General features: G+C 69.5%; 54 protein-coding genes, 1 tRNA gene and 3 pseudogenes (1 of these 58 running past the window's edge). 29 read left to right on the plus strand and 29 right to left on the minus strand.

Annotated features, from left to right (window positions below):
* Positions 1-441 precede the first annotated feature (441 nt).
* The gene (locus J5X75_RS29755; protein ID WP_208470846.1) at positions 442-1,917 is read left to right on the plus strand and encodes an ATP-dependent nuclease; all 1,476 of its coding nucleotides are present in this window, start codon (positions 442-444) and stop codon (positions 1,915-1,917) included.
* Positions 1,918-1,946: 29 nt separating this feature from the next.
* Here J5X75_RS29755 and J5X75_RS29760 read toward each other — a convergent pair whose 3' ends face one another.
* Entirely contained in the window at positions 1,947-2,732 is a 786-nt protein-coding gene (locus J5X75_RS29760; RefSeq protein WP_208470847.1) for an inositol monophosphatase family protein, read from the minus strand.
* On the minus strand, positions 2,729-3,649 hold the full coding sequence (locus J5X75_RS29765; protein WP_307798338.1) for a DUF5919 domain-containing protein: 921 nt from the start codon (positions 3,647-3,649) through the stop codon (positions 2,729-2,731). The genes J5X75_RS29760 and J5X75_RS29765 overlap by 4 nt, the downstream gene beginning before the upstream one ends.
* A 383-nt stretch (positions 3,650-4,032) precedes the next feature.
* On the opposite strand from J5X75_RS29765, the gene J5X75_RS29770 reads away from it, so the two are divergent.
* The 3 genes from J5X75_RS29770 to J5X75_RS29780 all read left to right on the plus strand — a co-directional run bounded on the left by J5X75_RS29770 (position 4,033) and on the right by J5X75_RS29780 (position 5,397).
* A complete protein-coding gene (locus J5X75_RS29770; RefSeq protein WP_208470849.1) occupies positions 4,033-4,308 on the plus strand; it encodes a hypothetical protein in 276 nt (91 codons plus the stop codon).
* Between the two features lies 1 nt (position 4,309).
* Positions 4,310-4,594, plus strand: a complete 285-nt coding sequence (locus J5X75_RS29775) for a hypothetical protein (RefSeq protein ID WP_208470850.1) — start codon at positions 4,310-4,312, stop codon at positions 4,592-4,594.
* 74 nt (positions 4,595-4,668) lie between these two features.
* Entirely contained in the window at positions 4,669-5,397 is a 729-nt protein-coding gene (locus tag J5X75_RS29780; protein WP_208470851.1) for a GntR family transcriptional regulator, read from the plus strand.
* Positions 5,398-5,685: 288 nt separating this feature from the next.
* Here the strand turns inward: J5X75_RS29780 and J5X75_RS29785 are convergent, their stop codons facing one another.
* Complete coding sequence (locus tag J5X75_RS29785) at positions 5,686-7,302, minus strand: hypothetical protein (protein WP_208470852.1); 1,617 nt, start codon at positions 7,300-7,302, stop codon at positions 5,686-5,688.
* Between the two features lie 193 nt (positions 7,303-7,495).
* On the opposite strand from J5X75_RS29785, the gene J5X75_RS29790 reads away from it, so the two are divergent.
* A tRNA-OTHER gene (locus tag J5X75_RS29790) sits at positions 7,496-7,622 on the plus strand.
* Between the two features lie 238 nt (positions 7,623-7,860).
* Here the strand turns inward: J5X75_RS29790 and J5X75_RS29795 are convergent.
* The 5 genes from J5X75_RS29795 to J5X75_RS29815 all read right to left on the minus strand — a co-directional run bounded on the left by J5X75_RS29795 (position 7,861) and on the right by J5X75_RS29815 (position 11,000).
* Positions 7,861-8,331, minus strand: coding sequence for a GNAT family N-acetyltransferase (locus tag J5X75_RS29795; RefSeq protein WP_208470853.1), 471 nt, complete (start codon positions 8,329-8,331; stop codon positions 7,861-7,863).
* A gap of 135 nt (positions 8,332-8,466) precedes the next feature.
* A complete protein-coding gene (locus tag J5X75_RS29800; RefSeq protein ID WP_208470854.1) occupies positions 8,467-9,639 on the minus strand; it encodes an RNA polymerase sigma factor in 1,173 nt (390 codons plus the stop codon).
* Positions 9,640-9,657: 18 nt separating this feature from the next.
* On the minus strand, positions 9,658-10,005 hold the full coding sequence (locus J5X75_RS29805; RefSeq protein WP_208470855.1) for a YciI family protein: 348 nt from the start codon (positions 10,003-10,005) through the stop codon (positions 9,658-9,660).
* A gap of 134 nt (positions 10,006-10,139) precedes the next feature.
* Positions 10,140-10,559, minus strand: a complete 420-nt coding sequence (locus J5X75_RS29810) for an organic hydroperoxide resistance protein (protein ID WP_208470856.1) — start codon at positions 10,557-10,559, stop codon at positions 10,140-10,142.
* A gap of 12 nt (positions 10,560-10,571) precedes the next feature.
* Positions 10,572-11,000: a MarR family winged helix-turn-helix transcriptional regulator gene (locus tag J5X75_RS29815; RefSeq protein ID WP_208470857.1), complete on the minus strand. Its 429-nt coding sequence runs from the start codon at positions 10,998-11,000 to the stop codon at positions 10,572-10,574.
* A 79-nt stretch (positions 11,001-11,079) separates the two neighbouring features.
* Here J5X75_RS29815 and J5X75_RS29820 point away from each other — a divergent pair, with 79 nt between their 5' ends.
* On the plus strand, positions 11,080-11,583 hold the full coding sequence (locus tag J5X75_RS29820; RefSeq protein WP_208470858.1) for a GNAT family N-acetyltransferase: 504 nt from the start codon (positions 11,080-11,082) through the stop codon (positions 11,581-11,583).
* A 59-nt stretch (positions 11,584-11,642) separates the two neighbouring features.
* Here the strand turns inward: J5X75_RS29820 and J5X75_RS29825 are convergent, their stop codons facing one another.
* The 7 genes from J5X75_RS29825 to J5X75_RS29855 all read right to left on the minus strand — a co-directional run bounded on the left by J5X75_RS29825 (position 11,643) and on the right by J5X75_RS29855 (position 16,481).
* Positions 11,643-12,497, minus strand: coding sequence for a sigma-70 family RNA polymerase sigma factor (locus J5X75_RS29825; RefSeq protein ID WP_208470859.1), 855 nt, complete (start codon positions 12,495-12,497; stop codon positions 11,643-11,645).
* Positions 12,498-12,630: 133 nt separating this feature from the next.
* Positions 12,631-13,335, minus strand: a complete 705-nt coding sequence (locus J5X75_RS29830; RefSeq protein ID WP_208470860.1) for a Clp protease N-terminal domain-containing protein — start codon at positions 13,333-13,335, stop codon at positions 12,631-12,633.
* A 38-nt stretch (positions 13,336-13,373) separates the two neighbouring features.
* A complete protein-coding gene (locus J5X75_RS29835; protein ID WP_208470861.1) occupies positions 13,374-13,727 on the minus strand; it encodes a DUF6204 family protein in 354 nt (117 codons plus the stop codon).
* Between the two features lie 16 nt (positions 13,728-13,743).
* Positions 13,744-14,559 carry a sugar nucleotide-binding protein gene (locus tag J5X75_RS29840; protein WP_208470862.1) on the minus strand — a complete coding sequence of 272 codons (816 nt, stop codon included), beginning with the start codon at positions 14,557-14,559 and terminating at the stop codon, positions 13,744-13,746.
* Positions 14,556-15,248, minus strand: a complete 693-nt coding sequence (locus J5X75_RS29845) for a hypothetical protein (protein WP_208470863.1) — start codon at positions 15,246-15,248, stop codon at positions 14,556-14,558. Before J5X75_RS29845 ends, J5X75_RS29840 begins: the two co-directional genes overlap by 4 nt.
* 1 nt (position 15,249) lies before the next feature.
* The gene (locus tag J5X75_RS29850; RefSeq protein ID WP_208470864.1) at positions 15,250-16,113 is read right to left on the minus strand and encodes an ATP-binding cassette domain-containing protein; all 864 of its coding nucleotides are present in this window, start codon (positions 16,111-16,113) and stop codon (positions 15,250-15,252) included.
* Positions 16,110-16,481: a GntR family transcriptional regulator gene (locus tag J5X75_RS29855; RefSeq protein ID WP_208470865.1), complete on the minus strand. Its 372-nt coding sequence runs from the start codon at positions 16,479-16,481 to the stop codon at positions 16,110-16,112. The genes J5X75_RS29850 and J5X75_RS29855 overlap by 4 nt, the downstream gene beginning before the upstream one ends.
* Before the next feature lie 78 nt (positions 16,482-16,559).
* On the opposite strand from J5X75_RS29855, the gene J5X75_RS29860 reads away from it, so the two are divergent.
* Both J5X75_RS29860 and J5X75_RS29865 read left to right on the plus strand, forming a co-directional pair.
* Positions 16,560-18,152 carry a methyl-accepting chemotaxis protein gene (locus J5X75_RS29860; protein WP_208470866.1) on the plus strand — a complete coding sequence of 531 codons (1,593 nt, stop codon included), beginning with the start codon at positions 16,560-16,562 and terminating at the stop codon, positions 18,150-18,152.
* Between the two features lie 226 nt (positions 18,153-18,378).
* Positions 18,379-20,271 (plus strand): LuxR C-terminal-related transcriptional regulator, encoded by a 1,893-nt coding sequence (locus J5X75_RS29865; protein WP_208470867.1) that lies wholly within the window; start codon positions 18,379-18,381, stop codon positions 20,269-20,271.
* 5 nt (positions 20,272-20,276) lie between these two features.
* Here the strand turns inward: J5X75_RS29865 and J5X75_RS29870 are convergent, their stop codons facing one another.
* From J5X75_RS29870 to J5X75_RS29880, 3 genes are all read right to left on the minus strand, one after another.
* On the minus strand, positions 20,277-21,680 hold the full coding sequence (locus J5X75_RS29870) for a hypothetical protein (protein ID WP_208470868.1): 1,404 nt from the start codon (positions 21,678-21,680) through the stop codon (positions 20,277-20,279).
* 77 nt (positions 21,681-21,757) lie between these two features.
* Entirely contained in the window at positions 21,758-22,015 is a 258-nt protein-coding gene (locus J5X75_RS29875; protein ID WP_208470869.1) for a hypothetical protein, read from the minus strand.
* Positions 22,016-22,174: 159 nt separating this feature from the next.
* Positions 22,175-23,056 carry an LLM class flavin-dependent oxidoreductase gene (locus tag J5X75_RS29880; RefSeq protein WP_208470870.1) on the minus strand — a complete coding sequence of 294 codons (882 nt, stop codon included), beginning with the start codon at positions 23,054-23,056 and terminating at the stop codon, positions 22,175-22,177.
* 103 nt (positions 23,057-23,159) lie between these two features.
* Between J5X75_RS29880 and J5X75_RS29885 the strand changes: the two genes are divergently transcribed.
* From J5X75_RS29885 to J5X75_RS29905, 5 genes are read left to right on the plus strand one after another with little or no spacing between them, the layout of a single operon-like run.
* Positions 23,160-23,969: a hypothetical protein gene (locus J5X75_RS29885; protein WP_208470871.1), complete on the plus strand. Its 810-nt coding sequence runs from the start codon at positions 23,160-23,162 to the stop codon at positions 23,967-23,969.
* Positions 23,966-24,565, plus strand: a complete 600-nt coding sequence (locus J5X75_RS29890; protein ID WP_208470872.1) for a DUF4129 domain-containing protein — start codon at positions 23,966-23,968, stop codon at positions 24,563-24,565. The genes J5X75_RS29885 and J5X75_RS29890 overlap by 4 nt, the downstream gene beginning before the upstream one ends.
* Positions 24,562-25,884 carry a DUF4350 domain-containing protein gene (locus tag J5X75_RS29895; protein WP_208470873.1) on the plus strand — a complete coding sequence of 441 codons (1,323 nt, stop codon included), beginning with the start codon at positions 24,562-24,564 and terminating at the stop codon, positions 25,882-25,884. The genes J5X75_RS29890 and J5X75_RS29895 overlap by 4 nt, the downstream gene beginning before the upstream one ends.
* Positions 25,881-26,843, plus strand: a complete 963-nt coding sequence (locus J5X75_RS29900; RefSeq protein ID WP_208470874.1) for an AAA family ATPase — start codon at positions 25,881-25,883, stop codon at positions 26,841-26,843. Before J5X75_RS29895 ends, J5X75_RS29900 begins: the two co-directional genes overlap by 4 nt.
* Positions 26,843-28,159 (plus strand): DUF58 domain-containing protein, encoded by a 1,317-nt coding sequence (locus tag J5X75_RS29905; RefSeq protein WP_208470875.1) that lies wholly within the window; start codon positions 26,843-26,845, stop codon positions 28,157-28,159. The genes J5X75_RS29900 and J5X75_RS29905 overlap by 1 nt, the downstream gene beginning before the upstream one ends.
* Here J5X75_RS29905 and J5X75_RS29910 read toward each other — a convergent pair.
* Complete coding sequence (locus J5X75_RS29910; RefSeq protein WP_208470876.1) at positions 28,126-29,100, minus strand: stage II sporulation protein M; 975 nt, start codon at positions 29,098-29,100, stop codon at positions 28,126-28,128. The genes J5X75_RS29905 and J5X75_RS29910 overlap by 34 nt on opposite strands.
* Positions 29,101-29,122: 22 nt before the next feature.
* Here J5X75_RS29910 and J5X75_RS29915 point away from each other — a divergent pair, with 22 nt between their 5' ends.
* A complete protein-coding gene (locus tag J5X75_RS29915) occupies positions 29,123-29,962 on the plus strand; it encodes an RDD family protein (protein ID WP_307798342.1) in 840 nt (279 codons plus the stop codon).
* Positions 29,963-30,115: 153 nt separating this feature from the next.
* Here J5X75_RS29915 and J5X75_RS29920 read toward each other — a convergent pair whose 3' ends face one another.
* Entirely contained in the window at positions 30,116-31,258 is a 1,143-nt protein-coding gene (locus J5X75_RS29920; RefSeq protein ID WP_208470877.1) for a hypothetical protein, read from the minus strand.
* Between the two features lie 200 nt (positions 31,259-31,458).
* Between J5X75_RS29920 and J5X75_RS29925 the strand changes: the two genes are divergently transcribed.
* The 3 genes from J5X75_RS29925 to J5X75_RS29935 are packed head-to-tail and all read left to right on the plus strand — an operon-like array spanning position 31,459 to position 32,774.
* Positions 31,459-32,142 (plus strand): dienelactone hydrolase family protein, encoded by a 684-nt coding sequence (locus tag J5X75_RS29925; protein ID WP_208470878.1) that lies wholly within the window; start codon positions 31,459-31,461, stop codon positions 32,140-32,142.
* 45 nt (positions 32,143-32,187) lie between these two features.
* Positions 32,188-32,361, plus strand: coding sequence for a hypothetical protein (locus tag J5X75_RS29930; RefSeq protein ID WP_208470879.1), 174 nt, complete (start codon positions 32,188-32,190; stop codon positions 32,359-32,361).
* Complete coding sequence (locus J5X75_RS29935; RefSeq protein WP_208470880.1) at positions 32,358-32,774, plus strand: PIN domain-containing protein; 417 nt, start codon at positions 32,358-32,360, stop codon at positions 32,772-32,774. Before J5X75_RS29930 ends, J5X75_RS29935 begins: the two co-directional genes overlap by 4 nt.
* 62 nt (positions 32,775-32,836) lie before the next feature.
* Here J5X75_RS29935 and J5X75_RS29940 read toward each other — a convergent pair whose 3' ends face one another.
* Positions 32,837-33,967 (minus strand): DUF808 domain-containing protein, encoded by a 1,131-nt coding sequence (locus J5X75_RS29940; protein ID WP_208470881.1) that lies wholly within the window; start codon positions 33,965-33,967, stop codon positions 32,837-32,839.
* A 157-nt stretch (positions 33,968-34,124) separates the two neighbouring features.
* On the opposite strand from J5X75_RS29940, the pseudogene J5X75_RS46120 reads away from it, so the two are divergent.
* The 4 genes and pseudogenes from J5X75_RS46120 to J5X75_RS29955 form a co-directional block, all read left to right on the plus strand.
* Positions 34,125-34,565 (plus strand): annotated as a pseudogene (locus tag J5X75_RS46120) (HAD domain-containing protein); the annotation flags it as partial.
* Positions 34,566-34,691: 126 nt separating this feature from the next.
* Positions 34,692-35,174, plus strand: a pseudogene (locus J5X75_RS46125) (GrpB family protein); the annotation flags it as partial.
* 83 nt (positions 35,175-35,257) lie between these two features.
* A complete protein-coding gene (gene ybiA, locus J5X75_RS29950; RefSeq protein ID WP_208470883.1) occupies positions 35,258-35,710 on the plus strand; it encodes a riboflavin biosynthesis intermediates N-glycosidase in 453 nt (150 codons plus the stop codon).
* A gap of 23 nt (positions 35,711-35,733) precedes the next feature.
* Complete coding sequence (locus J5X75_RS29955) at positions 35,734-36,285, plus strand: GNAT family N-acetyltransferase (RefSeq protein WP_208470884.1); 552 nt, start codon at positions 35,734-35,736, stop codon at positions 36,283-36,285.
* A 26-nt stretch (positions 36,286-36,311) separates the two neighbouring features.
* On the opposite strand, the gene tnpA is transcribed toward J5X75_RS29955, so the two are convergent.
* Positions 36,312-36,695: an IS200/IS605 family transposase gene (gene tnpA, locus J5X75_RS29960; RefSeq protein WP_208470885.1), complete on the minus strand. Its 384-nt coding sequence runs from the start codon at positions 36,693-36,695 to the stop codon at positions 36,312-36,314.
* On the opposite strand from tnpA, the gene J5X75_RS29965 reads away from it, so the two are divergent.
* Together J5X75_RS29965 and J5X75_RS44750 are read left to right on the plus strand one after the other, a co-directional pair.
* Positions 36,695-37,939, plus strand: coding sequence for an RNA-guided endonuclease InsQ/TnpB family protein (locus J5X75_RS29965; RefSeq protein ID WP_238489859.1), 1,245 nt, complete (start codon positions 36,695-36,697; stop codon positions 37,937-37,939). The genes tnpA and J5X75_RS29965 overlap by 1 nt on opposite strands.
* Positions 37,940-37,956: 17 nt before the next feature.
* A pseudogene (locus tag J5X75_RS44750) lies at positions 37,957-38,076 on the plus strand (GNAT family N-acetyltransferase); the annotation flags it as partial.
* Positions 38,077-38,136: 60 nt separating this feature from the next.
* Here the strand turns inward: J5X75_RS44750 and J5X75_RS29970 are convergent.
* Entirely contained in the window at positions 38,137-38,535 is a 399-nt protein-coding gene (locus J5X75_RS29970) for a hypothetical protein (protein WP_208470887.1), read from the minus strand.
* Positions 38,536-38,844: 309 nt separating this feature from the next.
* On the opposite strand from J5X75_RS29970, the gene J5X75_RS29975 reads away from it, so the two are divergent.
* The gene (locus tag J5X75_RS29975) at positions 38,845-39,336 is read left to right on the plus strand and encodes a GNAT family N-acetyltransferase (protein ID WP_307798344.1); all 492 of its coding nucleotides are present in this window, start codon (positions 38,845-38,847) and stop codon (positions 39,334-39,336) included.
* Between the two features lie 650 nt (positions 39,337-39,986).
* Here J5X75_RS29975 and J5X75_RS29980 read toward each other — a convergent pair.
* A complete protein-coding gene (locus tag J5X75_RS29980) occupies positions 39,987-41,138 on the minus strand; it encodes a tyrosine-type recombinase/integrase (RefSeq protein WP_238489867.1) in 1,152 nt (383 codons plus the stop codon).
* 489 nt (positions 41,139-41,627) lie between these two features.
* Here J5X75_RS29980 and J5X75_RS29985 point away from each other — a divergent pair, with 489 nt between their 5' ends.
* The 5 genes from J5X75_RS29985 (at position 41,628) to J5X75_RS30005 (ending at position 51,019) form a co-directional block, all read left to right on the plus strand.
* Entirely contained in the window at positions 41,628-41,966 is a 339-nt protein-coding gene (locus tag J5X75_RS29985) for a hypothetical protein (RefSeq protein ID WP_208470889.1), read from the plus strand.
* An 854-nt stretch (positions 41,967-42,820) separates the two neighbouring features.
* Positions 42,821-44,374 (plus strand): DUF2397 domain-containing protein, encoded by a 1,554-nt coding sequence (locus J5X75_RS29990; RefSeq protein ID WP_208470890.1) that lies wholly within the window; start codon positions 42,821-42,823, stop codon positions 44,372-44,374.
* A complete protein-coding gene (locus J5X75_RS29995; protein ID WP_208470891.1) occupies positions 44,371-45,522 on the plus strand; it encodes a TIGR02678 family protein in 1,152 nt (383 codons plus the stop codon). The genes J5X75_RS29990 and J5X75_RS29995 overlap by 4 nt, the downstream gene beginning before the upstream one ends.
* Positions 45,522-49,853 (plus strand): SbcC/MukB-like Walker B domain-containing protein, encoded by a 4,332-nt coding sequence (locus tag J5X75_RS30000; protein ID WP_208470892.1) that lies wholly within the window; start codon positions 45,522-45,524, stop codon positions 49,851-49,853. The genes J5X75_RS29995 and J5X75_RS30000 overlap by 1 nt, the downstream gene beginning before the upstream one ends.
* Positions 49,850-51,019 carry a TIGR02679 domain-containing protein gene (locus tag J5X75_RS30005; RefSeq protein ID WP_208470893.1) on the plus strand — a complete coding sequence of 390 codons (1,170 nt, stop codon included), beginning with the start codon at positions 49,850-49,852 and terminating at the stop codon, positions 51,017-51,019. The genes J5X75_RS30000 and J5X75_RS30005 overlap by 4 nt, the downstream gene beginning before the upstream one ends.
* A 602-nt stretch (positions 51,020-51,621) precedes the next feature.
* On the opposite strand, the gene J5X75_RS30010 is transcribed toward J5X75_RS30005, so the two are convergent.
* From J5X75_RS30010 to J5X75_RS30030, 5 genes are all read right to left on the minus strand, one after another.
* On the minus strand, positions 51,622-52,599 hold the full coding sequence (locus J5X75_RS30010) for a hypothetical protein (RefSeq protein ID WP_208470894.1): 978 nt from the start codon (positions 52,597-52,599) through the stop codon (positions 51,622-51,624).
* 500 nt (positions 52,600-53,099) lie between these two features.
* On the minus strand, positions 53,100-53,645 hold the full coding sequence (locus J5X75_RS30015) for an HAD domain-containing protein (RefSeq protein ID WP_208470895.1): 546 nt from the start codon (positions 53,643-53,645) through the stop codon (positions 53,100-53,102).
* Between the two features lie 21 nt (positions 53,646-53,666).
* The gene (locus tag J5X75_RS30020) at positions 53,667-54,341 is read right to left on the minus strand and encodes a class I SAM-dependent methyltransferase (RefSeq protein WP_208470896.1); all 675 of its coding nucleotides are present in this window, start codon (positions 54,339-54,341) and stop codon (positions 53,667-53,669) included.
* Positions 54,338-55,252 (minus strand): phosphotransferase family protein, encoded by a 915-nt coding sequence (locus J5X75_RS30025; RefSeq protein ID WP_208470897.1) that lies wholly within the window; start codon positions 55,250-55,252, stop codon positions 54,338-54,340. The genes J5X75_RS30020 and J5X75_RS30025 overlap by 4 nt, the downstream gene beginning before the upstream one ends.
* Before the next feature lie 85 nt (positions 55,253-55,337).
* A protein-coding gene (locus tag J5X75_RS30030; protein WP_208470898.1) for a hypothetical protein crosses the window boundary here: on the minus strand, positions 55,338-56,086 show its 3' portion. 1 nt of this gene lie beyond the right edge of the window; the window shows 749 of its 750 coding nt (coding positions 2-750); only part of the start codon is in view: it crosses the right edge, with 2 bases visible at positions 56,085-56,086; it ends in the stop codon at positions 55,338-55,340.

Consider the following 56,086-nt stretch of genomic DNA (forward strand, 5'->3'; position numbering starts at 1 on the left):
CCCCCCCCCCCCCCCCCCCCCCTCCCCCCCCCCCCCCCCCCCCCCCCCCCCCCCCCCCCCCCCCCCCCCCCGCCCCCCCCCCGCCAGCAGCCCGAGCGCGTCCGGCCCGCGCCGCGCTCGCGCGGCGCCTTGATCTAGAAGAGATCAATTCGGCAGACCCGTGTACCCGCGGACAGGTCCAAGGAGAGCACGCAGCTGTCCTAGTCGAGTGATATACCGCAAACGAGGGTTAGTACCACGGGGGCGAATGTGGCTCGCAGCGCTGCTCAAAGGTCCCATTGGTCGTGTGAGCCCAATGGGAGTCCGACCGGTTGCTGTAGCCCTGCCGTACCACTTCGCAGCGATGACCCGACTGCATGAGTGCCTGGACCAACCCCGCACGGGAAGTCTTTGCCGCCGCTGCCCAATGACACAGGCCGCTCCCGCGCTTAGGCTCAGGCCGTGACGAGTCACGTGTCTGATCCTCGTGTACGAGTGTGGAACCGCCTTTTCGCTACCGCAAGTTCCTTGTTTGTCGAGCGACTCGACATATCAGAGTCGGAGGCCTTCGCCGACCAAACCATCCTATTGGATAGGGCGACCGTTCTAGCCGGCAGTCATGGCGGCGGCAAGAGCTTACTCATCTCTCTACTAGAGGCGGTCTTCGGCAACTCAACACGAGTGCCACCATTCGTCGGCAACGAGACGCATGGCGATCGGGGCGTCGAGTGGGCCACGGGCAAGGTGAATGTAACGGTGCGGCGTGGAACGGAACGTCTTACCCGCCTCGTCGATTTGTCAGATAGAACAGATGAACGATTGGAAATTTGGCGTGACACGTTCGCCGCAGACCGCTGGACCGAGCGTGTCTGCGCAACTGAACTTGCTAGCGACTTTAACTGGTACTTCCAACAACTTGATCCGGATAGATTCGAGGAGGAGCGAAAGTACTCGCCCAAAGAGCTTTCAGCGATCCGAAACATTCTCGGCCGAAACTATTCTTCGGCAACAGTGCGCACCGTGGTCCTTGATGAGATCCTTGATCAAAACGGGGATCGGGATGCCTGGTTCGCTCCGTACGTAGTTGCGGACGAGAACGGCAGGCATGTCACAAGCACAGCTATGAGCTTAGGTGAGACTTGGGTTCATCAAGCAATCTGGGAGATCGCCCAACTCGAGCCAGGATGCCTGCTGGCAGTAGATGAGCCGGAGTCCTTCCTTGCCACGAAGGGGCATCGCCCGTTCATTGATGAGATTGCTAGAAGATCTCTAGAACTGGACCTCCAGTTGGTTGTGGCAACGCACTCGCCGGAGGTGCTGGCCAGATTTCCTATCGAGAACATCCGTATGTGCATCCGAGAAGCAGGCGACGGAAGAGTACGCATCATCCAACCTGAATCTTTAACGCAAATTCGTAACGCCGCGGGAATCCAAAGCGCGCTGAAGCGGATAATTCTGGTAGAGGACTCTTTCGCCGCGACGGTACTGAGCGTGATTTTGAGTTGGGCGAATAAGGACTACTCAGGAACCGAGATTGTCCCCGCTGGCGGATGCAGTAAGGCCGTCGCGGCAACCAAAGCACTTAGCAACACCACTCGAATTAGATGCCTTGCAGTACTTGACGCCGACCAACACAAAGAATGCGACGGTAAGACTATCTTCAAACTTCCCGGCAAGTACGATCCAGAACGAGAAATCCTGGACTTCGCTGCCGGGAATCCAGCCATTATCGCGTCTGACATCGATCGCTCGACTGATACCGTGAGATCCGCGCTGGAAGCTTGTCAGTATCTCGACCATCAGTATCAAATCGAAAGTTTCGCCGACCATTTGGGCGTTGAGGTCAGCTATGCGACCAATTTGCTTATCCGAGGCTGGCTAACACAGCCGCACATCACCGTGGAAGCAACCGCGCTGTGTGAGGCGCTCACGGCCTAGCCCGTCCGCCTCGGCCCGACCGGTGGCTGTTATCCCTCAGCGACGAGGGTGAGGATGGTGCTGATCAGGCTGGCGTTCGCTGCGATGGTTGCCTTCGATTCGAAGGTGTGCGGTGATCCGTCCTGATCTAAGACCACCGCCCCGGCTTCCCGGGCGATGATGACCCCGGCCGCGGTGTCCCACGGCTTGTTGCCGAGCATGACCACGGCGTCGACATGCCCGGAAGCAAGCCATGCCAGGTCGATTGCGGCTGAGCCATGCATGCGGATGCGCTGTACTTCGGCGCCGAGTCGTTGGGTAAGAGCGAACCGAAATCGGTTCTTCTCCTCCGCGCCCATACCCACCGCGTAGTCGCCGAGGGCAACGACGGCGTCACCAACCTGTCCCGTTCTGCTGGCGCCAATGTGTTCGCCGTTCGCATGAGCACCGGCGCCCTCTGCGGCCGAATATCGAGCGGCAAGGAACGGCAGGTCGATCACGCCGAGGACCGACCGGTTCTCGGTGATCAGGCCCAGCGATATCGCACACAGCGGAGATCCGTGCACGAAGTTGACGGTCCCGTCGACCGGGTCGAGCGCCCACATCAAGCCGTCCGTGGTCCCGCTCGTGCCGTTCTCCTCGCCGAGGAAGCCGATCTCCGGGGTCTGCTCCGCCAGGAAAGCGCGAACTTGTTCTTCGATGGCGTAGTCGACTTCGGAGGCCATGTCGCGGTCGCCCTTGGCGGTGAGGACGCCCGGCTGCATGGTGCGCATGATGCGCTGGGCAAGGTCGACGGCCTGGTGGGCGATGGGAAGTAGGTCGGCGTAGTCGGTCATCGGGGCTGGCCACCGCTCCAAAGTTCGTCGAAGGTGCGCTCGAACACGTGGTACAGCCCGGCGGCCGGCCATCGCTTCTTGATCACCATCGTGGGGGACTCGACGCCTCGCGCGTGCGGTAGGTAGTGCTGAGCGATGCAGAGCGAGTCATTGATCAAGGTGATGTTGACACGGATCGTCTGGTCGTAGGTAGCAACCTCGATCCGGTCCCGGATGTCGGCGGGGAGCCTGTCTCGTACGCGGAGGACGCCTTGCAGGTTGAGACTGGTGAGGGCACCGAGGGTGCCCGCGGTCATGTCTTCTTCGATCTCGCGGTGGCGGATGGCAGCCCCGGCCGGGTCGAGGAAGAGCAGGCGGAGGCGGGCGCCGTCCTGGACGAGCTGGGCGAGGTGGCTGTCGGCGTACTGCTGGCAGATCAAGTTGAGTGAGAGGCCGACCGCCCGGATGTCGGTGGCGCAGTCGAACAGCGCGTGCGGTGGCATCTTCGACGTGAACTCTGACCGGCTGGGGTAGACCGCCTCCACGTCGGCGAACCGCTCGACGAGGGCTTCCTCCGCGACGGCCTGGACGTTCGGGGCGGCTATCACGTCACTGGATGGGGTCGTGGCCGCGCCGATGCCGTGACTGCGGTCGCCGAGCAGCAACACCACGCGGGCGTCGGTCGGCATGCACAGGCCGGTGGAGATGCGGGTCAGTACGTCGATGCTGCTGACTCTGCGGCTGCCGCCGAGGATCTCGCTGACCTGGGCCTGGCTGAGGCCGATGGCGACACCGAGATGGGTTTGGCTGACCCGGGTCTCACGCTGGATCAGCCGGAAGACCTGGGCGACGTCGCGGGCCGCCAGGGCGTCGAGCATCGCGTCCGTCTCCCAAAGGTGCTCGGGTACGGAGAACGTCGGTGCTGTGCGTGTGCTCACGGGCGGGCCTCCCCAGGTCGCTCCCGGCATATCCGCATTCCGGATAGCGGCCTGCGGCCTGGTATCCGGTTGCCGGATAGAAGTTACTCCCTTATGGACTACCGCGTGTGATGGGTTGAGCCGCGGTCGGCGACCACGATCAGGACATGGCGAATTCCTCGGGGGTGTGTCAGTCCTGCGAAGGGCGGGGCTGGCGGCTGGCTTCACGACGCCGAGCGGCGCGGACGTACGAGTTCGTTGTCCGGCTCGTGCGGCGTGCTTGCCCGGACTGTTCTCCCACCCGGTCGCGGGCATCCTGAGAAATCCCCACACTCCCGCGCCCTGTCAGCGCGGCCCCGGTCAGTGGACCGGGCGCGGGCCTAAACCTTGGGGGTTCAGTGGTGATGCAGACGAGCAACAAGGCGGCCGGCCGGGCCGGGGTGGTCAAAGCAGCGTTTCCCGAGTTGGTCACGCTGGTCCGATCGACCTTCGGCGGTCACATGGTCATGTATCACGGTGCCCTAGTCGGCTGGCTCCAGCACGACGGTGACCAGTGGAACGCGTACGCCCCGGCACGGCCGCCGGCCGCCGGTAGGCATCTGGGCACCTTCGATCGCGGCGACCGGGCCGTCTGTCGGATCCTGACCACGGCCGGATTCCACCCCGTCTTGGACGTGTGACATGGCGACGCCGACGACAGAGACCGCCGAGCATGTGCCGGTGCGGCCCTCGTGGGACTGCCGAGTCTGTCCCGAACCGTGGCCGTGTGCTTCGGCCCGCGCGACGCTGCTCGACGAGTACCGCGCGTTCCCTTCTGTGCTGCTGATCTATCTCACGTCGCAGATGTGGGACGCGATCGACGACGCGCTGGCACAGGGACAGCCTGAGCTGCGGAACTTCCACGAGCGGTTCATCTCCTGGGCGCGCCGTGACCGGCGAGCGTCGGATGGCGGTCTCTCGGCGTAGTTCCGCCCGCGCCGTCTTTGCTTTAAGGTGTTGACAAGTCAAGTTGTTGTCTCATCGAGCAGGCGGAGAACCGGATGGCCATCAACGTGCCACCGCCGAAGTACGCGGTAGTCGTCAACGCTGTACAGCAGCGCATCGAGGACGGCACCTACGCGCCCGGCGCCAACATCCCCAGCGAGACACAACTGATGGCCGAGTTCGACACCTCGCGCCCCACGATCGTCCGCGCCCTCGGCATCCTCCAGCAGGACGGCTGGATCGAATCGCAGCAGGGCAAGGGCCGCTTCGTCAAAGGCCGGCCAACCCCCGCCGCGCAAATGCCCCCCGACCGGGCACTTAAACTTCTCGACCAGGGCGAAGACGCCGAGGTGACCCTGCTCCGGGTCGGCGCGGTCATGGCACCAAACCGCGCGGCGGCGGCCCTCGACCTGGATTCGGATACCCCGGTCATCCTGCGGCGCCGCCTCGTGACCGCCGAGGTCGGCCCGGTCGAGCTGAGCGCAATCTACGTCCCGGTCGAGCTTTCAGCGGGCACCGACATCGGCCGGAAGGTCGCCCTGCCCGATGGCGTGCTGCGGCACCTGGCCGACCGCAAGGACGTCGACTTCGACCACGCCACCGAACGCATCTCGGCGCGACTCCCAACCGCCGAGGAAGCTCAACTGCTCAAAATCACCGAACAGGACGCCGTGCTGACGCTCCTCGTCACGGTCTTCGACCGGGCTGGGCAACCCCAATTCGCGGTCGACGCCGTGGTCCCCGCCAACCGACACGAAATCGAAGGCACCTTTGTACTGTCCTGACTTGATCACCAACTGTAGCCAACGGCGGTGTACCGAAGTGCTCTCTTGCCGATGACGGCAAATTAGGGAATATCGCTTAGGCACGAACGGAGCGACACGAATCCCGGTACACAATTATGGCTTGAATTGACTAACGCAGTCAGACAGCCATATGGAGACCCACTAATACTCTCGGGGAGTTCGAACTGCACCGGCCGCTTCTCCTCGGCGTGGCTAGGACGTCAGTCCAAGCCCGGCCGCAGCCAGCATTAGTAAATGGCCGACTTTCCGGGCAGACAACTCGCGATGCTAATCGCTATCTTCGTCGCCACTTCCTGCGCCGACCAGGCCTAGCCTTAACTCCAGTTGTTTTCCTTCTCCAGGCACAACAATGGTTTCGAACTCGCCCTCGGCCGACGGCCTCGAAGTTGCGCGAGGGCCGGGAACTGTGACGATGCACGGACCCAGGTCGAGTTGGTGACCAAACACTTCGATGATGTAGCCCGACTCAGACCCGACGGACAAGGAAGACCCCGATCCGGCCAAAATCGCCTTTTCCAAACTGTTGTCTCTCGAAGTGAAGGTGATTGGCCCACGTCCGATACTGATAGCTTCGCCGTCAAGGAGCCTCACCCCACAGTCGACCTGAACAAGGTCCTCCACGTTCCAAGTAAACGGCATCGGGAATGCATTTCCCGTCACGACCTGAAGGCGGTCAAGGTCTGCAACGATCCGCAACTGTTCCTCTGAAACTGCAACGCCTTCGGGTAGGTCAACGGGCCCAGCCTTAATCCTGGTTTCGCCGACTTCGAGGGTGAGGGTGTTGGGTGGCGATGCGTGCCGCAGAAAGCGGAGAACGGGCAAGGCGATGGTAGGCAACAGAGATTTACTCCACGAGGTAGACAGGCTCAACGTGAACTCTGACAATTCAGGGATCAGCCGCACCCGGACCTCGATGACTCCGGTCAAGTCCCTACCGCGCAAAGTGAGACCCCGTTGACCGGAGACGCGACTGACCAGGCGCGCCGGAAGCGCGGCAACCTGTCGGCCCGCTGGGTTCTGGATCAGAAGACGCACCCCGATGTCTAGCGGCTCAGGATTAGCCGGTCCGAAGACGAGATGAGCATTTTCCCACTCTCCACCAAACCCCGGCGGTCCCGTCATAACGACCTTGCCTACTGCCTCGCTCGGCAACTCGATTCGATCCCCCCAGTCCATCGCCAACTGAAACCTTTCGATGAGACCGGTATCGGCAGCGCCGGTGGCAAACGAGAAACCGAATGTACGAGGGCTGTCCCTATCGGCACCAACGTATTTTGGAACGAGGGCCGTCTCGACGATCACTCCGCCTCGGACAGTGAAGTCGACGCGGTAGAACGGGTTGGAGTCGTTGATCTTTGCGGCAAGATTCTCGATCCGCGGGAGGGCTGCGGGCAGCCCGTCGACGAGGGCGTCCTGCTCCTGGCGGAGTTCACGAAGCAATGCTACGTATTCATCATTGGCACCCATGAAGTGCCGGACGATGGCCGGTCGCTCGGCTAGTTGCGAGTCCAACCAGTCACCTCCCTTCCACGTCAGTGGAAAGGGGTAGTCGCCCTGAAGGCCTTCGAACCAGGAACGTTCAGTGGGATTGGCCATCATGGGAGTCACAAGCGTCCAACTGACGGGATTCAGGGAGGCAGCCGCTGCCAAGCTTTTGGTGATCTGATCCTTACGCCCTCTCGCCTCATTCAGACGTCGCGGAAAGAATTTTGACTGCCAGACGTGAAGCCCTTCGGCGTCGCGGAACTGGTGGTCGCGGCCGCCGTCTCCGCCCGCTCCGTCAATCCTTTCGGACTCGGGATTTATGCTGCTCAGAAGCACGCTTACGATCTTCTCGAAGCGGTCACCGGATCCGACTGCCGTCCAGTCGATGCCGTCACGCATGAAGGCCCCTACCAATCTGAGCGGCATCGCCCTGAGCCCAGCCGCAAGATGGTCAACACTGCCATCTTCGTCGACACCATCGCTACTGCGGGGCGTGCCTACCTGCCTCCGAGAAGCTCTCGTGCCGCCGATAACGCCCGCGGCCTCGAAGTAATCCGGGTGCCGGGCGGGGTGGTCTCCGCGATACTGCGGCGGGCCGGTGGCAGAGCCGGGCTATTGCAGCGTCGATGAGTTGACAGCCGGTACGCACGGCGGTTCAGCGACGCGTGGGGCCACTGGCGTGCCATGCCCCACCAGGGGTTCGAATCCCCTCCGGCCCGCGACGCATCCTCACGAGCCGTGATGACTGTAGTTCGCCCATAGTGGTAATCACTCGGCGCAATCGACCGCCCCCTGACGCCCACGAGTGGCCGGCCCTGCCTGGGCGCCGGATGCCGTGCGGTGCTCGACGGATCCAGGATCTTTCTTCATCGATGCCCTTGACGATTGGCCGTGGCGAGCTAACTCGCCTCAACATAACAAGTCAAGTTGTCGACTTGATCCGGACGGGGTCGACGGCTACGGGAGGGGGATCCAGTAGTGGCGGAGGTGGCCGTCGTCGGTGGTGAGGGTGCCGCCGTTGCGTTCGATGGTGCGGGCTGAGGCGGTGTTGGCGGTGAGGCAGAGCAGCAGGACGCGGTCGAGGCCGAGGTTCTTGGCGAGGGTGAGGGTTTCGGCGAGGGCCCAGGTGGCGAGTCCGCGGCCGCGGGCGGCGGGGCGTACGCCGTACCCGATGTGTCCGGTTTTGGGGTTGTGGCGGTGTTGCAGGGTGATGGCGCCGAGGAGGTGGCCGTCTTCGACGATCCAGCGTGGGGTGCTGTCCGGCTGGTGGGTGATGCGGTGGATCCAGGTGGTGAAGCCGCCGGGGGTGTCGACGTCGTCGGTGGCGGTGATGCCGAAGCCGTCTTCGTGTAGGCCGGGTCCCCAGTCGTGGCGGCAGTCGAGGAAGGCGGCGTGCATCCGGGTGGTGGGGGCGATGAGCGAGGGCATGCGGGCCAGTCAATCGCATCGGCGCCGCGGCGGAGGTCGCCGGCCTGCCGGATCAGGTGGTGAGTGAGGCCAGTGGCCTGCCTGGTCAGGGGTGGCGGTCGGGTCGGCGGCGAGCCAGGTCGGTGGCCTGCCTGGTCAGGGGTGGCGGTCGGGTCGGTGGTGAGTCAGGTCGGTGGCCTGTCTGGTGAGGTAGCGGTGTTGGGCGGGGTCGGTGGTGAGTGCGGCGGCGCGCTGGTAGGCGGTGGCGGCTTCGGTGTGGTGGCCGAGTTGTCGTAGCAGGTGGGCGCGGGTGGCGTGGTAGACGTGGTAGCGGTCGAGGGCGGGGAGGGCGTCGAGGCCGGCGCGGGGTCCGTGGACTTCGGCGACGGCGATGGCGCGGTGGAGGGCGACGACCGGTGTGGGGGTGAGGGTGTGCAGGTGGTCGTAGAGGGCGAGGATCTGTGGCCAGTCGGTGGGGGTGCCGGTGTGGACGGCGTTGATGGCTGCCTGGAGTTGGTAGGGGCCGGGCCGGTCGCGGCGTAGGCAGGTGCGGACGAGCCGGAGCCCTTCGTCGATCATGGCGGGATTCCAGCGGGTGCGGTCCTGGTCGGCCAGCAGGATGAGGTCGCCGGTTTCGGTGGTGCGGGCGGGGCGGCGGGTTTCGGTGAGCAGCATGAGGGCGAGCAGGCCGGTGGCTTCGGGTTCGTCGGGCATGAGGTCGGCGAGGATGCGGGTCAGGCGGATCGCTTCGGTCGCGGTGCGTTCCTCGTTGAAGATCAAGTACAGGGTGAGGAGTACGGCGGGCAGGCGCGCGGGCAGGTCGGCGTCTTCGGGGACGCGGTAGGGGATGCCGGCGTCGCGGATTTTGGCTTTGGCGCGGGTGAGGCGCTGGGCCATGGTGGTTTCCGGGACGAGGAAGGCGCGGGCGATCTCGGGTGTGGTGAGGCCGCCGAGCAGTCGCAGGGTGAGGGCGATGCGGGCGGCCGGGGCGAGGGCCGGGTGGCAGCAGGTGAAGATGAGCCGGAGCCGGTCGTCGGGTACGGCGGTGTCGTCTGTGGGTTCGGTGGGCCACCGTTGGTGGGCCTGGGCGTGTTTGTGGTGGCGGGTGGCGTCGCGGCGGAGCCGGTCGATGGCGTGGTGGCGGGCGGTGGTGATGATCCAGCCGGCGGGGCGGGGTGGGATGCCGGTGCGGGGCCAGGTGTGCAGGGCGGTGGTGAAGGCGTCTTGGACGGCGTCTTCGGCGAGGTCGATGTCGCCGAAGGTGCGGATGAGGACGGACACGGCCCGGCCGTACTCGGTGTGGAAGATGGTTTCGAGGGTGTCGGTCATGGCCGTGTCCGCCGGGGTTCAGCCGGTGAAGGCGATGGGGCGGACCTCGATGGGCAGGCCGGTGATGCGGGCCATGCGGGCGGCCCAGGCGAGGGCGGCGTCGAGGTCGGGGGCGTTGATGGCGGTGAAGCCGCCGAGGTGTTCCTTGCCTTCGGCGTAGGGGCCGTCGGTGAGCAGGGGTTCGCCGTTGTTGTCGCGGACGACGGTGGCGGTGGCGGTGGGGTGCAGGGCGGTGGTGTAGAGCCAGGCGCCGGTGGCTTTCATCTCGTCGTTGAGGTCGGCGAGTTCTTTCATGACCGGTTCGAGGGCTTCGGGTGGGGGCGGGTCGCCGACGGGCTGGTACATGGCGAGCAGGTATTGGCGCATGGTGTGGCTCCTCGTCGTGTGCGGGGCTCTTTCGTGGTCTACACGAACGGGCTGGGCCGGATACGACATCGGGCCGGGTTTTCGGGGAGAAAAAACGGGGCCGCGCGGATGCGCGGCCCCGTTTTGCGGGGTGGTCAGGCCAGGGTGATCTGGACGTCGACGTTGCCGCGGGTGGCGTTGGAGTAGGGGCAGAGCTGGTGGGCGGCGTCGAGCAGGCTCTTGGCGGTGGTCTCGTCGAGGCCGGGGAGTTCGGCTTCGATGGCGGCGGTGAGGCCGAAGCCGCCGGTGGGCAGGGGGCCGATGCCGACGTCGACGGTGATGGCGGTGTCGGTGAGGGTGATCTTCTGGTTGGCGGCGACGCGTTTGAGGGCGCTGTGGAAGCAGGCGGCGTAGCCGGCGGCGAAGAGCTGCTCGGGGTTGGTGAGCTGGCCGCCGGGGCCGCCGAGCTCCTTCGGGACGGCGAGGTCGAGGTCGAGGACGCCGTCGCTGGAGCGGACGTGGCCGCTGCGGCCGTCACCGGTCGCGGTGGCGGAGGCGGTGTAGAGGGCGGTCATGGGTGGCCTTTCTCAAGGGGTGGCCCGGCCGCGGGCGCGGCTGAGCAGGTGGTGCAGTTGGGTGAGCTCGTCGAGGGTGAGCCCGGTGGCGCAGACGAGTTGCTGGGTGAGGTCGCCGACGGCTTGCTGGAGGGCGAGGCCGGTGGCGGTGGGGTGGATGACGACGGTGCGTTCGTCGTGGGTGCCGCGTTCGCGGCGGATGTGGCCCTGGGTTTCGAGGCGTTTGAGTAGTGGCGAGAGGGTGCCGCTGTCCAGGCGCAGGGTGCGGCCGAGGTCACGCACCGTGGTGGGGCCGTCGTGCCAGAGCACGCGCAGGACGAGGTATTGGGGGTAGGTGAGGCCGTGCGGGTCGAGGTGGGGTCGGTAGAGGGCGGTCATGGCGCGGCTGGCCGCGTAGAGCTGGAAGCAGATCATCTGGTCCAGGGCGGTGCTCTCACGCATGCCGTGAACAGTAGTGCCCAACTTAGTTGTGCACAACCGAATGGTGCCGACGGTCACCACCGTGTGTGATCATGCGGCCATGTCGTCCATCCGCTTCCTCACCCTCTCCCCCACCGTGCTGACCGCACTGGTGGCCGGAGACCTCGACGCCGCCAGCGCGGCGGCCGGTCACCCGCTGAGCCAGTACCTCGTCGAGGAGAGCTGGCTCTGGGAGGTCCGTCTCGACGACATCGCCCGTGATCCGGAGGCCGCCGAGTGGATCGCCCGCGCCGCCGTCGCCGAACCCGAGGGCATCGTCGTCGGGCACGGCGGGTTCCACGGGCCACCCGACGCCGACGGGGTGGTCGAGGTCGCGTACTCGGTCGACCCGGCCCACCGGCGGCGCGGGTACGCGAAAGCCATGCTCGCCGCGCTGCTGGCCCGCGCCGACGAGGACCCGCGGGTCACCGCGGTCCGGGCCAGCATCCGGCCGGACAACGTCGGCTCCCGGGCGGTGATCGCCGGATTCGGCTTCCGCAAGATCGGTGAGCAGTGGGACCCGGAGGACGGTCTCGAAGACGTCTGGCTGCGCCCGGCGGCCTGAAGCGCCGCCGGGGCCGTCCGCACCTGATCAGTGCGGCGGCCCCGGCGGGTGGATCCGGCTCACGCGGCGGCGGCCAGGCGCTGCCCGTGGACGTCGGTGGCCGACAGCCGGGTGCTCATCGTGCTGCGCGCGGCGATCTGCGCGACGTAGCCGGCCCGGCGCCGGGCCGCGCAGCCGTCCTTGCCGGCCGGGGCGTCCTTCTGCTCCATGTGCCGGGTCAGGCCGTCGCGCAGCAGCGCCAGCGCCTCGGTGCGCAGCTGCGACACCCGCGACTCGGTCACGCCCAGGCCGGCGGCGACCTCCGCCAGCGGCCGTTCCTGCAGGAACGTCGCCTCCACCACGCGCCGCAGCCGCTCCGGCAGGACCGCGACCGCGTCGTGCAGGTAGCCCAGCCGCTCCCGGTGCAGCAGCAGTTCCTCCGGGTTCATCGAGGTCTCGGTGACCATGTCGTCGGCGCCGGCGGTGAAGCCCTGCAGTGACAGCACGGCGGCGCGCTGCACGTCGTCGTCGACGCCGGCCAGTTCGCCGACCGCGACACCGAGCAGCTCGGCCAGTTCCTCCGGCGTCGGGGTGCGGCCCAGCTGGCGGGTCAGTTCCTCGCGGGCCACGTCGGCGCGGCGGGCCCGGGCCCGGACCGACCGGCTGGCCCAGTCCATGCTGCGCAGTTCGTCGAGCAGGGCGCCGCGGACCCGGACCGCCGCGAACCGGCCGAACGGGATGCCGCGCTCGGCGTCGTACGCCTGGGCGGCGGTGACCAGCGCGGCGTAGCCGGCTGAGGCGAGATCGTCGCGGTGCACGTGCGGCGGCACCTTGAACAGCATCTCGCGGACCATGTGACCGACCAGCGCCATGTTGTCGCGGATGAGCTGCTCCTGGTCGCGGGTGACGGACTTCGGCTGGGCGGTGGCGGTCATTTCGGTTCCCCCTGTGTCGGCTGACTGGCTGACAGGAGGAACTTTTCGTTGCTACGGGTGCAGCCCGCGGGCGCTTTCGGTTGCCGCTCGGGTGCACCGGCTTTTTCTTCTCAAGTCGGGGATCGTGCCGCTGTCAGCGGTCGGCGGCCGCTCCCGAGGGCTCCTCGGGGCCGGCGATCACGACCTGCTCGACGGCGGCCTTGAACAGGTCGAGGGGGCCGCCCTCGGGTTCCTGCTCCTCGAGCAGGGCGAGCAGCAGGTGGCCGGTGCCGACGCGGTCGTGGCCCAGCCGCAGCGCCTCGCGGAAGGTGAGTTCCAGGGCCTTGCGGGCGCGGATGTCGAACGGGATCAGCGGCCGCGGTTCGGCTTCGCCGGCCGGCAGGACGGCGACGACCGCGGAACGGACCTCGTCGAGGCTGCGGCCCTGAGCGGTGACGGCCTGTACGGCGAGGGAGTCCGGCTGGTCGAGCACCCCGAGCACGAGATGCCCGGGGCTGATCTCCGGGTGGCGCAGCCGGGCGGCGTGGGCCATCGAGGCGACCACCGCGGCGCGGGCGGGATCGGTGTAGCGGTGGAAGCCGGCGGACGGGTCGGGGCCGTCCTTGGGTGGCACGAACCGTTTCTGTGCGGCCTGTTTGCTGACGCCGAGGCTGCGGCCGATCTCGGTCCAGGAGGCGCCGGAGCGGCGGGCCTGGTCGACGAAGTGGCCGATCAGGTGGTCGGACAGCTCGCCGAGGTAGTCGCCGAGCACGACGGCGCCGGCGAGACGGTCGAGGGGGCCGTCCGGGTGGTTGGTGGTGATCGCATTGATCAGGTCGTCAAGACGCACTGTCTCCATGCCGTCAACCTTAGGTTGACGGCATGGAGAGCGTCAACTCAAAGTTGACGCTGGCGGCCGCGTTTACCAAGCGGGATCTCCGACATGTCGACGGTCTGCGAGGTGATCCGCTTGAAGCCGTACCCGCGTTCGGTCATCCACGCCGCCGCCTTGGCCTCGGCCCGCGCCGTCACCTTCGGGATCTCCCGCTCGTCGTCGACCCGCTCAGCGAACCGGAAGCAGAAGAACGGCCGCGCGGCCAGGTCGTAGGTGAGATGACCCTGCTCGGTGTACTCCACGGCGAGGATGTCGGCGTGCCGGTCACCGGCGGCGATCAGCTCGGCTCGCTGGGCGTCGGACAGGTTGTCGAAGGATCCGCGAACGGTGACGCGGATCGTGCGGCTGGTGCTCATCGCGCCAGTATCGGCCTCACCGGCCCGGCGCTCGAACGAATTCCCGGGCCCCGCGCAACCGCACCCTCAACAGCTTCTGCGCGCGCCCGGTGACCAGCCGCAGGTCGGCGGGCCGCCGCAGGCCCAGCTCGGCGATCCGCGCCGCCGGGATCGCGGCCGGATCCAGGCCGTCGCGCCGCGCCACCAGCACCCCCAGGTCGTAGCGGCTGATCGCATCGGCGCCGGCCACGTTGAGCACCCCGGGGTAGTCGCCGGCCGCCAGCTCCAGCAGCGCATCGGCCAGATCGTCGACGTGCACCGGCTTACGGATCTCGTCGGTGAACAGCGCGCCCGCCACCCGGCCCGCGATCAGATCGTGGGTCAGGACCTCGTGGGCGCCCCGCCCGTCACCCAGGATGAGCGAGGTACGCACGATCGCCGCCCCCGGGTCGATGGCCCGCACCGCCGTCTCGGCCGCCGCCTTGGCCGCCCCGTACGCGTACACCGGATCGGGCACCGCGTCCTCGTCGTACTCCCCCAGCCGGCCGGAGAAGATCGCGTCACTGGAGACGTGCACCAGCCGGATCCCGGCCGCGGCCAGCGCCACATGGGCGGCGCCGTCGGCGGTGGCCGGCCAGTCGCCGCGGTCCCGGCCGGCCGCGGTGTGCACGATCGCGCCGGGGCGCACCCGCGCCACCACCCGCCGCACGTCGGCGAGATCCCGGATGTCCAGGCGCACCGGCGACGCCGTCAGCGACGCGCCGACCGCCTCGAACCCGGCCGTCGCCGCCCGCGCCATCACCCGCCGGCCCAGCGAACCGGTGGCGCCGGTCACCAGCAGCCGCCGGGTCACGCCGCCACCCGGGTACGCACCGGCACGTCCCGCAGCACCGCCCACAGCAGCGCCCACCCGGCCGCCACCGCCACCACCGTGACCACGGCGATCTCCGGCGCGCTGGTCAGCCCCCAGCGGGTGAACGGCAGACTGACGAAACCGTTGGCTCCCCCGCTGACACTCAGCAGCGCCGCGGCCGGCACCAGCGCCAGCAGGCCGCCGCCCTCGTCGCGGTAGAAGGCGCCACCGACCAGCGCGCCGGTCATCATCCACACCGCCAGCATGCTCGCGTACGCCAGCAGGATCATCGGGTGGTCGCCGGCCTCGAACACCCGCTGATCCTGCAACGTGCGGGTCCAGCCGGCCGCGCGGTAGACCACCGCCTCCACCGCGTACGCGCCGGTGACCAGCACGGCCAGCAGACCCACCGTCACCAGCTGGAAGACCGGGTGCTGCACCAGGAACTCCCGGCGGGTGCGGCCGTGGGTGAGCACCGTCGACAGCAGAGCGGCCGCACTGTAGCCGTAACCGGCCGCCAGCCACGGCAGCACCTGGCCGGTGATGTCCACCGCCGACACGGTGACCTCGGTGAACAACGCGGCCACCGCCACGATCACGGCCACCAGCAGGTAGACGGCGAGCAGGAAGCCCACCAGCACGACGGTGTGGCTGGACAGCAGATACCGCAGGATCGGCCAGCGGTTCACTCTAGACACCTCCGGTCAGATGGATGAACAGGTCCTGCACGGCCACCGGGCCCAGTTGCAGACCGTGCAGGCGGGCCGCCTCCCGGTCCGGTTCGGCCAGCGCGCCGTAGACGGTGACCTCCTTGGTCGGGCCCAGACTGCGCTCGCCGAGCACGGTCAGGCCGGTGACGAAATCGTCGACCAGCGCCGCCGGGCCGGTCACCGCCACCCCACGGGTACGCAGGTCGTCGACGTCCTCACGCAACAGCAGCCGGCCCCGGTGCAGGATCAGCACCTGCTCGAACAGCGGGCTCTGCTCCTCGATCAGATGGGTGGACAGCAGGAACGTCCGCGGATGGGCCACGTAGTCGGCCAGCAGCTCGTCGGCGAAGATCCGCCGGCCGGGCGCGTCCATGCCCAGGTGGGCCTCGTCGAACATGGTCAGCGGGGCGCGTGAGGCCAGGCCGACGACGATGCCGAAGGCCGACCGCTGCCCACGCGACAGGCTGCCGAGCGTCTGCCGGCGTGACAGGCCGAAGCGGTCGAGCAGCGCGGCAGCGTACCCCTGATCATGGGTTTTGCGCAGTGCCCGGGCCATGTCGAGGATGTCGCCGAGCCGGTCGATGCCGTCGCCGAGGCCGCCGTCCTCGCGGATCAGGCAGATCCGGGAGGTGGCGCGCGGATTCTCGAAGACCGGCTCGCCGTCCAGCAGCACCCGGCCGGCGCTGGGCTTGCGGAACCCGGCGAGGGTGGCCAGCAGGGTGGTCTTGCCGGCGCCGTTGCGGCCCAGCAGGCCGTAGATGCGCCCGGGGGTGAGGTCCAGGTCGAGCGCGTCCAGGGCGGTGGTCTCGCCGTAGCGGACGCACAGGTCGGTGGTGGTGATCATCGGCCGTCTCCCGGGGAGGTGAGCTGGTGGATGCGGGCCACGATGTCGGCGACCGGAATGCCCAGCGTGCGGGCCTCGGCGATCATCGGCTCGAGCACCTCGCCGAAGAAGCGCTCCCGCCGCCGGTCCCGCAGCCGCCGCTGGGCGCCGGCGCTGACGAACATGCCGACGCCGCGCCGCTTATAGATGACGCCCTCGTCGACGAGCTGCTGGAAGGCCTTCGCGGCGGTGGCCGGGTTGATGCGGTAGTAGGCCGCGTACTGGTTGGTGGACATCACCTGCTGGTCGTCGGTGAGCACCCCGCGCAGCACATCGTCCTTGATCCGGTCGGCGATCTGCCGATAGATCGGGCTGCGGTCGTCGAACATCCCAGCCCCTTCGGTTCGTTACTCCACTAATGAACCATAGAGCTTAAAGTCCGACCGGTAAATGCCGATGGAGGGTGCATGAAGAACTTGACCATCGGAAGGCGACTCGGAGTGGGATTCTCCATCGTCGTCTTCACCATGGTCGCGCTGGTGGTGACCGGTGTCGTACAGGTCAACAAGATCAACGACAAGCTCACTGTCATCAACGACCAGAACGCCGTCAAACAGCGGTACGCCATCAACTTCCGAGGCAGCGTGCACGATCGTGCCATCGCGCTGCGCGACCTCGTTCACGCCACCAGCTCCGGCGACGTGGCCAGCGAAAAGGCCCTGATCGAGAAGCTCGCCGCCAAATACGCCGAGTCCGAGACGAAGATGAACGACATCTTCGCCGACGAATCGATGGTCAGCCCCGCCGAGAAGGACGCCCTCGACGGCATCAACGAGGTCCAGGCCCAGACCAACCCCCTGGTCGAGGAGGTCACCACGCTGCGCGAGGCCGGCCGCACGGCCGACGCCGTCGCCCTGCTCAACAAGGAGGCCAAACCGGCCTTCACCGAATGGCTGCGCGTCATCAACACCTTCATCGACCTCGAAGAGTCGATGAACCAGCAGGAGACCGCCACCGCCCGCAACATCGGCGACGACTTCCGGACGCTGATGATCCTGCTCCTGGCCGCCGCCATCGGCGTCGCCGCCGCGATCGCCTGGTGGGTCACCCGCAGCATCACCCGCCCGCTCGGCCAGGCCGCCGACGTGCTCGCCGCGGTCGCCGACGGCGACCTCACCAAACGCCTCGACAACCGGTCCGCCGACGAGGTCGGCCAGATGAGCCGCTCGATGAACACCGCCCTGGAGTCCATCGGCGGCGCCCTGCGCAGCCTCGCCCACGGCACCGACACCCTGAACACCACCAACGAGCGCATGGGCCGGCTGTCCGCGCAGCTCGCCGACGGCGCCCGCGAATCGTCGATGCAGGCCGACATCGTCGCCGCCTCCGCCGACGAGGTGTCCCGCAGCGTGCACACCGTGGCCGCCGGCTCCGAGGAGATGGGCGCCTCCATCCGGGAGATCGCCACCAGCGCCAACGAGGCCGCCACGGTCGCCTCCCGCGCCGTCACCGCGGTCCAGGCCACCACCGCCTCGGTGTCGCGGCTGGGCGCCTCCAGCCGGGAGATCGGCGACGTCGTCAAGACGATCACCAGCATCGCCGAGCAGACCAACCTGCTGGCCCTCAACGCCACCATCGAGGCGGCCCGGGCCGGTGAGCAGGGCAAGGGCTTCGCGGTCGTCGCCGGCGAGGTCAAGGACCTGGCCCAGGAGACCGCCCGGGCCACCGAGGACATCGCCCGCCGGGTCGAGGCCATCCAGGCCGGCACCGCCGGCGCGGTCAGCGCGATCAGCGAGGTCGCCGAGGTGATCGAGCAGATCAACGAGTACCAGACCACGATCGCGTCCGCGGTGGAGGAGCAGACCGCCACCACCAACGAGATCAACCGCAGCGTCAACGAGGCGGCCGGCGGCTCCAGCCAGATCGCCGCCAACATCGGCAACGTGGCCTCGGTCGCCCGCAACACCACCGACCTGGTCAACCAGTCCGACCAGGCGGTACAGGAACTCGGGCAGGTCACCGGGGAACTGCGCACGCTGGTGGCACAGTTCCGGTTCTGACACCGGCGCACCGCGACGGAAGAGGGGGCTCAGGCCCCCTCCTCCGGCGTTTGACGGGGGAACGGCGCCGCGGCCGGTACCGGACGGCCCATGGAACTGGAGGGGGCGACCGGCGGCACCGACCGCGGCGAGCAGACGCCATACTGCTTGATCATGATGACTGTCGCATCTGGTCAATCACCTAGGGGGTGCACCACGTCTACGTAGTAGCCGGTATGGTGCGCCGATGTTCGGGGAGCACAACGGCGACCTGCCGCTCGATCTGAGCCCGTTCGTCGGCCGCGACGACCTGCTCGCCGCGGTGACCGAGCGGCTGCGCCGAACCCGGCTGCTCACTCTGACCGGTCCCGCCGGCGTCGGCAAGAGCCGGCTGGCCCAGCGCGCCGCCGTCCGCCTCGGCCGGGTCCGCTACGCCGACCTCGCCACCGGCACACCACCGTGGGCACATCTCGCGGCCGCGCTCGGCATCCCCGACCACGACACCGCCCACCCCGACGCGATCTTCGCCCACCTCGCCGGGCTGCCCACCGTCCTTATTCTGGACTCCTGCGACGCACTCGACGGCGCCGCCGAGGTCACCACCGCCCTGCTGCGCGCCGCACCCGGGCTGCGGATCCTGGCCACCGCACGGCAGCGGCTCGGCATCGACGGCGAGTACGCGCTGCCCGTACCCCCGCTGGTTTCGCCGGACGCGGTCCGGTTGTTCCTCGACCTCGCCGAAGCCGGCGGCGTCGCCGCGACCGCCCTGACCGACCAGCCGGCCGTCGAACGGCTCTGCACCGAACTCGACGGACTGCCGCTGGCGATCAAACTCGCCGCCGCCCGCGCCCGCACCATGTCCCTGACCGAACTGACCGAACGCGCCACCGACCGGTTCACCCTGCTGCCCGGCCTGCGGGCCGCCGTCGAGCTCAGCTACCGGCAATGCACACCGGCCGAACAGCGACGGTGGGCCGACTGCGCGGTGTTCGCCGCCCCGTTCACCGCGGCCGCCGCGGCCGCGGACCTCGACGGGCTGGTCGACAAGTCGGTGCTGACCGCGGCCACCGACACCCACCCGGCCCGGTTCACCATGCTGCGCACCCTGCGCGCCTACGGCCTCGAACAACTCGGCGACCAGGCCACCGCGGCCCGCGACCGGCACCGCGACCACTACCGCGCGTGGCTGGCCGAGGCCGCCGACGGCTGGTTCGGGCCCCAGGAGGCGCACGTGCTGGCGACCGTCCGCGACGAACTGCCCGACATCCTCGCCGCCATCGACCACAGTCACGCCACCGGCGCCCACGACGACGCCGACACCCTGGCCCGCGATCTGCTGCGCACCCGGGCCCCGTTCGTGTCCGGCCGGCTCGACGACCTCGACCCGGCCACCGCCTGGGCCGTGCTGCGCGACGACCCGCACACCGGCCCCCTGACCGCCGCGATCAGCGCCGCCTTCACCGGCGCCCCGGACGCGCGCGCCCTGGCCACCGCCTGCCTGCACCGGGCCGAGACGGCAGGCGCCCCGGTCGCGCACAGCTGGGCACTGTGGGCCGGCGCCCTGGCCGCCCACCGCGCCGGCGACCACGACACCGCCACCGCACTGATGACCGCCTGCCTCGGCATCCAGCGCCGCGTCGACGACCGGTGGGGCCAGGCGTGGAGCATCGAACTCGCCGCCTGGATCCTCGCGGCCCGCTGCGACGACACCGAACAGGCCGGGCGGGCGGCCTGGCTGCTCGGCGCCGCCCACGCCCGGCACCGGCAGCTCGGCGTCGACCTGACCGGCATCCGGCCACTCGACGACGCCCGCGCCCAGGCCCACGCCCGCATCGAGACCGTCCTCGGCGCCGACACCGCCGCCGCCGAGCACGCCGCGGGCGTTCAGGGCCACGACCACGCCCTGCGCATCGCCCTCGGCGAACCCATCTCCCGCCGCGCGTCCGCCCCACCCGGCGGCGGCCTCACCACCCGCGAACAGGAGATCGCCGGCCTGGTCGCCGAAGGGCTCACCAGCGCCCGGATCGGGGCCCGGCTACGGATCAGCGCCCGAACCGTCGACACCCACATCCGCAACATCGGCGCGAAACTCGGCCTGACCAACCGGGCCGCCATCGCCGCCTGGGCGTCCTCGCGCTGACCTCGCTACCGGCCGCCGCGGCCCAGCGCCCGGCCCGCACCGGCGACCACGGTGGTCGCCAGGATCCAGCCGGCCGCCATCACCGCCAGCGTCACCGCCTTGTCCGCGCCCACCGGATCCCACGCCTTGTCATGACCCAGATCCACCAGCGGCACCAGCACATCCACGCTGTACAGCAACGGATCCCAGGTCGGCGACTCGTCCGGCTTCACCGCCCGCAACGGCCCCGACCAGGCGAACCAGCCGGTGCTCACCGCCACCACCGCCAGCAGCCACGCCAGCGCCCGGCCCGGCCGGTAACCGAACCCGATCGTCACGTTCTGCACCGCACCCCACAGCGCGCCCAGCCGGCCCTTGGCCCGGTGCCGCAGCCGCTCACGCACCACCAGCACCTGCCGGGCCTCCTGCTCCCGGCCGTCGCGCCGCAACGCCGCCGCCAACTGGTCGTACGGGCCCAGCGCCGCCCCCGTCGTGAACCGCGCCATCCAGTCCAGACGCTGCCCGGTCGTCCACCCGTGCACATCCTCGGAACGGCGGGTCAGCCGGTCGTAGGTGAGCCCGTCCAGCTCGATGCGGCAGCCCGCCGGCCAGTTCACCGGATCGTCGACCAGCCGCCCCACCCGGGCGTCACGCAGACTGATCGTCCCGGTCGACTCCGGCGCCGGCCGCAACGTCAGCATCCGCGCCTGCGTCTCGATCAGCAGCAGCGCGTGCCGGCCGTCGCGGCCGCGCAGCAACGCCCGCTGCAACGTGATGCTGCCGGCCACCCGGGCGCCGATCAGGTTGACCTCGCCGTCGGCGACCAGATCGTGGCTGAAGAACCCGCCCCCGACCGACATTCCGCCGGCGTTGACGGCCGCCCCGGTGTCGGCCGCCGGGCCGCACGCCGACCGGGTCAGGTCCACGTTGCCGCCGACCCGGGAACCGGCCAGCCGCAGACCCCGCGCGATCGTTGCGTCGCGGATGATCACACCGCCGCCGACCTCGGCCCGTTGCAGATGAATCGACCCTTGCACGACACTGCGGTCCAGGTCCACGGTCCCGTCGATGCGGGCCGGCAGCATCCAGACGTCGCCACCGACGGTCATATCCCGGGCCGCGACGTCACCCGCCACCCGCAGCCCGTCGGCCGCGATCCCGGGCAGCACGCACTCGTCCAGGTTCACCGACAGCAACTCGGCGTGATCCAGGCACAACACCTGCTCGAACACGCACCGCCGCAACCAGATCGGCGCCTCGACCCGCGCGCCGGTCAGATCCAGGGCGCCGGTGATCCGCGCCCCGGCCAGATCCAGGCGGCCGGGCTCGCGCAGCAGCCCGGCCAGAAACGCCGCATCCACGGTCCGGCCGGCCAGATCCAGGCGGGCACCGGCCCGATAGGCCCGCCGCACCCGGCTTCTGATCGTCACCCGCCGATCTAAACAAACCCTTCCCGGTACGGGCTACGCGCTCTGCCCGCACCATCGCGCCCGGCCGGCCGGGTTGATCAACTCAGCGGGGTGGGGACGCGCTCGCGCAGCATGCGGCAGGACTCCTCGGTGGCGCCGGGACCCTCGATCCAGCCGGCGAAGTCCAGCGCCTGCTTGATCGAGACCCCGAACTCGTCCAGGAACGCCTTCGCGGTGTACGTGCTGTGCCGTCCCCACCCGTGGGCCTGCGCGGCCAGGGCCACGTCGACGACATCACCGCCGGCGTCCACGACCGCCCGGAAGACACGCCGGATCTCCGCCTGTTCGGTCAGCATGGTGGGCAGCCTCCCCGGCGGGCGGGCCGCGCCGCAAACGACTTTTCCCTGAGCCCAGCCGACCGGTCGAAGCCCGGCGGGCGCGGCACGGGCGCGCCGTGGCAGACGATCGCGCGGGTCTGCCACGGCGGGTTCGGGTAGCCCGTACCAAAAATGGGGTCAGGAACGCACGACGGCCTGGATGGTGTCGAGGGCCTTGAGCCGCTCGGCGCCCGTGCCGAGCAGGCCGTCCGGGATGATCAGCTCGTCGAGGCCGATCGCCCGGTAGGCCTCGACGGTGCGGGCGATCTCGGAGGCGGAGCCGCCGTAGACCGGGACCGGCAGGTTCTGCGGCAGCGGGCCGTCCACGACGACCAGCGCCTGCGCGGTCCGGCCGATCGCGCGCGGATCGCGGCCGACGGTGGCGCAGTGGGAGTCGAGGACCCGCGACTTGTGGGCGATCGTCTCCGGCAGGCCCCACGTGTTCCACAGGTCGGCGTATTCGGCGACGACCTTGAGCATGCGCTTCTCGCCTTTGGCGCCGATCAGGATGGGCAGCGGGTCCTGGACCGGTTTGGGTTCGCAGACCGCGCCGGTGAGCTGGTAGTACTCGCCGGTGAAATCGGTGGTCGGGGTACGCAGCAGGCCGTGCCACACCTGCAGCGCCTCGACGAACCGGTCCAGCAGCCGCTTCACCGGAGGCAGGTCGATGCCGTACTGGTGGTGTTCGTTGACCTGCCAGCCGGCGCCGACGCCGAAGACGAACCGGCCGCCGGTGATGTGGTCGACGGTGGCGGCCATGTTCGCCAGCACCGCCGGATGCCGGTAGGTGTTGCCGTAGACGAGCGTGCCGATGCGCACCCGCGGGATCGCCGCGCCCAGGGCGGCGGCCAGTGAACCGGCCTCCAGCATCGGCGTGTCGGGCCGCTGGTCGACCGGCAGGTTCGGCATGAAGTGGTCGGCGATGTAGACGCCGTCCCAGCCGGTGTCGGCCGCGTGCCGGGCCACCTCCAGGATGCCGGCGTACGGCTGGGCGGCGCTGGGCCAGATCGAGAGTCGCATGATCGAAACCTTGCCAGACCACCCGTACGGGTGAGGTCGCGGTTCACCTAGGATGCCCGCCATGCGGGCGAACGGGGAGACGGCAATCGTTCCCATGCGGGCGATGACCGGGGGCGAGACCCTGGACGCCGCGGTGGCGTTGCTACGGCAGCGGGCACTGCCGCTGCTCGCCGTGGCCGCACCTCTGGCGATCGTCGAGCAGGCGGTGCTGTTCGTCTGGCGGGCGATGCTGGATCTGGACCCGCCGGTCTACTGGCCGGACGACCCGTCGCTGCCCTGGTGGATGATGATCTCCGCCGGTTTCGCGATGGAGGCGTTCGTGATCGCGCTGCTCGGCGCGTACGCGGGCGCCGCCGCCGGCCCGGCACTGCTCGGCCGGAAAGCGTCGCACGCCGAGATCTGGCGCCGCTACCGTCCGCTGTCGGCCATCCCGCTCGCGCTGGTGCTCGGCGGTGTGGCGTACGCGGCCGCGTTCGGCGGCTTCCTCGGGCTGATCCTGATCTGGGTGCTGTTCGGGCTGGCCCCGGCCGTGCTCACGTTCGAACGGGCCCGCAACCCGATGACCGCCGTCGGCCGGTCGGCGGCCCTGTCGACCCGGGCCGGCATGCGCGCCGGCGGGTTGCGGCTGCTCGGCTACGGCGTGTGGCTGGCGATCCGGTTCGCGTTGGGCACCGGCTGGACGGCGGCCGCCGAGATGCTCGGCACCATCCCGGGTTCGCAGACGTGGATGGTGTGGGCGGTGCCGGCCGCGTGGGCGTTCGCCAACACCCTCGCCTACGCGGCGCTGGCCTGCCTGGACGCGGTGCTGGTGGCGGAGACGCGGATCCGTACCGAAGGGCTGGACATCGCGGTGGGCCGGGCCCGCAGCCGCGGCGAGGACGGGACGGCGGCGCTGGTGGTGGCCAAGCGATGAGAGGATACGACGAGTTCCTCGGCCGGGTCTTCGCGGTGATCCCGCCCGGTCTGATGCTGATGATCCTGCTCGCGGTAACCGGGCTGGTCGCGGCGGGCTGGTACTGGTATCCGGCGTGGGTGCCGCGCCGGCTCCCCCGGTTCACCGGGAAAAAGCCGCGCTGGAAGCTCTGGCGCCGCACGAAGAAGGCGAAACACGGGAAGAAGAAGAAGGAAGCAGCTCCCCGCCGCCAGAAAGTGGATAAAAAGCGCAAAGAGCCAAAAACCCCGGCTCTGGTACGGCAGTCGAAAGCTGACCGACTGGCCGCCGAGGGCCGCTACGCCGAAGCCATCCGCGAACGCCTGCGCGACACCGTCGCCGACCTCACCCGCGCCGGCGTGATCGACCCCGAACCCGGCACCACCGCCGCCGAACTGACCACCGCCGCGAGCACCGGCCGCCCGCAGATCAGCCCCTCGCTGACCGGCGCCACCGGCCTGTTCTCCGAGATCTGGTACGGCCGGCGCCCGGCCGGCCGCGGCGAGGACGACAAGATGCGGGAGATGACCGCCGAAGTACGCGCCGCCCTGCGACCCGGACCGGGAGCCGACCGATGAAACGCTGGATGCGGGTCGCCATCCCGTTCGGGCTGCTGACCGCCGCGGTCACCGGCACCCTGATCGTGCACGCCGTCGAACAACCCGACCCCGACGACCCCGAGTACCTGACCCCGGTGCACGTCCAGGAGATCAGCGGCGGCACCCTGGCCGAACGCCTGGTCGCCGAAGGCGTCACCGTCGAGCGCGCCACCAGCACCGAACAGGCCGTCACCGCCGTCACCAAGGCCGGCCGGGCCACCCTGTTCCTCTCCACCCCCGACCTGGCCGACCTGCCACAGCTGCGCAGACTGCCGCGCGGCACGAACATCGTCGCGGTCGCCCCGTCCGAACTGTCGCTGCGCCGCATCGACTGGCCGGTCGCGGTCGAGGGCAGCCACTGGACCAGCACCGTCACCGACCCGGGCTGCGCCGACCCGGTCGCCACCGCCGCCGGCCCGGCCGCCGTCCTGCGCACCGCATACCGCGCCGACGCCGGCACCACCTGCTACGCGGGCGGGCTGGTGTCGTTCAGCCACAACGGCCTGTTCGTGACCGTGGCCGGATCCCCGGACCCGTTCCGCGACGACCGGATCGCCGAACACGGCAACGCCTCGCTCGCCGTCGGGCTGCTGTCGCGCGACACCCGGGTGGTGTGGCTGGACGTGCACGAGCCGGACGTCACCCCGACGACACCGCCGCCCACCCAGCCGACTTTCGCATACACGCCGGACCCGAACGCCACCGACGAGTACTACGACGAGGACTACTACGGCGACGGCGACGGTGACGGCGGCTACGGCGTGCCGGGCGGGGGCGACGGTCAGGGCGAAGCAGAAGGCGAAGGCGACGGGGAAGGCGACGGCGAGAGCAACGCCGGAGGCGGCAGCCCGCTGCGCGACGACCCGTTCCTCAACTCCCTGCCGTCCACGTTCTGGGCCACCCTGCTGCTGCTCGTGCTCATCCTGATCGCCCTCGCGATCGCGGCCGCCCGCCGCCTCGGCGCCCCGGTCACCGAACCGCTGCCCTCCCAGGTCCCGGCCAACGAGACGATGCTCGGCCACGCCCGCCTCTACGCGGTCGCCCGCGCCCGCGACGAGTCGATGCTGGTGCTGCGCGACGCCGCCCGCCGCCGGCTCACCACCCACCTGAACCTGCCGCCGGACGCCGGCACCGAACAGATCGCCCACGCCGCCGGCCTGCCGGTCCGCTACGTCCGCGACATCCTCGACCGCGACCCGCCGGAGTCCAACAGCGACCTGGTCGAGGCCGCCACCCTGCTGCAAGGCCTGGTCCGCGACGTGACCGGAACCCACACCGACGAAGGAGACCCCTCGTGACAACCGATTCCCCGCACGCGCGCGAGGCGCTCAGCCGGCTGCGCGCCGAGGTCGGCAAAGCCGTCGTCGGCCAGGACGCGGTGGTCAACGGGGTCCTGGTGGCGCTGCTGTGCGGCGGCCACGTACTGCTCGAAGGCGTACCGGGTGTCGCGAAGACACTGCTGATCCGGGCCCTGTCGACCGCCCTGGACCTGGACACCAAGCGGGTCCAGTTCACCCCCGACCTGATGCCCGGCGACGTCACCGGCTCACTGATCTACGACGCGCACAGCGCCGCGTTCAACTTCCGGGCCGGGCCGGTCTTCACCAACCTGCTGCTCGCCGACGAGATCAACCGGACGCCGCCGAAAACCCAGGCCGCCCTGCTGGAGGCGATGGAGGAACGGCAGGTCACCATCGACGGCAACCCGCGGCCGCTGCCGCAGCCGTTCCTGGTCGCCGCCACCCAGAACCCGATCGAGTACGAGGGCACCTACCCGCTGCCCGAGGCCCAGCTCGACCGGTTCCTGCTGAAACTGTCGGTGCCGCTGCCGCAACGCGACGAGGAACTCAACATCCTGCGCGCCCACCACCACGGCTTCGACCCGCGGGACCTGAAATCGGTCGGGTTGCAGCCGGTCGCCGGACCCGCCGACCTGATCTCCGGCCGGTACGCCGTCCAGCGCGTCGCCGTCGCCGACCCGGTGCTCGCCTACATCGTCGACCTGTGCCGGGCCACCCGTACCGCCCCGGCCCTGGAACTCGGCGCCTCCCCGCGCGGCGCGACCGCCCTGCTCGCGGTGTCGAAGGCCAACGCCTGGCTCAACGGCCGCGACTACGTCGTGCCCGACGACGTGAAGGCGTTCGCCGTACCGACCCTGCGGCACCGGGTCCGGCTGCGCGCCGACGCCGAACTCGACGGCGCCACCGTCGAGGGTGTGCTCGCCACCGTCCTGGCCGCGGTCCCGGCGCCCCGCTGATGGTCACCAGGCGCTTCGCGCTGCTGCTCGCCCTCGGCCTGCCCGCGCCGATCCTGCTGCCGCAGCCGTGGCTCGCCCTCGGCGCGGTGTTCGGGTTCGCGCTGCTGCTGGCGCTGCTCGACGCGGCCGTGGCCGGGCCGCTGACCGGGATCGCTCTGGAACGCGCCGGGGAACGGACCGTGTGGCTGGGCGGCTCCGCCACGGTCACACTGACCGTCGCCAACGCGAGCGGCCGTACCGTCCGGCTGCGGCTGCGCGACAGCTGGGTGCCGTCGGCCGGGGCCGCCCCGCTCTACCACAAGCTCACCCTCACGCCCGGATCGGCGAAGACGGTGGCCACCGTCCTGACCCCGACCCGGCACGGCGACCGGCCCGCGGTCCGGGTCACGCTGCGCTCGGCGGGACCGCTCGGGCTCGCCTACCGGCAGCGCCGCCAGACCTGGCACGACAAACTGACGCCACCGTGGACCCTGCGGGTGCTGCCGCGCTTCCCGTCCCGGCGGATCCTGCCGGAGAGACTGGCCCGGCTGCGCGTGGTCGACGGCTCGGCGGTCACCCGCGGCCGCGGCCACGGCACCGAGTTCGACAACCTGCGCGAGTACGTGATCGGCGACGACGTCCGGTCGATCGACTGGCGGGCCAGCGCCCGCGCCCACGACGTGGTGGTGCGCACCTGGCGGCCGGAACGCGACCGGCGGGTGTTCTGCGTGCTGGACACCGGGCGTACCAGCGCCGTGCGCATCGGCGACGCGCCCCGCCTGGACGCCTGCATCGACGCCGCCCTGCTGCTGAGCGTGCTGGCCACCCGCGCCGACGACCGGGTCGACCTGCTCGCCCTGGACGCCGCGGTCCGGGCCCGCGTCGAGGGCGGCGGCCACCGCTCCAAACTCGGCCGGCTCATCAACGGCATGGCGTCGCTGCACCCGGAACTCGCCGAGACCGACTTCACCCTGCTCGGCCAGGAGATGCTGCGCCGCGACCGCAAACGCGCCCTGCTGGTGATCTTCACGGCGCTGGACACCGCGCCGATGATCGCCGGGCTGCTGCCGATCCTGCCCAAGCTCGCCGCCCGCCACAAGGTGATCGTGGCGGGCGTCCGCGACCCGATCGTCACCCGGCTCGCCGAACTGCCCGCCGACGCGAACGCCACCGACGTGCACCAGGCCGCGGCCGCGCACCGGGTGCTCGCCGAACGCGACCGGGTCCGCGACGTGCTCGCCCACTCCGGCGCGACCGTGGTCGACGCCGACGCGGGCGACTTCGCCGCCCGCGTCGCCGACGTCTACCTGCTGCTCAAGGCGTCCGGGCGGCTCTGACCCCGCAGGTCGGCCGCCCGGCCCCGGACCAGCGCGTACGCCAGGAACAGCCCCCACAGCCCGCCGCCGATGCCGACGCGCACCATCGGCGGCAGCGGCGACGGGGTCACGTACGCCTCCAGCAGCCCGGCGACCAGCAGCACCCCGACCAGCCCCACCGCGACGATCATGCCCTCTTTCGCCCAGTGCACCAGCGACTGGCGGCGGCTCAGCAGCGGCCCCGGCGCGATCCACGACCAGCCGATCCGCAAACCCACCGCCGCGCCGATGAACACGCTGGTCAGCTCCAGAAACCCGTGCGGGGCGATGTAGGTCAGGTAGATGTCGCCGGCGCCGGCCTCCACCATGGCGGCACCCATCATGCCGATCGCGATCAGGTTGCTGGCCAGCAGGTAGAACACCGGCAGAATCAGCACCCCCGACGCCAGGCACTGGGCGGTCAGCATGGCGTTGTTGACCCACACCGCGGAGAAGAACGTCTCCGCCCGGTACTCGCTGTAGTAGGTGACGAAGTTGTCGACCAGCGCCGCCTCGTCCGGCCGCTGCCCGAAGTAGGTGGCGATCAGATCGGGGCGCTGCGACACGTAGCTGATCAGCCCCCACCCGGCCGTCATCATGATCACCGTCACGGCGATCCACCACCACCGGGTGCGGTACAGCGCCGCCGGGAACCGTGTCGTCACGAAGTCGGCGACCGGCCGCCACGACAACCGCTGCCGCCGGCTGATCGCGGCCCGGCCGGCCAGCACCAGACGGGACAGGTCGGCCAGCACCACGGCGTCCGGCGTACGGCTGCGCACGATCGACAAATGGGTGGCCGCCCGCTGATACAGAAGCACCAGTTCGTCGGCTTCGGCCGGGTTCAGCCTCCGCTGGGTGACCAGCACCTCGAGCCGGCGCCACTCACCGCCGTGCTCGGCCACGTACGCATCCAGATCCACCCTCGCACCTTAAACGTCGATCGTGTTGACTGTGCGGGTGCTCACCACCGCCGAAGCCGTCGAGATCGACGTGCGGCCCGCCCGGCTCGGATCCCGCGCCATCGCCCTGACGTTCGACATCATCGTGCAGGCCATGCTGGTCGGCATCCTGATGACGTTCTGGCTGATCGTGAGCGAGTTGCTGCCGGAGGACACGCTGCTTCCGGAGACCGGCCGGTGGATCGTCATCGCGATCGTCGCGGTCGGCTACCCGACCTTCGCCGAGACCGTCAGCAACGGCCGCAGCCTCGGCAAGGCCGTCATGGGCCTGCGCGTCATCCGCGAGGACGGCGGCCCGATCCGCGCCCGGCACGCCTTCACCCGCGCGTTGATCGGCCTGTCCATCGAATGGCCCGGCCTGCTCATCCCCTACGTCACCTGGGCCGGCAGCATCAGCACGATGATCGCCTCCCGGCGTGGCCGCCGCCTCGGCGACCTCGCCGCCGGCACCCTGGTCGTCCACGAACGCCGACCCGTCCCGTGGAACATCGTCCCCGGCATGCCCGCCGGCCTGAGCGCATGGGCCTACACCGCCGACCTGTCCGCCGTCGACGACTCCCTCGCCGAAGCGGTCCGCCAGTTCGCCGCCCGCTCCCACCAGTTCGCCGAACCGCACCGCGCGATCCTCGGCCAGAGCCTGTTCGCCGAGGTCAAGGCCAAGGTCTCCCCCGACCCGCCGCCCGGCACCGCCCCCTGGCTGTTCCTGGTGGCCGTCCTCGCCGAACGCCGCCGCCGCTCCGCCGCACAACTCGCCGCCACCCGCGCGGTCACCCAGCGCGTCCTGCCCGGCTTCGGCCAACTGCCCGCCAACAGCCGCCGCTGACCGTACGCGTGACCCCGCCCCGCCGCATCGGGGCCGTCCCGCCCGTGCCGCGCGCGCCGGCCGGGTGGTCGCGCCGGTGCCGCGCCCGCCGGGCTCAGATCGGTGCCCGGGCAGGCCGGCGCCGGCGCCGGCGCACCCGTCTGCCGCCGCGGCTCAACCGATGATCAGGCGCTCGCCCGCCCAGGAGACGGTGAACCGGCCCGGCTCGGTCCACGCCGCCGCGCCGACCCGCCAGCCGCCGTCCTGCGGCCGGGCGAAGTTGGTGACGACCTCACCGTCGCGGTAACCCGCCAGCGTCAGCCACGCGTCACCCGGCAGGCCGGTGGCGTTCCCGCCGTCACCGCCGGGAATCCGCCACTGCCCGGCCATCTCCCGATAGGCCTGCTCCCGCCGGCCCCGGGGCAGATCGGCGGCGGCCCGCACCCGGGACCCGGCCCCGGACACCGCCGCACACAGCCCGGCCAGCGGAATCCGGCCGACACCCTCGGCATGCCGCACCTGCCGGATCCGCAGCATCACCTCGTGGAAACACCGGGCCGCCGCCCACGCCGCATCACCCACCGGCGGCACCAGCGGCGCCCGCCGGACCCGGGGATCCCCGGGCGGGACCAGCGTGTCCGCGATCCGCCCGGACCGCGACCGATGCCACATCCGGTCGTCCAGGTCGACCGTCGCCGCGGTGGCCCGCACCAGCCCGGCCTTCCCGACCCGTACCTCGGCGCCCTCCGAGATCCCCAGCCCGCCACGGTCGGTGCTGGTCAGACGCGCCGCATGGATCCCGTCGACATGAATGGTGAACGCGGCGGCGCCGTCGGCGTACCGTCTCGGGGCCGACAGAGTGAGGTGACCGCCCAGCTCGCGCCCGCGCCGCTCCAGGACGAAACCGCGCACCACCGCCGCGTCCAGGTCGTAGTCGGCGTCGAGCCCGGCGGCGGCCAGCGGCAGCCGCGACGGCACCACCCGGCCCGCGTAGTCACGGTGATACAGCGGGTCCGGGCCGATCCCGTCGAGCAGCGACCGCATCGGTTCGCCGCCGTGCCCGATCATCCACGCCCGCCGGGCGTCGCCCGCACCGGCCATCCACCGCAGCGCCTTACCGGCGGACCGGTTCCGCAGCCAGCGGGGCCGCACCCCGGCCACCCCGAACACCTTCGACGTGGCGCCGTCCCAGACGTCGGCGAGCTCGACGATCCGGCGCCGGTCGAAATGCCGCCCGTCGGCGGCGATCCGCGCGATGTCCGTGACCGCCGCGTCCATCAGCCCGGTCAGCATCTCCCACGCGCTGTCGCCCCTCATCCCGCAGATGATATTGACGCACGCCAGCCGCTACCAGCCTGCTGCACGTGGTCGAGGACGGCGGCGCCGCGCTCGCGTGATAGTTTCGCGGGCGACCCGAGGAGGTGAGACCGATCAACGCAAGGACAGATCGGGGCTCCCTGCCCGGCATCGCCTGAGGGAGCGCCCGTGACCGGCATCCCGAAAGGCATCGAATCCACATGCGTTCCTTCACCGTCGGCGGTGTGCCCGCCGTCCTCTGGTCCCCCGGCGCCACCGACCGCCCGCTGATCTTCATCGGTCACGGCGGCGGCGAACACAAGACCGCCCCCGAGATCCTCCGGTACGCCGAGCGGTTCACCGCCGCCGGTTTCGCCGTCGTCTCGGCCGACGTCCCCAACCACGGCGACCGCCCGTACGACCCCGGCCTGGACCGCAAGGCCGGCGCGATGCGGGCCCGCGTCGACGCCGGCGAGAACCTGGCCGTCGCGATCGCCGCCTTCCAAGACGAGGTGTCCCGGCAGACCGTCGGCGAATGGCGGGCCGTGCTCGACCATCTCGGCGCCGACCGGGCCGGGTACTGGGGCGTGTCGCTGGGCTGCGGCCTGGGTGTCCCGTTCGTGGCCGCCGAACCCCGGGTCCGCGCCGCCGTCCTCGGCTTGGGTGGCGGCTCCGCCAACGCCGCCACGGCCGCCCGGATCAGCGTCCCGGTCCGGTTCGTGATCGCCTGGGACGACGAACGGATCCCCCGCGACAACTCCCTCACCCTGTTCGACGCCCTCGGTACGCCCGAGAAGTCCCTGCACGCGCATCCCGGCGGCCATTCCGGTCCACTGCCGGACCATGAACTCGACGCGCAGGTCGCCTTCTTCGGTCGCCACCTGTCGCCTCACCCGCAAGGGTGAATTCGGGGCATGTGCCGTCAGCGCGGGTCTCGATAGGCTTCTGCCATGCCCGACGACGAGCCCCCACGGCGTCCCAGCCAGATCCTCGCCGAGATGCTCGGCCTTCCCGAGCCCAGGCCGTTCACCGAGGAGGAGGAACGGGCCTACCAGGAAGCCATGGACCGTGCCGACGCACAGGTGAGAGCCGTCATCGCCCGCCGCCAGCGCCGCGCGGCGTGACCGGCTTGCGGACCCCGCGCATCCTCGACGCATCCGCTCTGGTAGAACTCTTCTCCGGCCATTCGACCCTGATGCGACTGATCGACGACGCGAACGCCGGCAGCCCGGTCGTCGTCGTGCCGACCCTGGCGATCGCCGAAGCTCAAGCCGCGATCGATGCGCCATCCCAGCACTGGGAGAGGGTGCTGAGTGTGCCGGCCCTGCGGATTCTCGACCTGTCCGCGCCCGTCGCCATCGAAGTAGGCCGCATTGCGGGGCCCCGCCTGCGGAACCACCCGGTGCAGGCTCCACTCATCGGCCCTCTGATGACCGCGCAGGTGCTCTACGAGGCGAAGATGCTGAGCGCGGCGATCGTCACGACGGTGCCGGAGGCTTACGGCGGCCATGACGTCGCCGTTCAACCACTCGACTGAGCAGACGCGAAACGGCCCGGGACGCCACCCTCATCGAGGGCCTCCCGGGCCGTTTCTCGTGCTTATGGCTGCTTGCCGCCCGTACCGGTCTCGTCCTCGGTCGTGGTCTCGACCTCGGCCACGCTCGGCGCGGTCGGTGCGGTCTCGGCGTCAGCCTCGGCCTTGGTTTCCGCAGGAACCGGGGCCGGGGCCGCGGGCTGCTCGCTCGCGGCTTCCGCGGTCGCGGCAGGAACGGCGGTCGACGCGGGCTCGTGTTCGCCCTCGGTGGCGCCGTGCGACTTGCGGTGGAACGTCAAGCTCATGAACAGCACGATCAGCGCGCCCACGATCAGGCCGATGACCGCGCTCGCGAGAGTGTTGACCAGCCAGCCGACCACACCGCCGAGAGCACCCGTCGCCTCGTGCGCGGCATGCTCCATGTCGTGCACGAACTGATACAGCGGGTCGAAGCCCAGATCGTGGGTGCCGACCAGCAGGATGTGACCGCCGACCCACAGCATCGCCGCGGTGCCGATGACGGTCAGTGCGGTCAGCACCTTCGGCATCGCCTTGACCAGGCCACGGCCGAATGCGGCGGTCCCCTTGCCGGGCCGCTCGGCCAGTTTCAGGCCCAGGTCGTCCATCTTCACGATCAGACCGACCACGCCGTACACGAGCACCGTCATGATCACCGCGACGACCGACAGGATGATCAGCCGGTTCCAGAACGTCTCGTCGGCCACCTCGTTCAGCGAGATCACCATGATCTCCGCCGACAGGATCAGATCGGTACGGATGGCGCCGGAGATCAGCGTCTTCTCGTCCGGACGGGCCTCCTCCTCGGCGTGCTCGTCATGGTGGGCGACCCGCTCCCAGATCTTCTCGGCGCCCTCGTAACACAGGTAGGCGCCACCGATCATCAACAGCGGCGTCAGCAGCCCCGGCAGGAACTGGCTCAGCACCAGGATCACCGGCAGGATGATCAGGAACTTGTTGCGCAGCGAACCCAGAGCGATCCGCTTGACGATCGGGATCTCACGTTCCGCGGCCAGCCCACGCACGTACTGCGGGGTGACGGCCGTATCGTCGATCACCACACCGGCGGCTTTCGTGCCGGCCTTCGCGGCGGCGAGCCCCACGTCGTCGATCGACGCGGCGGCCGCACGAGCCAGGACCGCCACATCATCCAACAGGGCCGCGAGTCCAGCGCTCAAGGAAAGTCCTCCCGAATCGGCAACCGTTTGTGCAGGCTCATTCTCGTTCAGGGCCGCCGGTGACGCATGACCGCCCTCCATGTCACCGGGCCGATGCCCGGAAAAGCACTCGATCACACCTTTACCGGATAGGGTGCCGCAGGTGACGGACCGCCCGCTGATCTTTCTCGATGTCGACGGCCCGCTGATCCCGTTCCGGCCGCGACCCGGCTCCGCCGACACCCCGGCCGGGGACTGGCTCCACCGCCTCGACCCGGCCGACGGGCGCCGCCTGCTCGCCCTCGACGCCACCCTGGTCTGGGCCACCACCTGGATGGAAACCGCGAACGACCTGGTCGCACCACGAATCGGCCTGCCCGCGCTGCCGGTCGTCGCGTTCCCCGACGACGACCGCGTGTCCGGCAACGGCCTGCACTGGAAGACCGCGACACTCACCCAGTGGGCCGGTGGCCGCCCGTTCGTGTGGCTCGACGACGAACTCACCGACACCGACCGGGATTTCGTCGCCGACCACCACCCCGGCCCCGCCCTGCTGCACCGGGTCGACCCGTTCACCGGCCTCACCGACGACGACCTCACCCAGGTCCACCAATGGCTGCGCACCGCCCGGCCACGCCGCACACCACCGATGCCACCGCCGTCCGTGCGCCTCACCCCCGCCGAACTCGCCCACCGCACGGTCGGCCCCCGCACCGGCGACATTCCGGTCAAACCCATCACCATCCACGCGTACGACCCGAGCTGGCCGGCCCGCTTCACCCGTGAACAGGCCCGCGTCCGGGCGGCACTCGGCACCCGGGTTCTGGCCCTCGACCACGTCGGCTCCACCGCCGTACCCGGGCTGCCCGCCAAGAACCGCATCGACATCGACCTGATCGTCGCCGACCCCGCCGACGAGGACACCTACGTCTCCGACCTGACCGCCGCCGGCTACCGGTTGCGCACCCGCGAACCACACTGGTACGAACACCGCTGCCTGTGGACCGCGAACCACGACGTCAACCTGCACGTCTTCGGCCCCGACTGCGACGAACACCTCCGCCACCTGATTTTCCGCGACTGGCTGCGCACCCACCCCGCCGACCGCGACCTGTACGCCGCCCACAAGTTCGAGGCCGCCGCCCGGCACCCGAACTCGGCATCCGCGTACGTCCACGCCAAAGGCGCCGTGATCCGGGAGATCCTCCACCGCGCCGGCCTGCGCTGATCGCGGACCCCGGCAATCCGGTTGCCCGTTCGCCGAGGTCCGTGACACCGTGCGGGGCTCACGACCACTGCTCGAGGTTCCAGGTGACGATCTACTTCTACGGCGCCGACGACGTCCCGTACGGCTGCTTCTCCAACTTCTCCGCCCACGCGTTCGACCTCGACGGCCGCCGGTGGCCCACCGCCGAACACTACTTCCAGGCACAGAAGTACGCCGGCACCCGCCACGCCGACACCGTCCGCCGGGCGCCCGACCCGCTGCGCGCCGCCGAACTGGGCCGGGACCGGAACCGGCCGCTGCGCCGCGACTGGGAACGAGTCAAAGACGACGTGATGCGCCGGGCCGTCATGGCCAAATTCCAGGCCCACGCCGACATCCGTGCCGTTCTGCTCGACACTGGCGACGAGACGATCGTCGAGGACACCGGCACCGACCACTACTGGGGCAGAGGACGGACCGGCACCGGAAAGAACATGCTCGGCCGGATCCTGATGCGCACCCGCACCCAACTCCGCGCCGCCGCCGAAACCGGTTGAGGCGGTGCGCGCGGCCGGGCAGTATGCCGGTCGTGACCCAGGCGACCCTGCAGACCCCACGGATCCAGCTCGTGCCCTTGAGCGACGACCACCTGGAAGGCGAGATCGAACTCGACGCGGATCCACAGGTCATGCGCTACCTGGACCGGCCACGCTCACGAGACCGGGTGGAGCGGCTCCACCGGCAGCGACTGGCCGCCGCGACCCGGGTGCCTGGCCTCGGCTTCTGGGCCGGGCTCGTCGACGGCTCGTTCGCCGGATGGTGGATCCTGGAGCCGCCCGAGCGCGCCGACCAGGGCCCGGTCGAGGGCCAGGCCGAACTCGGCTACCGGCTGCTGCCCCGATACTGGCGCCAGGGCCTGGCCAGCGAGGGCGCCCGCGAACTGATCCGGCACGGCTTCGACGACCTGGGCCTGCATCGGATCTTCGCCGAGACCATGACCGTGAACCAGCCCTCACGGGCCACCATGGCCGCGGTGGGGCTGAGCTACCGGATTGCGGGCCAGTGCTCCGGCCTTCAGGCCGGGGGTGAAGGCCCGCGCTGGGAGGGCCGCCAGGCCCGAGCAGTGCCTTGATCTGGCCGGTTCTGCTGCTCGATGTACTACTTGATGACGCTGAGCGGTGCGCCGCCGGCGGATCCGGCGAAGTACGAGCCGGACCAGAGCTTGTTGGCCCGGTGGTAGTGGTCCACCAGGTCGGGGAACTGCTGTCGCAGGTGACGGGAGGAGACGCCTTTCAGGCTGTTGACGAGGCGGGCCACAGTCATCTTGGGCGGGAAGTGGACGAGCAGGTGGACGTGGTTGTTGTCGCCGTTGAACTCGGCCAGGTCGGCCACGAAGTCGGCGCATACGTCTGGCATGATCGCCTCCATTCGGGTCAGGTGCCGGTCGGCGAATACCTGGCGCCGGAACTTTGTCACGAAAACCAATGGGCATGCATCGCGAACAAATGCCTTGAGGTTCAGCCACAAATCATGACGGTACAATGTGGAATGTGCAGCTCCGGTACCAGTTCCGCGTTTACCCGACGCCCAGCCAACAGATTGAGCTGGCCAGGGCGTTCGGGTGCGCGCGGGTGGTATTCAACGACGGGCTCAGGCTGCGCCGGCAGACCCGCGCGGCGGGCGAGAAGTACATCTGCGACGCAGAGCTGTCGCGCCGGCTGATCACCGAGGCGAAGCTGACGCCGGAGCGGGCGTGGCTGGGTGAGGTGTCGGCGGTGGTGTTGCAGCAGGCCCTTGCGGACCTGAACACCGCGTACCGCAACTTCTTCAACTCGATCTCCGGCAAGCGCAAGGGCCGCACAGTGGCCCCGCCCCGGTTCCGGTCCCGCAAGGACAACCGGCAGGCGATTCGGTTCACCAGGAACTCCCGGTTCAAAGTGCTGGACAACGGCCGCCTGCGGCTGCCGAAGATCGGCGACCTCGCGGTGCGCTGGTCGCGTACCCTGCCGTCCGAGCCGTCGTCGGTGGCGATCATCCGGGACGCCGCCGGACGGTACTTCGCCTCGTTCGTGGTGCAGACTTCCACCGGCGAGACGCTGCCGCCGGTCGAGTCCGAGGCCGGCATCGACCTGGGACTGACGCACTTCGCGGTCCTCTCGGACGGCACGAAGGTGGCCGCACCGAAATTCCTGCGCCGCGCCGCCCGCAAGCTCAAACGGCTGCAACAGGCCCTCTCCCGCAAGCAGAAAGGCTCGGCCAACCGCAAGAAGGCCGTCGTCAAGGTCGCCCGGGCGCACGCCCGGGTGGCCGATACCCGGCGCGATTGGCAGCACAAGCTGTCCACGGCGATCATCCGTGACAACCAAGCGGTGTATGTCGAGGACCTGTGCGTGACCGGTCTCGGCCGGACCCGGCTCGCGAAATCCGTGCACGACGCGGGATGGGCTGGTTTCACCGGCATGTTGGAGTACAAGGCCGCCCGGTACGGGCGCACGTTCGCCCGGGTGGACCGGTTCTTCCCATCCACCCGGATGTGCTCGGCGTGCGGCCGGATCAACGACAAGATGGCACTGAATGTTCGAGCGTGGGACTGCCCGTGCGGTAGTCACCACGACCGGGACGTCAACGCCGCCAAGAACGTGTTGGCCGCCGGGCAGGCGGACAACTCAAACGACCGTGGAGCGCAGGTAAGACCGGGATTCGTCCCGGCACTGCGCGGCGAAGCGGTAACCCACCCGGACGCCGCGCGGTCCACGCGCAGCGTGGAGGGAATCGCCGTCCTTTAGGGCGGAGAGGATGTCAAGTACGCACGTTCCACCTGGACTTCGACGACCCGCTCCCCGGCAGCGAACAGGGCGAGGTCGAATACGCGATCACCCGCCGGCAATGGCTGGCCGCAGCACGCGAACGCCCCCAGCCATAGGATCCGATCACCCGGCGCCGACGCCGTTCCTGCTGGTCGGCCCACCCGCCGAGGTGAGGCTCAACATCCGCCCAGCCCTCTCGTACTGGCGTGACTGGGCGACAGGATGATCGGCCCGACCCGTCCCCGGACAACGGCGCGGATCTGACCACGTCGCGGCTGGACGGGATGAAGATCCCGGCCCGGTGCCCAGTTGTCCAGCAGACCCGTCCTGTCGGCCCTCCGTTTCACCGGAGCGAACAACGCAGCGCCGCCAAGGTGGAGCACCGGCCGGTTCGGTTCGACGCAGCCGCCGCCCTCGAAGTGATGGTGCCGAAGGACGCGCACGAGTTCGTTGACCGAGCGTTGCAGCGGGGTGGCGCCCGCCGAGTCGTCGCCATACGTTTGCCGGCCCTCGTCCTGCGCCGCAGCAACCACGTCGACAGCGAGCAGCTCCATCTGCTGCAGATAGTCATGCATGTTGAGTTCTGGCCCCAGCACGAGCACAGTGGGGCCGTCGCTCAAGATCTTGTCGCGCGATTCGGCGCGGCCCCGGCAGGCAAGCGGCGTTCGGTTCCATCAGCAATCAGCCGGGTGGTGTCGGCTGCCGAATTCGTTGAGGCATGATCGGGCCCCTGAGCTGGGATGCCTCAACCTCGGTGGCAGGGTTTGGTCGTCGAATCTGCCAGTGAAGCTGAGGCAAACCGGGGTGCGGGGTCGCGCTCCGGACGCGTGGATATCTGTTGGCGGTGCTGCCGCTCTGGGTGCAAGGCTGCCAGCGTGCTTGCAGTGAGAAGGTTTCTCGCCGCGGACGTGCCGATGCTGTGGGCGTTGAACGCGCTGCCGAACATCGGCGAGACTGCGGATCCGTCGGTGCCTGTTCCTTTGCAGCCGGCGGCCGTGCCGCCAGCCGGCTTTCCTGATCTTGGTGATATCGAGGCGAGCTTTGTCGCACTCGGCGGCGACTTCCTCGTGGCGGCGTTGGATGGTCATGTCGTGGGCATGGGCGGCTTTCGGCCAGGCCCGGATGCTCGTGCCGACATTCTGCGGGTTCGAGTGCATCCGGCGACACGACGTCGCGGGATTGGCCGGGCCCTCATGACTGAGTTGGAGCGGCGCGCAGTCCGTGCGAGCCTGCGGTCGGCGTTCCTGGACACCGCGACCAATCAACCGGAGGCCATGGCGTTCTATCAGGGCCTGGGATATCGCGAAGTCGGCCGTGAGAGCCAGCCGGACTGGACGTGGACCTTGGTGTATTACCTCAAGGAACTGGTCCCGTGATCGGTGTTTCGCACCTGCCGTAGCCGGACGCCTCATGAATCGACCTCGCACAACTCGCGGCGGACATCGTCGGCACCGGACACGCTCTTGGCCAGCAAACGGCAACCGACCGTGCATACCAACTGTTGCAGGCCTCGCCGCCCGAGGCATCACGCTTCGTCGTGGGGCTGGCCGGGATGTGGTGCACCCACGCCGCGACGGTCCCGGACACCTTCAACCCGAGCATCTCCGCCTGGCGTCGCTCACGATCAGCCGCGCTTCGCCCTTTGGTGTCCCGCCTGATCGTCGACCTTCGCGAATAGACGCCAGCACGCACGAATCCCCGCTAATGCCGTACCAAAATCACCCTGGTGGTCACGTCACGTGACGATGCAGGTCAGCGAAAGAGTGAATACAGATCACTTGATTACCGGTCTCTGCCAGTGTTGTACCCCTGGACCGCTCTGCTGACCGAATAGCCGTCATGTACGCGTGCGAGGCGGCCCGCCATCCATGCGGCTACGAGATCGTTTCCCTGCCACCGCGCTCCTGACCTGGTGATGCGGCGGTTGTCTGTTGCTCCCGGTCGTGGGCGCGAGGCCAGCGTCCCACTGCGGGTACAGGGCCGCCTTGTCGGTCACTCCAAAGGTAGGGGGCACCCGGAAGGGGAGTCAGTTGCGGCGGCTGGCGCGGCGGGCGCCGAGCAGGAAGGCGGGGTCGCGGTCGAGGTTGTGCCGGTCGCGGTCGTAGCGGCGGGTGGTGCGGGGGTCGGCGTGTCCCATGGCGTCTTGGACGTCTTCGAGGGCGACGCCGGCTTCGCGGGCGCCGGTGGCGAAGGCGTGTCGTAGTGAGTGTGGGGAGAGCCGGTCGGCGGCGCCGATGCCAGCCACGCGGGCCAGGCGGCGGATGGTCAGGAAGACGTTGGGTTCGGCGAGGCGCCCGTCGCCGGTGCGGCCGCTGGTCGCGAACAGCGGCCCGGTGAGTCGGGCTGTGTTGGTGCCGGCGGCAGTGGCGCGGGCGTTGAGGTAGTCGTCGAGGGCCTGCAGGGTGTGCGGGGGCAGGGGTCGTTCCCGGGCGAGGCCGCCTTTGCCGACGAAGCGCAGGGTGCGGTGTCCGGCGTTGTGGCTGAGGTCGTCGAGGTTGCGGTCGAGGGCTTCGCTGATGCGCAGGCCGAGGTCGGCGAGTAGCCGTAGCAGGGCCTGGTCGCGGAGGGCGGCGAGGTGGTGGGCGCGGCCGGTAGCAGTGCGCTTGGCGGCTGCGGCGCGGGTGGTGACTTGGGCTGCTGCGGCGGCGAGTAGTGCGTCGACCTCGTCGAGGGTGAGTCCGGCGGTGGTGGAGGTGTGCCGGTTGACCGGGGGCCGTTTGACGGTGGCGGCCGGGTTGCGGGTGACGGCGCCGTCGGTGTTGGTGACCAGGTGGGCGTACCAGCTCGAGATGGACGATAGCGCGCGGGCGACAGTGGTGGGCGCGGCCGGTTTGCCGGTGCTGCTGGACTGCTCCCGCCAGGCTTTGAACTGGCCGAGGTCGGTGGGGCGGGCGGTGAGCGGGTCGAGGCGTTCCCGCTCACACCAGTGCAGGTAGGTGTCCAGGTCGCGGCCGTGGGCTTTCTCGGTGTGCACGGATTCGGCTTCCAAGAGCCAGGCGACGGTGAGTCGGCGGGGGCTGTATCGGCTGCCGTCGTCGGCTGGCAGCGCGGGCATGCCGGCCACGAGCGACGCGATCCGGGTGACTCGAGCGGCCAGTCCCCCGCCGGCGGCGGCCGGGGTAGGCACGGGCAGCCCGGCGGGGTTGTCCGGGGCCGGGTTTGCGGGTGTGGCGGTCATGGCTCGTCCGATCGGTCGCAGGAGGACTGTCCATAGGATAAGGGTGATTATCCTATGAGTCCAATCGGTCGCATTACTGGATTATCGGTATTGATAATCCAGTAATGCCGGCGCAGGATGGTCCACGGAGTCCCGGTCTCATGGGCCCGCGCGACATAGCAAGCCCACCTGAACGGCCGCTTCCGCCGCCGCCAAGGTGTCAATCGGAGAGTCATCGCGGAGCGAAGAGGGATTGCGGCGTTCCGGGGCCGGAGCCGCCGTAGCGTGGATGGTCATGAGTAACCCGGTATTCGTACTGGGGGTGCTGGGTTCTCAGAAGCCGCCGACACCATTGACACCAGTTCGGACCCACCAGGAAGGATCGAGGACGCGCTACTACGGGACGCCGGCCACCGGGTGTACCCGGCGATCCCATCCCGCATTGGCGGCGAGACGATGGGCAGCTGTCGTTGCTAGACGGTCCGCTCCCTTGACACTCTGCTCAGTGCAGTGGAGACGCGTCGTGGCTCCCACTGGACTGAGCGCGCGGCCTGCGTCTGCGGCTTCTGTCAGAACGATCCTCCTGGGATTTTGGCGGTGCGCATATTCCGGCGGACGGCTCGTGTCGACCGCGTCGCGCCGAGCACCACCGAGCTGGACAACCTGAAATCGACCGAGGAACCCGCCACGGAAGGACTGCTGGGCCGCCTCATCTATGCCAGCCTTCCGGCGGAACGATCCGAGAAGTCGCGAGTCTTCCTCGCCAATGCCGGGATCGGCTTCGAGATCGGACCGCGGGGCCCGATGTACCAGCGCTGGTCGACCGCCTACCGTGCTACCCCGACGTAGAGGCGAGTCGCTGATGATCCAGTGGCCGTTTCCGCGCCGCCGTTGTCGTCTGGCTGCAACGGCTACCCGCGCTGTTGCTGCCGCGGATCGTCACTGCAGGCCGGCCGCAAGGCCTCCACCGAGATCCGAACGTCACGAACCGTGGCTGTTCACCGATGCGGTCACCGGAGCCCTCGCCAGCCTCCTCAAGGGCTGGATCATCACCTCACCCTTCGGCGTCACCGTCTGCGGGCACCCCCGTGCGTCGCGAACCGGGCAGCGGCTACCCGCACTGCGGTCAGACGATCATGGCCGGTGTCCGTGTTCGCCCGCACCCACAGAGCGCGCAGCCTGCTCCCTCCGCCGGCGCCTCACTCCCCTGTCTGCGGCCGGTCGACGACGCCGACGTGACCGGCCGGGTCAGCGAACTCGCCCGGACCAGCCCAGGTGCGGTGCGGCGAGGGGGTTCGGCTGTTGTCGAGGCGCAGGTCGCTCGGACGTAAGCGCGGACGCCGGTGAGTATTTCGCTGCGCACCGTGTGGGAGGTGACGGGCGCGGAGCGGGCTTTTCGTCCTGATGCCTTAGTGCGTCACGGTGACGGACTGTGCAGCGATTCGATGGCACTTCCACTCGCCGGCCTCGCACTAAAACAGCCTACGAACAGGGGATATACGCAAAAACCATAGGTTATACGGTTTCGGACGGTTGCCGGTCGTGGCCTGGCTCACCTTGGCCGGAACTGTCGTACCAGCCGTTTATGCTTCGGGGCGCTCCGCCGCCTGACCGACGATCCCGGCGTCAACCTGTTTGCCGGTCCGGGTGGTCTGCCTGCTGCGGCCGGAGCACAGAAACAGGCGAACGCAAGGGGGCGGCAGGTGCGGTCAGAACAGCCTGACGAGGAACGCGAGGGGTCAGGCCCCGACCTGTGGCAGCTCGCCGGGTTGCCCGGCGGCCTGATCGAGGCGTCGTATCTGACCGGGAAGTTCGCCGCGCAGTATCAGGTCATCGTGTCGGTGCTGCTGGATCAGCAGCAGCACACGCTGACCGGCGTGGCAGCTGCTGACATGCCCGACCTGCTGCGTGCTCACCTGACTGACCGTGGTGTAGATCCGAACCTCGTCGACGAGGCGGGGTTCGACCTCAAAGACCGGATGACGAGCCTCGAACGGTGGAACGTCATCCATCGTTTCCAGGATCGGGCGTTACGTGACGCGGACTTCGTCCGCGACCTGGACCGGTATCAGCTGACAGAGACCGCGGCGCAGTTGCACCGGGCGGTGACCGGCCTCGGGGACGACCTCGCCGCCGGCGCTGCGGCAACGCTCGCGCCGGGGGTGCTGACCGCGAACCTGGCCGTGCTGGCCGAGTCGGTCACGACGGATCCGGCTGCGGCCGCGTCCGCGTGGGCAATCATCGAGAACACCCACCAGGCGATGGCACGTGCCGCAGCCGGCTGGCAGGCCCGCCTGGCCGGGGCTCTGGCAGGTACGCCGACGTCGGAGAAGATCGCCGTGGTGCAGGAGACCCTGAGCCGTTACGTCGACATGTGGGGCGCCGGCGTCGACACGCATTCCGAGTCAATCACCAGGCAGGTCGCAACACTGACCGGGCTGGCGGACAGCGTGTGGCGGCGCATCGCCGTGCACAACCTCGGAGCCAGCGCCGACGACACGGCGATCACCGAGCTCGGCGGTTCGTACCGGCGGACGTTGGACACGCTGCGGGCGTGGTTCGACGGCCCGCAGTGCCAGGCCCGCAAACTGCGGCGGCAGATGCGGAACACGATCCAGCCGCTACTGCGTGGTCAGCGGACCCTGGCCGCAGTCGGTGGTCACGTGTCCCGCCGTGCGGAACTGCTGGCGCTGGCCGGCCGGCTGGAAGCATCCGACGACGACGCCACGGCGTGGCAGCTGTGGTGCACCGCGACCGGTTTGTACTCGGCGGTACACCTGCCCGGCACGACCAAGGCCCCGGCGGGTAACCCGTCCGCGTCGAGTTTCTGGGACGCCGACCCGGTCCAGGTTGAGGCACGGCTTCGCAAACACGGACCGAAAGCAACAACAGGCACGGCGTCACGAATCCCGGACCACCGCGACAACCGCAAAGCCGCCCGGGAACGTAACCGGCAACAGCAGCAGGAGACCGCCCGCACCGAGGCAGCGGTTGTCGCCCGGTCTGGACTGCTGCTGTCGCAATGGACCGAGGTCACCGACCCTGAGCTGGAGATGCTGCTGATGCTGCTGTCGACCGTGTCCACCGCCCGCCCGAATGCCGCCGGTGTTCGGGAGGTCGTTACCGGCGACGGCAGATGGCACATCCGCAGCGAACCGATCCCGAACGCCGGGTCCGCGGTCGTGAAAGTGTCGTCGGGTCGTCTCGTGCACCCGGAGGTGCGGCTGCACATCAGCGTCGCCGGGGTGCCCGCATGAGCGCGGCGTCGGAGTCGCAGCGTGCCTTCGTCGGCCTGCTCGCACAGCCGCTGGTGACCGCGGCAACGGACACGTCGCTGTACCGCAAGGTGCTGGGCAACATGCAGCGGGTCACCGACCATGCGCGCCGGTCCGGGTACCGGGTTCAGCGTCTCGGCCGTGCGGTTCGCCTGATCCGGGTGCCGGTCGCCGGCACGGTCGCGTTACCGCCACGGCCGCAGCACGCGCCGGGCCGGCGGCTGCTGGCGTTGATCTGCTGCCTTGCTGCCTGTTGTGAGGACGTGAACGGCACCATCACCTTGCAGCGGCTGTCGGACATGGTCCGTGATCTCTCGGCGACGCCGGGTGTGCAGGTCACCGGGTACGACCCAGACGACCGTAGCCAGCGGCGAATGCTCCGCGCGGCAGCGGAGTACCTCGACACCCTGGGTGTCCTGCGGCGGCGGACCAGCGACGACCGGCTTCTCGACGACTGGATCGAAGGCGGCGACGGACCCGGCGCCGGATACGAGGTCGACAAGGACGCGCTGCTGCTGATGACCAGCCCGGACACGGTCGCTCTGGCGCTGAACCCGGAACCCGCGGACCCGGAGATGATCGCCGCATCCCGCACGATGCGGCAGCTGCGGGCGCTGCTGGAAACCCCGGCGGTGCTGTACGCCGACCTTGACGACGGTGGCGCGGACCTTTTACGCCGCCAGCGTGGCCTGCGCGCACAGGACCTCGCCCTGATGACCGGAGGCACGGTCGAGGCCCGCACGGAAGGGCTGGTGCTGATCCTGCCAGACGACGACGGCCGGATCCCGCCGACGGTGATCGACTGGCCACGCGCGAAAGCCGCGGACTGGGTCGCGTTGCTGCTGGCCGACGACGCCGGCCGGGAAGGGACCCGGCAGCCGGACGGCACCGTCGTCCTGACCAGCACGCAGGTGGATAACCTGGCCGACTATCTGCTGCGAGAACGCGGCGACTACATGAACAAGACACAGAAGTCCGTGCCGGGAACGGTCCGCGCGGACGCGGAAACGAAACTGACCGGGCTCGGGCTGCTGACCGTCACGGCGGACGGCGGCTGGATCCTGTCGCCGGTCGCCGGCCGGTACCGCGATCCCGGCGTCACGTACAACACTGCGGGGGACCTCACCTGATGTCTGCTTTCCATCCGGCGCAGCCGGGCCCGGACATGACCGACGAGCTCCTCGCGCAGTGGCGTGACGCAGTGTCATCCGGGACGCTGCCTGTCCCGGGCCGCGAGCGGTGGGCGCCGCTGCGGGCCGGGGTCGTGAACATGTGGGAGTTCGACGTCGCGGAGTACTGGTGGGCGGACGGCTGGGCGCAGCTGACCGGGCAGAACCAGTCGGGTAAGTCGACGCTGATGACGTTGACGACGCTGATCATGCTGCAGGGCGAGATCCGCGCGCATCTGATCGACACGTTCGGTGAGTCCGGTAAGAAGTTCCGGTACTACGTCGAGCCGACCGGTGGGCCGAAAGACCGGCGGGACACGACATCGTCGACGAACCGGGGCTGGATCTGGGTTGAGTTCGGCCGGCGGCGCCCCGACGACACCGTCGAGTACTTCACTCTCCTGTTGTACGCGCAGGCGAAACGCAGTGTGCAGGACCTGACGACGGCGTGGCTGACCTGCCACGGCCCCGAACGGGTCCGTGACGGCCTGGACCTGATCGCCGGGCAGTCGGTCCACGAACCGAAACATCTCACCGGTGTTGACGGGGTCATTGAACACAAGAGCGGAAAGGTGTACGCCGCGTACATCGCGCAGCAGCTGTTCGGTATCGACGACCCGGAGCGGTACAAGACCGTCCTGACGATGCTGCGGTCGCTGCGGACCCCGAACCTCGGCAAAGTCCTGGACGCGGACTTCTTCACTGGACAGATCCGGGCGGCGCTGCCGGCGCTGGATCGTGACGAGGTCGCTGAACTTGCCGGCAGCTGGCAGCAGGTCGAGCAGCTCGGTGAGGACCGCGACCAGGCCGACAACGCCCGCACCGCGATCACCGGCTACGTGAGCCGGTCGTGGCGGCCGTGGGCGGATGCGACGATCCGGCTGTACGCCGACCGGCTCCTTGATGCCGAGGGTGCCTGCGCCGGCGCGGACGACACCGTCACGGCCGCGAATGCTGTCCTGGATCAGGCCCGCAAGGATCTGAATGCCGAATCCGAGCGGACCACGACCCTGATCACCGCCCGGGATCACGCGCAGGGCCAGCACAACGAGCTGCTGCAATCAGCGGCGTACCGTGACGCCACAAACCGGGCAGCGAACGCCCGCAGCAAACGCGCCGCTGCGGACACCGCCACCCGCCACGCCGCCGACGCCGCCCGGGCGTTGTCCGATGCGCAAGCCGATCACAACCGTGCGCAGGCCAGCATGAGCGACGCGGAGCGCCTTCTTGGTGGTGTCCGTGACGCGGTGACCGCGTCCGTCGACCACACCGTCACCCTCGCCGCCGCTGCGGGTCTCGGTGACGCCGCGGCGGGCTGGGCCCGCGACGGCGACGTTGACCGGCTTGACGCAGCCGTCGCCGACCGCCGCCGCCGGATCGTGACCCTACGAGGACTGCTGGGCGCCGCGAGCACCGCGGACAGTAAATGGCAGGCCGCGGAGTCGGTCGCGGTGGAACGCGAGGCGGAGTACAACACCCGCCGTGATGCCGCCACCCAAGCGCTTGAAGACCTGACCGATGCGCTGCAGTCCCTGTCCGACGGTGTCGAGCAGTGGGCCGACACCCTCGGCGCGGATGCGCCACCGATCGCTGCCCGGGAACGGTGGCTGCAGGACGTCACCCGCGAGGCGAACTCCGCCCGACCCCGGCAGGTCCTGTCCGGTCTGATCACCGCTGACTGGCTCGATCCCGCCGTTGCGCCGCTGACCGACCAACTGTCGCACGCCCGCACCGAAGCCGCGGCCGCCCGGGTCCGAGCGAAAGCCGCCGACGACGCCGCGGACCAGCGGGAGAAGGACACCGACCCGTCCGCTCCCGCACCGGTCGGCTGGTCGCGCCGTGACCGGCCGCAGCAGACCGGTGACGGCGCACCGCTGTGGCGGCTCCTCGACCCGGTCGACGGCCTCGACAACCACGTCCTGGACCACGTCGAAGCGGCCCTGTTCGCCGCCGGGATCCTTGACGCGTGGGTCACCGCCGACGGGATGTGGCAGCCCGGCCGTGACGGCGACGACCTCGTCGCGATCCTCCCAGCGGCCGCCGCTGGTGCCACGCTCACCGATGTTCTGCAGCCGGCAGCGGACGCCGGCACGCTGAACGACGCCGTCGTCCGAATCCTCACCGGGATCGGGTACACCACCAGCGGCGAGCACACCGCAGGGTTCTCCGTCGCAGCGGACGGTGGTTTCCGGACCCCGGTCGTTCACGGCCGGGCCGGGCGGGCGCCGCACGGCGCGGAACTGATCGGCACGGCCGCCCGAGCCGCGCGCCGGGCCCGTGACATCGCCGACCTGCGCGCCGCCGCCGCCGCCGAACGGCACACCGCGGAAACCTTCGACCACACTGTCACCGAAACCACCGCGCTCATCGCCGGGCTGCGTGATGCGGCCCGGCAGGCCCCGTCCGACGCGGACACCGCCGCTGCCGGTTCCGCTCTCACCACGGCGAACACCGAACGTGACAAGGCCCAGCAGCGACACGTCGCATCCGCAGCTGCTGCCCGCCAGCTGCGGACCGCCGTCGACGACGCAAACCGGGAAGTGATCCGGTTCGCCACCGAACATCACCTGCCGTCACAGCCGGCGCAGGTGGAGAAGACCGCCGCCGCCGTCGACGAAGCAGCGACCGCCGTCTCGGGACTTCGGCTCGCGCTCGCGGAGCGCACCGCGGGTGAAGCAGCCGCCGCCGCGTCGATCACGGCGGCGGAACAGGCCACCGGCCGCCTCACCGACGCCCAAGAAAACGCCCGGACTCTTGCTGCCGAAGCAGCCCTTGCCGTCGCCGCGGCGGACGAGGCCGACAAGTCGATCGACCTGTCGGACAAGGAAATCTTCGAACGGGAGCAGAAACTCACCACCGAAGTCGGCGACCTGAACAAGTCGATCACGAACAGCAACGAGGAAGGTAAACGCCTGTCACGTGCCGCCGCGGCGGCGGAGAAAGACGCGCAGCAGGCCGAGGCAGATCAGACCAAAGCCCGCAACCGCAGAGTCACCGCCGCCGAGCAGTGGTGGATTCCCGTCGACGCCGGTCTCACCGAAGCCCGGAACCTGCCCACCGGCGAGACCCGTGACCTGACTGCCGCGCTCGAGCAGGCCCGCACCGCTCAGTCGCTGAAACCCGCCGGGTGGCCGGCCAGCAGCGGCGACAAGGAGCAGAAAGTCAGTACGCTGCTGTCGAAGGTTGTCGGCACACCGGTGACCCAGCTGCAGGCGGTACTCGAAGCGTCCGGTGGCCGGTCCGTGTCGGTGATCGAAGCCGACGACGTCCGGCCATTGCCTCAGGTCGTCATGACCGTCGACGCGTCCGGGCAGCAGCTCAGCCCCGCCGCCGCGATCGGTCACCTCGACGACCTCGTCGCCGAGCTGACCGCCAGCCACGATACGAAACTCAACGCGATGTACACCGAGCTGCTGTCGTCGACGTTCATCGACCATCTCTCCGACCGGCTCCGCGCTGTCATCGACCTGCTGAACCAGGTCAACACCGTCCTGGGACGCCATCCGACCGGCGCGGACAAGATGACCCTGCGGCTGCGCCGGCATCCCGCCGCCGGGAACACCGCGGGGTTCAAGATCCTCAAAGCGATCGAGGACGGCGTGATTGCCTCCGACAGCGCCCAGGAGCAGATCCGGCTGTTCCTCGCCGACCGCCTGCAGCAGGCCCACGACCTGCCCGCCACCGACGCGGAACCCGGCGAGGACGAGTGGGTCAAACGCGTCGCGATGCTGCTGGACTACCGCACCTGGTTCGACGTCGTCTGCGAGTTCCGGGTCGCGAAGGACTCCGGGGACCCGACCCGGTGGCTGCCGCTGACCAAGCAGGAACACACCGTCGACTCCGGTGGCGGTAAAGCCGTCACGCTGCTGCAGCCGCTGCTGGCCACCCTTGTCACCCTGTACTCCGAATCGGCGGCCTCACCACGGCCGTTGTGGCTCGACGAAGCGTTCGTGGGTGTCGACCTGAAGAACCAGGCCACGATGATGCGCATGCTCGTCGACTTCGACCTCGACCTGCTCGTCGCCGGCCCGGCAACGCTGGTCGCGTCCGCGCACGTTCCCGCCGCCGCGATTTGGCACGTCGCCCGCGCACCGGAGCCGCTGCCCGGCGTCGACCTGGCCCTGACATTATGGGCCGGGCAGACGCTGCAGATCGTGCCCGTCGCCGACGTCGCCGCGAAAGTCATGCAGGCACCGAAACCAACATTCGGTGACTACGACGGCCCGGACCTGTTCTCCACCGTCAGCCCCAGCGACAGCGAAACCAGCAACGCCGGCGAGGAGCAGCAGTGAACACCACCCTCGACACGTGGGCGAAACTTCCCGGCCCGGCGAAAGTCCTCGCCGCCGCCCGGCTGCTGTACGAGAACGGCCGAACCGGACCCCGCGTCACCGTCCGCGTCGACCTGGACACCATCCAACGGCATCAGGTCGCCAAACTCCTCGGCATGGCCTGGGACACCACCGGTGACCACGTCCGCCTCGGAGCCCTCGACACGAAACTGAAGCAGGCCGGAACCAGTCTCGCAGACCTCCTCGTCGCCATCGGCGGGCCGCTCCGGGACCGCCCCGCAGAGAAAGCCGTGGCTGCCGAAGCTGCCCGCACCGCCGTGGACGACGCCTACCGGCAGCTAACCGACGCCGGTGTTCCCACCCACGCTGTCCGCCTGGCACGTGACCGCCGCTGGCTCGACAAAGCAGGCCTGCCGATCCCCGGCCGCGCCGCAGCTTTGGCCCGGCTGTGGCAGACCCTTCCCGCCGCCGGCCGGCCACTGCCCGAACTCGCAAACCAGCTGTTCGGCGACCCGCACGCCCTCGACCGCGACGCGGATCTCGGCCGTGCCGCCGCCCGCCTCCTCGCCGCCGCCGCCGACCCCACGAACGGCAGCGCTGCAGCCGATCAGGCGTTGACCGCGGGGCAATGGCGGACGGTATGGGCAGGCCACGGCGTCGCCTGCGACGAAGTGTCGTCCACCGTCCTGGTCCTGAACCTGCCCCTGGACGGGCCCTCCCCGGCCGCGGTCATCGCAACCGCTGCTGCCGACTGCGGCGAACCGGTGTGGCTGACCGCCCGCTCACTGCGTGGCCCTGTTCGACCGCTGTCACCCGACCAGGCCGTCCGAGTCTGCGAGAACCCCGCGATCGTCGAAACAGCAGCCGCCCGGTACGGCTCGAACAGCCAGCCGCTCATCTGCATCTACGGGCGCCCGTCCGTCGCCGCGTGGACGCTGCTGCACGCCCTCGCCGCCGCCGGAACCCGTCTGCTGGTCACTGCCGACCGCGACACCGCCGGCCGACAGTTCCTCACCGAAATGCTCGCCCTGCCAACCGCTGAGGAGTGGCTGCCCGACGCGGACGGAACATACGAGGAAGCACGCCTCGACCAGCTCGTCGGCGACGTCGCGCATCCGGCACCATCTACCGCGGCAGCGGCGCCTTCCACCGGCAGGCAGCGCTGAACACGCCCCGCACAAGCAGCTCGGCCACGGCAAGGCAAGCTCCAGGTCACCGGTAAGGACCTTCAGCATGCAGTCGCGGCACAGGATCGTGTCGTCGACATGCGAGCCAGCTTTCGAGCCGCGTCGTCGGTTCGGTGGTTCGGCGATCCTCAACTCGCGACGCATCATCCCCGACTGCCGGAGCCCCCACCATGAGCCGGCTGCACCAGCGGGAGTTCTGGGCAAACCACCGATATCGTGATCGTGTGACGACGGAAGATGTACCCAACGTGTAGCAGCCGGTGAACGCCGACGTCGCTTACGTCAGCCAGCGACTTCCGGCGCTGCAGGCAACTGTCCGCCCAGGGAAGATCTCTATCTGCGGATCGGCTGGGACCGTTTCAAGGCCGGGGCGTACCGATGAGCCGGTACGCCCCGGCGCCCTCCGACGGCCCCGACCTTGTTGGCTCCACCCAGGTCTGCCGGGACGGCGGCAGTCACGCCTTCCTTCTGGACACCGACGTACACCACCACGACACGCAACACCACGCATCGGTATGCCTCCCCGACCCGATGGGGGCCTGCTCGACCTGTGGGTGTGACGGCCGCTCCGGGCGAGCCTGTCAGACCGACGCGGGCACTAGACGCCAGTCCCGTACGGACCTGCCGCCGACAAAGCGCCACTCCGTCCGGCACTGGTCGCAGGTGATCCACACGTCGTGCTCTTCGATGATGCTTCCGTAGCCGCAGGGGCACCGGTACTCGCCTCGGCCGTTCCGGCCGCCGCTGATCCGCTCGGTACGAACGGGTGCCGCCGACGGTTCCGTCCTGATCCACTCCGCGATCGCGGTCACCACGGCGTCGTAGGCCTCGGACGAGTGTGAGATCTCGTGAAAGATCGCCAGAAGCTCGTCCGGGGTACGGGCGACGCGGTGGTCACTGTCGCGCACTCCCGCGGCGTAGTCGCCCGCGAGATCGCCGATGACGTCGTCACGGCCGACCTGCCCGATCAGCCAGTCGTGGAACGGCGCTGCCACGGCCACCGGAACCGGCCGTTCCCAGCCGTCGGTGAGGTACTCGTCCGCTGCCGCCCGTGCTAGCGCTTCCTGCAGGTAGGAGTATCCGGCGGGGCGGTGGTGGTAGGCCCTCGGCCGGTTCCACCCCCGGCCGGTCATCCGGCGCACATAGTCGTGCTCGCGTTCCGGCACCCCGATCAGCAGGTTCGGCCCCTCGCCGTCGGGGTCGATGATCGAAAGTCCCAGCGCTGCCGCCGCCCAGATCAGGCGGCCGTTGGACACGTAGGAGCAGTACGGGCTGAGAAACTCCTCCACGGTGTGCTTCAAGGAGTAGCTACCCACTTCGGGTGCCACCGTGTCCGGGAGCGGCGTGAACATCCGCAGCATGTCGGTGACGAGAGCCAGTTCGATAAAGGCGTTCTCTCCGCGGAGACGCCACGGCGCCACCGCGGAGAGGAACCCGTTCTCGTCAAGCCGGGGCTCACCCCCGCGCGCGCCGACCAGCGGGTGATCTTCGAGGGTGGCGATCAGGTGTCGGGCGCTGACCCGTTCCCCGAGGAGACCTTGAGCCAGCGGGGACTGCATCTGCCGTAGTGCGGCGGTGTAGTTCGTCCCGGTGAAAGCCGCCCATGCGCGCGCATCCTTTTGGAGCTCGCGATGGTAGGTGTGGTGATCGGAGGTCATCTCAACTCTGCTCCGGACTGTGCAACCCACGCCTGCCAGCCCTGTGCCACGAGAGAGATCTCTATCCGACAGGTATTGCGCTCTGGATCGGCCACCGTTGTCCTCGGCGTCTTCGTCGCGTGGGGACGTAGACTCGGAGAAGGGCAGTCCATGCTGCCGCGCTGAAGTCTAGCAGCAGGCGTCCTGGTGCGACGACCGCGGCCGCCGAGCGGCTCGGAGGACCGCTCAGGCGGCGGTGGCGGCGCGGCTAGGCAGGCATCGCCACCCAGTTCAAGGCGCAAACCATCGTGTGGATCTTTCTCGGGTGACCGGTATGCCGTGTCGGAGTGGCCACTCGCGAGACCGGTCGAGTCGACGGTCCAGTTGAGCGCCGGAGGCCCGCTGGGTGCAGTGTGCCTTCTTCAAGCCGCTGCTCTGACGCTGGCGAGGTTACGTGCCCAGTTCAGGGCGGTGTGCATGTGCTCCGGGCGAAGGCCGGTGTGCGGATCGGGTTCGACCAGCAGAGTTGCCGCCGTGCCCGCGGTGCGTTCAGCGGCCCACTGATGGTCGAGCGGGGTGAAGTCGTCGTCGATCCACACGACGGGGGCGCCACCGAGCCAGCCTGCGACGTGGTCGCGTTTCCACAGATAGCCGTCGGGGTGGCTGGTGGTGATAGGCAGGCGGGGCAGTTCGATGTGTTCAAAGGCCGGCAGTCCGAGCAGCGGTCCGATCTGGCGCGGGGCGTCGATGCGCCAACTCGTGCACCATGCCGGCCGGACCAGGCCGGTGTTGATGACGTCGGTGATCAGCGGGCCGTGGTCGGGGTTGAGCCAGACCCAGATCGGTTCGGGGTAGCCGGTCATACGGACCTGATGGTGCCGGTGTGTGGAGGGGGTGGACTTGTCTTCGGCGGGGAACGGGATGAGGACACCGTCAATGTCCAGCAGCAGGTAGGGAATCTGGTGCATCACGCCTTCTCCCAACATTGGTCAGAGTTTGCGTGCCGTAATCAGCAGGGTGGTGGGCCATCGGGCATCGGCAGGGGCATGGAGGTGGTAAACACCGGAAACCGTCAGTCCGGCCTGGTTCAGGGCGCTGGTCCATGCGACCGGTGCCATGTCCCAGTGCTCGATGAGGTGGGTACGGCCGTCCTGGAGGGTCGCGGTGTCACGGGTGCGCGGGTAGGCCGGGATGGCGCCGGTCCGCTGCGGGTGCGGCAGGCAGAACGCCAGGATCCCGTGGTGGGTGAGGCTGCGAGCGCACGCGGAAAGTAGCCGGGTTGGTTCGCTAGTGCCGATCGCGCCGAAGACCGAGAAGATCACATCGAGGCCCTGCGAGGCGCGTGTGAGGTACGGCAGTGCATCAGCGTGCCGGAACTGGGCTCCGGTGTGCCCGTAGTGGGCGACGGCTCGGCGGATCTGCCCGGCTGAGCGGTCCACGCCGACGACGGCGGCGCCGGCTGCGGTGAGGTGGGCGGTGTTGTGGCCGGCACCGCAGCCGAGTTCCACGATGCGGCGGCCGGTGAGGTCCTCGCCGATGATCTCCGTTCCGGGACCGATGCCGGGCCGCTGGGTCCATTCCATTCTCGGCGGCGGGTCCAGCGGGATCACCGGACCTTGGGTGAGCCGGGCGGCGGCATGAGCGTCCCAGAATGTCGCGGTCACGGTTCGAGCAGGTGCACGGCCGTCCGCAGGTGACGGCGGACGACGTCGATGTAGACCCCGTCCTGGGAGGGGTCGTTGATCCAGCGCAGCGCTTGCTCCATGAACCATTCGACAGCCCAGACCCGGTGCCATCCCAGCGCCCAGGCTTGCGGGGTGAGACCACCGCGCTCGTTCAGGGCATCCGGATGGCCGCCGGCGGCGACATACGCCTCGATGAAGCGGCGGACCCGGCCGGGATCGGCGTCGTCGACGGTGCCGTGCCAGGAGACGAGGTCGAGCAGGCCGGGACCGGTGAACGCGCGGGCGAAGTCGAGCAGGCACCAGCCGTCGGCGCTGATGTGCAGGCTGGTGGGGTGGAACTCCGAGTGCACCCAGCCCCACGGTGCGATGGTGGCGCCTTCGGCCCGTTTTGCGGCCCCGGTGGCGAGGGCCTCCAGCATGGCGGCGATGTCGTCGGTGCCAACTGTCCACCGGCCCTTGTCGCGGAGCCGGTTCAGGTGCTCGCGGGCCAGGACCGGCAGAACGGTGAGGGCCTCGGCGTCGAGTTCGGGCAGATCGACAGCGGGGGTGGCCTGGTGCAGGGCGATGGCGGCGATGATGCCGTCCTGCTCGGTCGCGTCCCGGACGGGCTCGCCGAGGTCTTCGATGACCATGCCCAGGAGGTCGTCCCGCACGATGGCACCGATGACGGCAGGCACCGGGATCCCGGCAGCGGCGGCCGCGTGCAGCACCTGGTCCTCGGTGGTGAACGGTGGGGAAGCGAACTTGTAGATGGCGGTGGTGTTGTCGGGGAAGGTGAGCCGTTCCACGCCTGACAGTGACCACACCCGGATCGGGTCGCGGCGCGGTTCGGGCAGGTCGGTGCCGGTGCAGATGTCGGTGAGCAGGGCGGTGATGAGCTGGGTGTCCACGGGCAGACTCCGTACGGCGTGGGGCGGACGGCTGGGGTGGTCCGGGACGGCACCGCCGTCCCGAACCGGTAGGACAACGAAGGGGTCAGACGGCGGTCACCCGGTGTGACTCGACCCGCTGAATCCACTCGTCCTTCATCCCGGCGAGTTCGACGGCGAAGTTCGCCATCGACGTGCCGTAGGCGGCGACGACGCCGCCGGACTGGTTGGGAGCGGACTGGCAGCCGTGGACGAGGCGTCCGCCGAGCGCGGTGTGGGCCTTGATGGCCTCGATGCGGCGGTACTCGTTGAACCAGCCGCCGTGGTAGACCTCGTCGAGCATCTGGCCTTCGGTCTCGGAGAGGTCGAACACGACGCCGGTGGCCGACGGGAAGAACCAGCACGGGCCGACGTTGGAGATGTGCCCGTCCAGTTCGACCTTGTTGAGGGCCATGAAGGTCGCGGCTTCGCGCAGCATCCGCAGGTGCTCGGCGGTGACGTCCGGCAGGCCCAGGGTGGCCAGATGCTCCTCCCGGAACAGGTAGGAGTACACCTGGAAGGCGATCGCGAGGACCTCGCCGGCGTCACGGGTCGCGCGGCCATGGGTCGTCACGAAGTCCAGTGCGATCTGCTCGACCGCGGCGGCCGGCGTCTCGACGACGTGCAGCAGCTCGGATTTCACGGTCTCCCAGTCGATCACGAGCCAGGTGCTGTTCTCGAAGCGGAAGAAGTAGTCGGTCGGGTCGATGGTGATGCGTTTGCCGTCCACGGTGATGCCGGGCAGGCGGTTCCAGCGCGGGTCGGACGCCTCGGGCAGTTCGACCGTGATCGTTTTGGGTGTGACGGTGGTGGTCA

The organism is Actinoplanes flavus, assembly GCF_017592555.1.
Taxonomy (GTDB): Bacteria; Actinomycetota; Actinomycetes; order Mycobacteriales; family Micromonosporaceae; genus Actinoplanes; species Actinoplanes flavus.

Bases quoted from the DNA above. Each gene is read 5' to 3' on its own strand.
- J5X75_RS29760 (WP_208470847.1), bottom strand. From the start codon at position 2,732: ATGACCGACTACGCCGACCTACTTCCCATCGCCCACCAGGCCGTCGAC.
- J5X75_RS29770 (WP_208470849.1), top strand. From the start codon at position 4,033: ATGCAGACGAGCAACAAGGCGGCCGGCCGGGCCGGGGTGGTCAAAGCA.
- J5X75_RS29775 (WP_208470850.1), top strand. From the start codon at position 4,310: ATGGCGACGCCGACGACAGAGACCGCCGAGCATGTGCCGGTGCGGCCC.
- J5X75_RS29780 (WP_208470851.1), top strand. From the start codon at position 4,669: ATGGCCATCAACGTGCCACCGCCGAAGTACGCGGTAGTCGTCAACGCT.
- J5X75_RS29785 (WP_208470852.1), bottom strand. From the start codon at position 7,302: ATGCGTGACGGCATCGACTGGACGGCAGTCGGATCCGGTGACCGCTTC.
- J5X75_RS29795 (WP_208470853.1), bottom strand. From the start codon at position 8,331: ATGCCCTCGCTCATCGCCCCCACCACCCGGATGCACGCCGCCTTCCTC.
- J5X75_RS29800 (WP_208470854.1), bottom strand. From the start codon at position 9,639: ATGACCGACACCCTCGAAACCATCTTCCACACCGAGTACGGCCGGGCC.
- J5X75_RS29805 (WP_208470855.1), bottom strand. From the start codon at position 10,005: ATGCGCCAATACCTGCTCGCCATGTACCAGCCCGTCGGCGACCCGCCC.
- J5X75_RS29810 (WP_208470856.1), bottom strand. From the start codon at position 10,559: ATGACCGCCCTCTACACCGCCTCCGCCACCGCGACCGGTGACGGCCGC.
- J5X75_RS29815 (WP_208470857.1), bottom strand. From the start codon at position 11,000: ATGCGTGAGAGCACCGCCCTGGACCAGATGATCTGCTTCCAGCTCTAC.
- J5X75_RS29820 (WP_208470858.1), top strand. From the start codon at position 11,080: ATGTCGTCCATCCGCTTCCTCACCCTCTCCCCCACCGTGCTGACCGCA.
- J5X75_RS29825 (WP_208470859.1), bottom strand. From the start codon at position 12,497: ATGACCGCCACCGCCCAGCCGAAGTCCGTCACCCGCGACCAGGAGCAG.
- J5X75_RS29830 (WP_208470860.1), bottom strand. From the start codon at position 13,335: ATGGAGACAGTGCGTCTTGACGACCTGATCAATGCGATCACCACCAAC.
- J5X75_RS29835 (WP_208470861.1), bottom strand. From the start codon at position 13,727: ATGAGCACCAGCCGCACGATCCGCGTCACCGTTCGCGGATCCTTCGAC.
- J5X75_RS29850 (WP_208470864.1), bottom strand. From the start codon at position 16,113: ATGATCACCACCACCGACCTGTGCGTCCGCTACGGCGAGACCACCGCC.
- J5X75_RS29855 (WP_208470865.1), bottom strand. From the start codon at position 16,481: ATGTTCGACGACCGCAGCCCGATCTATCGGCAGATCGCCGACCGGATC.
- J5X75_RS29860 (WP_208470866.1), top strand. From the start codon at position 16,560: ATGAAGAACTTGACCATCGGAAGGCGACTCGGAGTGGGATTCTCCATC.
- J5X75_RS29865 (WP_208470867.1), top strand. From the start codon at position 18,379: ATGTTCGGGGAGCACAACGGCGACCTGCCGCTCGATCTGAGCCCGTTC.
- J5X75_RS29875 (WP_208470869.1), bottom strand. From the start codon at position 22,015: ATGCTGACCGAACAGGCGGAGATCCGGCGTGTCTTCCGGGCGGTCGTG.
- J5X75_RS29880 (WP_208470870.1), bottom strand. From the start codon at position 23,056: ATGCGACTCTCGATCTGGCCCAGCGCCGCCCAGCCGTACGCCGGCATC.
- J5X75_RS29885 (WP_208470871.1), top strand. From the start codon at position 23,160: ATGACCGGGGGCGAGACCCTGGACGCCGCGGTGGCGTTGCTACGGCAG.
- J5X75_RS29890 (WP_208470872.1), top strand. From the start codon at position 23,966: ATGAGAGGATACGACGAGTTCCTCGGCCGGGTCTTCGCGGTGATCCCG.
- J5X75_RS29895 (WP_208470873.1), top strand. From the start codon at position 24,562: ATGAAACGCTGGATGCGGGTCGCCATCCCGTTCGGGCTGCTGACCGCC.
- J5X75_RS29905 (WP_208470875.1), top strand. From the start codon at position 26,843: ATGGTCACCAGGCGCTTCGCGCTGCTGCTCGCCCTCGGCCTGCCCGCG.
- J5X75_RS29920 (WP_208470877.1), bottom strand. From the start codon at position 31,258: ATGAGGGGCGACAGCGCGTGGGAGATGCTGACCGGGCTGATGGACGCG.
- J5X75_RS29925 (WP_208470878.1), top strand. From the start codon at position 31,459: ATGCGTTCCTTCACCGTCGGCGGTGTGCCCGCCGTCCTCTGGTCCCCC.
- J5X75_RS29930 (WP_208470879.1), top strand. From the start codon at position 32,188: ATGCCCGACGACGAGCCCCCACGGCGTCCCAGCCAGATCCTCGCCGAG.
- J5X75_RS29955 (WP_208470884.1), top strand. From the start codon at position 35,734: ATGCCGGTCGTGACCCAGGCGACCCTGCAGACCCCACGGATCCAGCTC.
- J5X75_RS29965 (WP_238489859.1), top strand. From the start codon at position 36,695: ATGTGGAATGTGCAGCTCCGGTACCAGTTCCGCGTTTACCCGACGCCC.
- J5X75_RS29970 (WP_208470887.1), bottom strand. From the start codon at position 38,535: ATGCATGACTATCTGCAGCAGATGGAGCTGCTCGCTGTCGACGTGGTT.
- J5X75_RS29980 (WP_238489867.1), bottom strand. From the start codon at position 41,138: ATGACCGCCACACCCGCAAACCCGGCCCCGGACAACCCCGCCGGGCTG.
- J5X75_RS29995 (WP_208470891.1), top strand. From the start codon at position 44,371: ATGAGCGCGGCGTCGGAGTCGCAGCGTGCCTTCGTCGGCCTGCTCGCA.
- J5X75_RS30000 (WP_208470892.1), top strand. From the start codon at position 45,522: ATGTCTGCTTTCCATCCGGCGCAGCCGGGCCCGGACATGACCGACGAG.
- J5X75_RS30010 (WP_208470894.1), bottom strand. From the start codon at position 52,599: ATGCAGTCCCCGCTGGCTCAAGGTCTCCTCGGGGAACGGGTCAGCGCC.
- J5X75_RS30015 (WP_208470895.1), bottom strand. From the start codon at position 53,645: ATGCACCAGATTCCCTACCTGCTGCTGGACATTGACGGTGTCCTCATC.